This window comes from Filomicrobium insigne, from assembly GCF_900104305.1.
Lineage (GTDB): Bacteria > Pseudomonadota > Alphaproteobacteria > Rhizobiales > Hyphomicrobiaceae > Filomicrobium > Filomicrobium insigne.
On record NZ_FNJC01000006.1, the window covers coordinates 1 to 57,671 of the forward strand.

Annotated in this window: 54 protein-coding genes and 2 pseudogenes (1 of these 56 running past the window's edge); 39 read left to right on the plus strand and 17 right to left on the minus strand. The window is 57.5% G+C overall.

All coding sequences use genetic code 11. The annotated features are described in order from the left end of the window. Positions 1-311 (minus strand): annotated as a pseudogene (locus tag BLS30_RS16950) (porin); the annotation flags it as partial. 381 nt (positions 312-692) lie between these two features. On the opposite strand from BLS30_RS16950, the gene eno reads away from it, so the two are divergent. From eno to BLS30_RS17000, 10 genes are all read left to right on the plus strand, one after another. After that, entirely contained in the window at positions 693-1,979 is a 1,287-nt protein-coding gene (eno, locus tag BLS30_RS16955; RefSeq protein WP_090230620.1) for a phosphopyruvate hydratase, read from the plus strand. A 210-nt stretch (positions 1,980-2,189) separates the two neighbouring features. Continuing rightward, positions 2,190-2,510 carry an FtsB family cell division protein gene (locus BLS30_RS16960; RefSeq protein WP_244466773.1) on the plus strand — a complete coding sequence of 107 codons (321 nt, stop codon included), beginning with the start codon at positions 2,190-2,192 and terminating at the stop codon, positions 2,508-2,510. A gap of 209 nt (positions 2,511-2,719) precedes the next feature. Further along, entirely contained in the window at positions 2,720-3,043 is a 324-nt protein-coding gene (locus BLS30_RS16965) for a DUF5076 domain-containing protein (protein WP_052743959.1), read from the plus strand. A gap of 27 nt (positions 3,044-3,070) precedes the next feature. Then, positions 3,071-4,498 (plus strand): dihydrolipoamide acetyltransferase family protein, encoded by a 1,428-nt coding sequence (locus BLS30_RS16970; RefSeq protein WP_090230622.1) that lies wholly within the window; start codon positions 3,071-3,073, stop codon positions 4,496-4,498. A gap of 161 nt (positions 4,499-4,659) precedes the next feature. Beyond that, complete coding sequence (locus tag BLS30_RS16975) at positions 4,660-5,103, plus strand: hypothetical protein (RefSeq protein WP_046478600.1); 444 nt, start codon at positions 4,660-4,662, stop codon at positions 5,101-5,103. Between the two features lie 251 nt (positions 5,104-5,354). Then, a complete protein-coding gene (locus tag BLS30_RS16980) occupies positions 5,355-5,660 on the plus strand; it encodes a hypothetical protein (protein WP_244464921.1) in 306 nt (101 codons plus the stop codon). A 151-nt stretch (positions 5,661-5,811) separates the two neighbouring features. Beyond that, positions 5,812-6,066, plus strand: a complete 255-nt coding sequence (locus BLS30_RS16985) for a GlsB/YeaQ/YmgE family stress response membrane protein (protein ID WP_090230625.1) — start codon at positions 5,812-5,814, stop codon at positions 6,064-6,066. 38 nt (positions 6,067-6,104) lie between these two features. Further along, positions 6,105-6,395 carry a hypothetical protein gene (locus tag BLS30_RS16990; RefSeq protein ID WP_046478597.1) on the plus strand — a complete coding sequence of 97 codons (291 nt, stop codon included), beginning with the start codon at positions 6,105-6,107 and terminating at the stop codon, positions 6,393-6,395. A 101-nt stretch (positions 6,396-6,496) separates the two neighbouring features. Then, positions 6,497-7,498, plus strand: coding sequence for a lipoyl synthase (gene lipA, locus BLS30_RS16995; protein WP_090230627.1), 1,002 nt, complete (start codon positions 6,497-6,499; stop codon positions 7,496-7,498). 72 nt (positions 7,499-7,570) lie between these two features. Next, the gene (locus BLS30_RS17000) at positions 7,571-8,044 is read left to right on the plus strand and encodes a type II toxin-antitoxin system RatA family toxin (RefSeq protein WP_046478594.1); all 474 of its coding nucleotides are present in this window, start codon (positions 7,571-7,573) and stop codon (positions 8,042-8,044) included. Positions 8,045-8,073: 29 nt separating this feature from the next. Here BLS30_RS17000 and BLS30_RS17005 read toward each other — a convergent pair whose 3' ends face one another. The 4 genes from BLS30_RS17005 to BLS30_RS17020 all read right to left on the minus strand — a co-directional run bounded on the left by BLS30_RS17005 (position 8,074) and on the right by BLS30_RS17020 (position 11,486). Beyond that, entirely contained in the window at positions 8,074-8,883 is an 810-nt protein-coding gene (locus BLS30_RS17005) for a pentapeptide repeat-containing protein (RefSeq protein WP_090230630.1), read from the minus strand. Positions 8,884-8,908: 25 nt separating this feature from the next. Further along, a complete protein-coding gene (locus tag BLS30_RS17010) occupies positions 8,909-9,412 on the minus strand; it encodes a CinA family protein (protein WP_090230633.1) in 504 nt (167 codons plus the stop codon). Positions 9,413-9,541: 129 nt separating this feature from the next. Then, positions 9,542-10,030: a MarR family winged helix-turn-helix transcriptional regulator gene (locus BLS30_RS17015; RefSeq protein WP_046478591.1), complete on the minus strand. Its 489-nt coding sequence runs from the start codon at positions 10,028-10,030 to the stop codon at positions 9,542-9,544. A 187-nt stretch (positions 10,031-10,217) separates the two neighbouring features. After that, positions 10,218-11,486 (minus strand): bifunctional 2-C-methyl-D-erythritol 4-phosphate cytidylyltransferase/2-C-methyl-D-erythritol 2,4-cyclodiphosphate synthase, encoded by a 1,269-nt coding sequence (locus BLS30_RS17020; protein WP_090230636.1) that lies wholly within the window; start codon positions 11,484-11,486, stop codon positions 10,218-10,220. 87 nt (positions 11,487-11,573) lie between these two features. On the opposite strand from BLS30_RS17020, the gene dusB reads away from it, so the two are divergent. The 10 genes from dusB (at position 11,574) to BLS30_RS17070 (ending at position 25,110) form a co-directional block, all read left to right on the plus strand. After that, positions 11,574-12,584: a tRNA dihydrouridine synthase DusB gene (dusB, locus tag BLS30_RS17025; RefSeq protein ID WP_082101149.1), complete on the plus strand. Its 1,011-nt coding sequence runs from the start codon at positions 11,574-11,576 to the stop codon at positions 12,582-12,584. After that, complete coding sequence (locus BLS30_RS17030; protein ID WP_090230637.1) at positions 12,581-13,996, plus strand: two-component system sensor histidine kinase NtrB; 1,416 nt, start codon at positions 12,581-12,583, stop codon at positions 13,994-13,996. Before dusB ends, BLS30_RS17030 begins: the two co-directional genes overlap by 4 nt. Positions 13,997-14,016: 20 nt before the next feature. Further along, the gene (ntrC, locus tag BLS30_RS17035) at positions 14,017-15,459 is read left to right on the plus strand and encodes a nitrogen regulation protein NR(I) (protein WP_046478588.1); all 1,443 of its coding nucleotides are present in this window, start codon (positions 14,017-14,019) and stop codon (positions 15,457-15,459) included. A 237-nt stretch (positions 15,460-15,696) separates the two neighbouring features. After that, complete coding sequence (locus BLS30_RS17040; protein ID WP_052743960.1) at positions 15,697-18,084, plus strand: sensor histidine kinase NtrY-like; 2,388 nt, start codon at positions 15,697-15,699, stop codon at positions 18,082-18,084. A gap of 38 nt (positions 18,085-18,122) precedes the next feature. Beyond that, positions 18,123-19,520 carry a nitrogen assimilation response regulator NtrX gene (gene ntrX / locus BLS30_RS17045; RefSeq protein ID WP_046478587.1) on the plus strand — a complete coding sequence of 466 codons (1,398 nt, stop codon included), beginning with the start codon at positions 18,123-18,125 and terminating at the stop codon, positions 19,518-19,520. A 131-nt stretch (positions 19,521-19,651) separates the two neighbouring features. Continuing rightward, positions 19,652-21,028, plus strand: coding sequence for a Trk system potassium transporter TrkA (gene trkA, locus BLS30_RS17050; RefSeq protein ID WP_046478586.1), 1,377 nt, complete (start codon positions 19,652-19,654; stop codon positions 21,026-21,028). 61 nt (positions 21,029-21,089) lie between these two features. After that, on the plus strand, positions 21,090-21,995 hold the full coding sequence (locus tag BLS30_RS17055; protein ID WP_090230640.1) for a D-amino-acid transaminase: 906 nt from the start codon (positions 21,090-21,092) through the stop codon (positions 21,993-21,995). A gap of 143 nt (positions 21,996-22,138) precedes the next feature. Next, complete coding sequence (hfq, locus tag BLS30_RS17060) at positions 22,139-22,393, plus strand: RNA chaperone Hfq (protein ID WP_046478584.1); 255 nt, start codon at positions 22,139-22,141, stop codon at positions 22,391-22,393. A 39-nt stretch (positions 22,394-22,432) separates the two neighbouring features. Beyond that, positions 22,433-23,833 carry a GTPase HflX gene (gene hflX / locus BLS30_RS17065; protein WP_082101151.1) on the plus strand — a complete coding sequence of 467 codons (1,401 nt, stop codon included), beginning with the start codon at positions 22,433-22,435 and terminating at the stop codon, positions 23,831-23,833. A 38-nt stretch (positions 23,834-23,871) separates the two neighbouring features. Then, on the plus strand, positions 23,872-25,110 hold the full coding sequence (locus BLS30_RS17070) for an FAD-dependent oxidoreductase (protein ID WP_090230643.1): 1,239 nt from the start codon (positions 23,872-23,874) through the stop codon (positions 25,108-25,110). Between the two features lie 15 nt (positions 25,111-25,125). Here the strand turns inward: BLS30_RS17070 and mazG are convergent, their stop codons facing one another. Next, positions 25,126-26,007 carry a nucleoside triphosphate pyrophosphohydrolase gene (gene mazG / locus BLS30_RS17075; protein ID WP_280140646.1) on the minus strand — a complete coding sequence of 294 codons (882 nt, stop codon included), beginning with the start codon at positions 26,005-26,007 and terminating at the stop codon, positions 25,126-25,128. 61 nt (positions 26,008-26,068) lie between these two features. Here mazG and BLS30_RS17080 point away from each other — a divergent pair, with 61 nt between their 5' ends. Further along, the gene (locus tag BLS30_RS17080) at positions 26,069-26,848 is read left to right on the plus strand and encodes a hypothetical protein (protein WP_244512516.1); all 780 of its coding nucleotides are present in this window, start codon (positions 26,069-26,071) and stop codon (positions 26,846-26,848) included. Between the two features lie 54 nt (positions 26,849-26,902). Here the strand turns inward: BLS30_RS17080 and BLS30_RS17085 are convergent, their stop codons facing one another. Together BLS30_RS17085 and BLS30_RS17090 are read right to left on the minus strand one after the other, a co-directional pair. Further along, entirely contained in the window at positions 26,903-27,604 is a 702-nt protein-coding gene (locus BLS30_RS17085) for a DUF6639 family protein (RefSeq protein WP_046478582.1), read from the minus strand. A 300-nt stretch (positions 27,605-27,904) separates the two neighbouring features. Beyond that, on the minus strand, positions 27,905-29,440 hold the full coding sequence (locus BLS30_RS17090) for a leucyl aminopeptidase (protein ID WP_090230645.1): 1,536 nt from the start codon (positions 29,438-29,440) through the stop codon (positions 27,905-27,907). Positions 29,441-29,871: 431 nt separating this feature from the next. On the opposite strand from BLS30_RS17090, the gene lptF reads away from it, so the two are divergent. The 6 genes from lptF to rsmA all read left to right on the plus strand — a co-directional run bounded on the left by lptF (position 29,872) and on the right by rsmA (position 38,276). Then, entirely contained in the window at positions 29,872-31,104 is a 1,233-nt protein-coding gene (gene lptF, locus BLS30_RS17095; protein ID WP_046478580.1) for an LPS export ABC transporter permease LptF, read from the plus strand. A 5-nt stretch (positions 31,105-31,109) separates the two neighbouring features. Then, the gene (lptG, locus tag BLS30_RS17100; RefSeq protein ID WP_244464919.1) at positions 31,110-32,207 is read left to right on the plus strand and encodes an LPS export ABC transporter permease LptG; all 1,098 of its coding nucleotides are present in this window, start codon (positions 31,110-31,112) and stop codon (positions 32,205-32,207) included. A gap of 3 nt (positions 32,208-32,210) precedes the next feature. Then, positions 32,211-34,754, plus strand: coding sequence for an LPS-assembly protein LptD (locus BLS30_RS17105; RefSeq protein WP_090230648.1), 2,544 nt, complete (start codon positions 32,211-32,213; stop codon positions 34,752-34,754). A 364-nt stretch (positions 34,755-35,118) separates the two neighbouring features. Next, on the plus strand, positions 35,119-36,261 hold the full coding sequence (locus BLS30_RS17110; RefSeq protein ID WP_160298716.1) for a SurA N-terminal domain-containing protein: 1,143 nt from the start codon (positions 35,119-35,121) through the stop codon (positions 36,259-36,261). Further along, entirely contained in the window at positions 36,262-37,359 is a 1,098-nt protein-coding gene (gene pdxA / locus BLS30_RS17115; protein WP_342027558.1) for a 4-hydroxythreonine-4-phosphate dehydrogenase PdxA, read from the plus strand. It begins immediately after the preceding gene. 38 nt (positions 37,360-37,397) lie between these two features. Then, complete coding sequence (gene rsmA, locus BLS30_RS17120; RefSeq protein WP_090230652.1) at positions 37,398-38,276, plus strand: 16S rRNA (adenine(1518)-N(6)/adenine(1519)-N(6))-dimethyltransferase RsmA; 879 nt, start codon at positions 37,398-37,400, stop codon at positions 38,274-38,276. 34 nt (positions 38,277-38,310) lie between these two features. Here the strand turns inward: rsmA and gmk are convergent, their stop codons facing one another. From gmk to fabD, 7 genes are all read right to left on the minus strand, one after another. After that, a complete protein-coding gene (gene gmk, locus BLS30_RS17125) occupies positions 38,311-38,985 on the minus strand; it encodes a guanylate kinase (protein WP_046478575.1) in 675 nt (224 codons plus the stop codon). Further along, positions 38,978-39,865, minus strand: coding sequence for a YicC/YloC family endoribonuclease (locus tag BLS30_RS17130; RefSeq protein WP_046478574.1), 888 nt, complete (start codon positions 39,863-39,865; stop codon positions 38,978-38,980). Before BLS30_RS17130 ends, gmk begins: the two co-directional genes overlap by 8 nt. Before the next feature lie 178 nt (positions 39,866-40,043). After that, entirely contained in the window at positions 40,044-41,357 is a 1,314-nt protein-coding gene (mltG, locus tag BLS30_RS17135; protein ID WP_090230655.1) for an endolytic transglycosylase MltG, read from the minus strand. A gap of 267 nt (positions 41,358-41,624) precedes the next feature. Then, positions 41,625-42,887, minus strand: coding sequence for a beta-ketoacyl-ACP synthase II (gene fabF / locus BLS30_RS17140; protein ID WP_090230658.1), 1,263 nt, complete (start codon positions 42,885-42,887; stop codon positions 41,625-41,627). Between the two features lie 236 nt (positions 42,888-43,123). Beyond that, positions 43,124-43,366 (minus strand): acyl carrier protein, encoded by a 243-nt coding sequence (locus BLS30_RS17145; RefSeq protein ID WP_046478571.1) that lies wholly within the window; start codon positions 43,364-43,366, stop codon positions 43,124-43,126. Between the two features lie 333 nt (positions 43,367-43,699). After that, positions 43,700-44,443: a 3-oxoacyl-[acyl-carrier-protein] reductase gene (gene fabG / locus BLS30_RS17150; RefSeq protein WP_090230661.1), complete on the minus strand. Its 744-nt coding sequence runs from the start codon at positions 44,441-44,443 to the stop codon at positions 43,700-43,702. Between the two features lie 57 nt (positions 44,444-44,500). Next, positions 44,501-45,448, minus strand: coding sequence for an ACP S-malonyltransferase (gene fabD / locus BLS30_RS17155; protein WP_090230663.1), 948 nt, complete (start codon positions 45,446-45,448; stop codon positions 44,501-44,503). A gap of 419 nt (positions 45,449-45,867) precedes the next feature. Between fabD and rpsF the strand changes: the two genes are divergently transcribed. The 12 genes and pseudogenes from rpsF (at position 45,868) to BLS30_RS17210 (ending at position 56,754) form a co-directional block, all read left to right on the plus strand. Beyond that, positions 45,868-46,362 (plus strand): 30S ribosomal protein S6, encoded by a 495-nt coding sequence (rpsF, locus tag BLS30_RS17160; RefSeq protein WP_046478568.1) that lies wholly within the window; start codon positions 45,868-45,870, stop codon positions 46,360-46,362. A gap of 3 nt (positions 46,363-46,365) precedes the next feature. Then, complete coding sequence (gene rpsR, locus BLS30_RS17165) at positions 46,366-46,605, plus strand: 30S ribosomal protein S18 (RefSeq protein ID WP_046478567.1); 240 nt, start codon at positions 46,366-46,368, stop codon at positions 46,603-46,605. A gap of 128 nt (positions 46,606-46,733) precedes the next feature. Further along, positions 46,734-47,759 carry a DUF2232 domain-containing protein gene (locus BLS30_RS17170; RefSeq protein WP_090230665.1) on the plus strand — a complete coding sequence of 342 codons (1,026 nt, stop codon included), beginning with the start codon at positions 46,734-46,736 and terminating at the stop codon, positions 47,757-47,759. Positions 47,760-47,822: 63 nt separating this feature from the next. Next, positions 47,823-48,410: a 50S ribosomal protein L9 gene (rplI, locus tag BLS30_RS17175; RefSeq protein WP_046478566.1), complete on the plus strand. Its 588-nt coding sequence runs from the start codon at positions 47,823-47,825 to the stop codon at positions 48,408-48,410. 349 nt (positions 48,411-48,759) lie between these two features. Continuing rightward, the gene (locus tag BLS30_RS17180) at positions 48,760-49,182 is read left to right on the plus strand and encodes a VOC family protein (RefSeq protein ID WP_090230749.1); all 423 of its coding nucleotides are present in this window, start codon (positions 48,760-48,762) and stop codon (positions 49,180-49,182) included. Positions 49,183-49,322: 140 nt separating this feature from the next. After that, positions 49,323-49,418: pseudogene (locus BLS30_RS18060) on the plus strand (IS5/IS1182 family transposase); the annotation flags it as partial. Positions 49,419-49,520: 102 nt separating this feature from the next. Continuing rightward, the gene (locus BLS30_RS17185; RefSeq protein ID WP_076605327.1) at positions 49,521-51,041 is read left to right on the plus strand and encodes a replicative DNA helicase; all 1,521 of its coding nucleotides are present in this window, start codon (positions 49,521-49,523) and stop codon (positions 51,039-51,041) included. Beyond that, complete coding sequence (gene alr / locus BLS30_RS17190; RefSeq protein WP_244512519.1) at positions 51,038-52,216, plus strand: alanine racemase; 1,179 nt, start codon at positions 51,038-51,040, stop codon at positions 52,214-52,216. Before BLS30_RS17185 ends, alr begins: the two co-directional genes overlap by 4 nt. 6 nt (positions 52,217-52,222) lie before the next feature. Next, positions 52,223-53,599, plus strand: a complete 1,377-nt coding sequence (gene radA / locus BLS30_RS17195) for a DNA repair protein RadA (RefSeq protein WP_046478564.1) — start codon at positions 52,223-52,225, stop codon at positions 53,597-53,599. A gap of 61 nt (positions 53,600-53,660) precedes the next feature. Next, the gene (locus BLS30_RS17200) at positions 53,661-54,260 is read left to right on the plus strand and encodes a CvpA family protein (RefSeq protein WP_046478563.1); all 600 of its coding nucleotides are present in this window, start codon (positions 53,661-53,663) and stop codon (positions 54,258-54,260) included. 166 nt (positions 54,261-54,426) lie between these two features. After that, positions 54,427-55,923, plus strand: coding sequence for an amidophosphoribosyltransferase (gene purF, locus BLS30_RS17205; RefSeq protein ID WP_046478562.1), 1,497 nt, complete (start codon positions 54,427-54,429; stop codon positions 55,921-55,923). Positions 55,924-55,983: 60 nt separating this feature from the next. Next, entirely contained in the window at positions 55,984-56,754 is a 771-nt protein-coding gene (locus tag BLS30_RS17210) for an SDR family NAD(P)-dependent oxidoreductase (RefSeq protein WP_046478561.1), read from the plus strand. Here BLS30_RS17210 and BLS30_RS17215 read toward each other — a convergent pair. Further along, positions 56,746-57,546, minus strand: coding sequence for an MBL fold metallo-hydrolase (locus BLS30_RS17215; RefSeq protein ID WP_046478560.1), 801 nt, complete (start codon positions 57,544-57,546; stop codon positions 56,746-56,748). The genes BLS30_RS17210 and BLS30_RS17215 overlap by 9 nt on opposite strands. Continuing rightward, positions 57,543-57,671 carry the end of a TatD family hydrolase gene (locus BLS30_RS17220; RefSeq protein ID WP_090230752.1) on the minus strand. 693 nt of this gene lie beyond the right edge of the window, so only the last 129 of its 822 coding nucleotides appear in the window; the start codon falls outside the window, past its right edge; the stop codon is at positions 57,543-57,545. Before BLS30_RS17220 ends, BLS30_RS17215 begins: the two co-directional genes overlap by 4 nt.

Here is a 57,671-nt window from a genome sequence, read left to right on the forward strand (position 1 = left end):
TTGATCGCCGCTTTACCGCGGAACCCAAAACGGGTGTTAGAGGTCTGCGGATCAACGACGTAGACGTTGTCCTCAAAACCATCGTCCCACCACATCACGGCGGTCGTGACTTGGCCATAGACTTCCAGGCTTACCTTGCGGTTGCCCTTACGAGCCGTCGTTGCTTCAAGTTCTGCAACGCGCTCTTCAAGGTCTGCGCAGCAGTCACCGCCGAGGTCGGCAGCGCTAGCTGGCGCCGTGTAAGCTGTAAGAGCCAGTAAGCTGGCACCGGCGACAAGACCGAGAGCCGTTGTTTTGATTTTTTCCGTCATGTGGTTTTCCCCGCGCGAGGCCTTTTGCTGTTTATGAACTTGCCCCCGGCCACTCAACATAAAAACTCTACTGCAGACCGGCTTCCGATGAAGGCATAGGCGATTCGATATGGATCAAGAACCGCTTGTGGTGCTTGGATCAGACGCCTGTGGCGAATACGATACAGTTATCCCTATCGAAACGACCGATTAACTCTGGCGCGATCAGCAGAGCTACGGTCTCTGAGAGTCCGAAAAGACGGGCGTAAAAGCCCCTAGCCCGACACGCACCGCCTCGGCTAAGAATGCGCTTCGAGTTGAGGGAATTTCCCCAAAACTAACGCTTAAGAACTGAACCTGCTTGGGCAGACGCATCGTCGAGACGGCGATTAAGGAGCAAGAATGACGGCAATTATCGACATCATCGGTCGCGAAATCCTCGACAGCCGCGGCAATCCTACCGTTGAGGTCGACATCATTCTTGAAGACGGAGTGATGGGCCGCGCAGCAGTACCCTCGGGCGCTTCAACGGGCGCACACGAAGCTGTGGAACTGCGAGACGGAGATGCCTCACGCTTTAATGGCAAAGGCGTAACCAAAGCCGTTGACGCTGTGAACGGAGAGATCTTCGACGCGCTCGTAGGCATGGATGCTGAAGACCAACGCGGTATCGACGCGGCGTTGATAGCGATTGACGGAACGCCAAACAAAAGCCGCCTCGGCGCGAACGCCATTCTTGGCGTCTCCCTGGCAACAGCGCGCGCCGCAGCGACCGCGTCAGAATTACCGCTTTATCGCTACATTGGCGGGGTCACCGCCCATGTTCTCCCCGTTCCCATGATGAATATCGTCAACGGTGGCGCACACGCGGACAATCCGATCGATATTCAGGAATTCATGATCATGCCGGTCAACGCACCGTCATGCGCGGACGCCATCAGGACCGGAGCTGAAATTTTCCACGCTCTAAAGAAAAACTTGAGTGCCGCCGGTCACAACACGAACGTCGGAGACGAGGGTGGCTTCGCCCCCGGCCTTAAGTCCGCAGACGAGGCTTTGAGCTTTATCATGAAGTCCGTTGAAGCGGCCGGTTACAAGCCGGGCGAGGATGTCATGCTCGCGCTCGATTGCGCCGCAACCGAATTCCACAAAGGCGGCAAGTACAACCTATCCGGCGAAGGCAAAACGCTCGATTCCGCTGGAATGGCGCAATATCTCGCTGATCTCGTCAACCGCTATCCCATCATCTCGATCGAAGATGGAATGGGTGAAGACGACTGGGACGGTTGGTTAGCTCTGACCGAATTGATTGGCAATCGCTGCCAACTAGTAGGCGACGATCTATTCGTCACGAATACCGAGCGGCTCTCCAAAGGAATCGAAAAAGGTATCGCCAATTCCATTCTAGTGAAGGTTAATCAGATTGGGTCCCTGACAGAAACACTCGATGCGGTCGCCATGGCCCAGCGCGCTGGATATACGGCCGTGATCTCCCACAGGTCCGGAGAAACTGAAGACTCAACGATCGCCGACCTCGCAGTTGCGACCAATGCAGGTCAGATCAAGACAGGCTCGCTCAGCCGTTCAGACCGCTTGGCGAAGTATAATCAGTTAATCCGGATTGAGGGAGAACTTGGGGACGTAGCTCAATACGCCGGCCGCAGCGTAATCCGCGCTGGACGGAGTTAAGCTGTCATAAATTAGGCTCGAAACAAGCAAAAGCCCCGCGCGTCGCTCCGACGAGCGGGGCTTGTCATTTGAAGATCATCATCTGCACCTAACCCCAGAGCGCATTTGCAAAAAAATTGGGTCTTGTTCACACGCTCTTAAGACAGCGGAGGCTATGACAAAGGGGTTCCCACTCCAAATCTTTTTCAGCGTATTGTGAGTTCGAACAAAGTGTCTCGTCGCACCTTCCAAGTAAGGCGGCCTAAGCTGTCGCAGGCTACGGTGTTGCTTGCCTGCCTGAGTTTCACAGCTTACTTCGCCCACCACGCGATCCACGGCCGACACGGTCTCGAGGCTCGCTCCAGATTGATCGATCGCTCCACTCTGTTGGAGTTTGAGATCAAGAGTCTCGAGGCCGCCAGGTCGGCACTGGCTCGCGACGTGGCACTCCTCAATCAAAATCCGCCGCACCCAGATCTCGTCGAAGAGATTGCGCGCGGCGTACTGGGCTACGCCCATCCCTCAGACCGGATTATCGTGCTCCGCGAGTAAAGGTGACGCCTGTAAGCGCCACCTCCAACGCTATCAACGGCAATATCCTCAAGACTTCCCGCCCCTTTGTGCCGTTCAACTGGCGCAAATTTTGAAACGGGGTTAGGCATCATTGTCCAATGGATCGCGGCAGCCCGGCATGGTCTGCTACGTTCCAAGACTGACATGTTTGAATGATGCGCGGCGACATACGCCGAGGAGTTGCCCAAATGGATATCGACGACGACCTCCCCGAGGAACTCGACCTACCCGACGGCGTCGTCGAGGCGGATGAAGCTATCGAGGTCCTTCGTGCCTGGGTCGCTGACGGGGCGTTGCACGTTATCTTTGATCCCGAAACATTCCATGATGATGTATCCGAATGGGGCCGCCTCCTCGCCGACGTCGCTCAGCATGTCGCCAATGCCGTCGAGATGGACGGCCAAATGAACCGCTCCGACGCGCTGGCCCAGATGTATGATGCATTCGACCGCCACGTTCATTCAGACCAACCAGGAACGACCGGTCGGATAAAAGGTCGCACGGAGCACTGATACATCCGTTTCTGAGCCGGGATACCGATGCCCATCCAGATCCTGCTGCCGGCACTACCCCCACGGACGCCACCCGCGCGCTTAATGCGCTGGCGCGTGTCCGTCGGCCAGCAGATTGCTGTTGGTGACATCATTGCCGACATCGACACCGGACAAGCGACAATCGAGGTCGAATCCACTGTCTCAGGCCGCATAAAGCGCATTTTGGTGCCGGAGAACACGTGGGGCATGCCGCCTAACGTTGCCCTGGCGCTTCTTGATCCCGACGATAGCGGCGTTGAGAGCAGCGGCGAGCCGACTGACGAAGTTTGGCAACCTCTCGATGCGCCGAGACGCAGTGCGACCAAGCCTCAAAATCAACAGACGCGAACACCCTCTCCCGAACCGAAACGGCAAGCCGCCCCCCAACGGGAACAGAGGGCCACGCAGCCACCGCAAGACACTCACTCGCGCTGCTCGAAGCATCTCGCTTCACCCCGGGCGCGCAGCTTGGCAAAAACCTACGCCATTGATCTGGACATGGTGTGCGGCTCAGGGCCTGGAGGCCGGATTGTTAGCCGGGATGTCGAAGCTGCGCTCAAAGCGAACCAAGACACGCCAAGCGAAAAGCCCGCACCGAAGAGGCGTCAAGTTGAACATAACAAGTCGCCAAGCGCCAATGAGACGGCGTGGGAAGCCGAGATCAGGCCCTCACTTGCGAGTCCAGCACCATCGCCGCCAAAAGTCAGAGAGATTCCTTCCTCTCCCGTGACACCACATATGGCCACGCGCGCCACCTTGCTTGAAAGAGCGGCACAGGAAATCCCGTGCGCGCGCCTCACGATTGACTGCATCGTGGATGGCTTGCCTCGCCTGCGACGCGTCCATAGCGGTCAATCGGGAGATTTCGCCACTCTGCCCGCCGCGACTTCACCTGGCGTCGTTTTCGCAAAGGCGTTGGGCTTGGCGCTCTATGATATCCCAGCCGCGAACGTCACGTGGACACCAAAAGCGCTGCTGCATCATCAAACAGCAGACGTCGCCTTCGCAGTCCTTATTCCAGAACTGCAAGTCTCACCGGTCATACGTAACGCCGACACGCTGACTTTGGATGAGATTGCCGAAACCGTAATCGACCTAACGCAGCGCGCCCACACCAATAATTTGGAGCAAGCTGAACTAGAAGGTGCCGCCGCCGTTATTCTTGACCTCGGCGCCTATGGCGTACGCTCATTCGAACCCGTGGTCGAACCTCCACGCGCGCTCAGCTTAAGCCTCGGGGCAAAGGAACACCGGCCAATAGTAATTGACGGCCAAATCCGCAGCGCGTCGATAATCAACTGCACATTAACATGTGATGTTCGCGCGATACCGATCGCTGTCGCCGCCGAATTGCTCGCAACTATCAAGGCCTTAGTCGAAGAGCCCATGAGCATGCTCAGCCCTCCGATCGGCACTCCTCTCTTCAGTGTCTGAATCGCAACGCCGCGCACCTATCCACACTTTACCACCTATCATCCGACGCAAGCCTACCGCAAGGTAGCTTTGAACCTTGAGGCGACTCACCTGCCATGCTTCAGATGCTGTAGCGGTCCGACGGGGAGTCGGTGACACATAACGGGACTTAGGGGTGATCTATGTATCAAGGCAAACTCGTTTTAGGACTCCTGCTGGGTAGCGCACTAGCTCTCGGTGGTTGCGCCGCTGATGGTACCAGTTTGCTGACGACCGGATCGTTAGGCGGCAATGAAACCAAAGTTGCCGAGAGTGATCGCATCAGCCCCGAGTGCATGAAGCTCATGGCGAAGATCCAGGAGCTGCGCCAGGAAGGAACCCCGGATCGGGTTGAAAAGATTTCCAGTGGCAAAAGCTCGACGGTGAATATCAAGCGCTCAGCACTCGCGAAACTGACCGAGTTGGATAAGGCGAACAGCGAGTTTCAATTGAAGTGCTCGAAGCTCGCCCCGACAACCGCAGCCGCGGCGACACCAGCTCCGGCAGCCGGAGCGACGGCGGCGCCAGCCAAGCAAGCAGCTACGACCGCAACAAACACCCAGCAAGCTGCCGCTGCAGCTCAATAACAACGCATCGGTTTTGATCGCATCACATTGGCGGGCCGGATTCCTGGCCCGCCAATGTGCATTTTGCCTCCGAATTGAGCGATTTCCGAGCGTCGGCAATCTCAATAAGTTCAGCAAAAAACACATCCACGAGCCAGCAGCACGCTTGCTGTGGTGCAACAAGGACACATCGTTGCCGCGAGCCCTTGCTAACCGGCTGCGGCTGTGATGAAACCGCTATTAATTACGGGACTTTCGAATCGGAGGGAGACGTGTCGAAGTCTACTGCAGACACGCGTTTCATGAAATTTTTGGTCGTGGCCGCAGCAGCGATGCTGATTGCTGGTTGCGCCAATGAGGGTGGCAGTGGCTACGGCGATCCGGGTGCGAGAGCGTTACCGGCGGGTGAAAGCTGCAAATCCATTCGTGCGGAACTCAACCGCATGGACGCACGCGGAATTCCGTCCAAGGTAGAAGCTGTAAATGCCGGACGCAGCGTCTCCTCAAAAGATCGCGAACTCGCGAACCGCTATAACTCGCTTCTCAATAGTTATTTGGGTGCGCGCTGCCACGTGTAAGCGGCTCTGCGTCACCATGTTGTCTACGTCGGGTTGAAGCAATCAGAACGGGGGGCGTGATCAGCGTTCCCTCGTACTCATGAGATCTGTGCGTTAGTCTTCGGACGAGCCGGGACTTCAATTGATCAACTGGCAACGGGATAATCGCGCAATGGACCGCCGAACACAGCAACTTCTAATCTTCCTCCTGATCGGCATCCTCGCCGGTTGGCTTGCCTCTATTGTCGTCGGCGGGGGCGGGCTGATCCGATATCTCGTCACCGGTGTGATCGGCGCCTTCGTTGGCGGGTATCTCTTCGACGCGCTGGGTATCCGCCTCGGCATACGCAGTGCACTACTGAGCCAGATCATCACAGCGACGGTCGGCGCTATCGTCGTCGTACTTCTGGCCCGCCTGATCGCCTAACCTGCTTCAAACAAAATCGATTTAACTGGGGCGATACCATGGAAGACGCGCTCGTCTATCTCGACAACCCATGGGTTGTCATGGTGATCAACGGCCTGATTGCAGGCTGGTTGGCTGGTCTCCTGCTCGGCGGCGGGGGCCTGATCCGTAATTTGATCGTCGGCATCCTGGGCGCGCTTCTTGGCGGACTGTTGGTCCAGTTGGGCGTTATTGCTCTCCCACCCTCGGTCACCGATGTAACCAGTCAAGTTCCGTTCGGAACGCAGATTCTGGTCTCGACCATTGGTGCGATCATCGTCGTTCTTCTAGCAAGGCTGATTGCGCGCTAAACGGGGACGAGACTACGGCGGACGGAGGGGTTGATCGGAGGGCCTATTTAGCCACCTAATAGTGCGTCACAGCACACAACATAGGTTTGCCCCCGATCATCATGGTTACTGTTATCGACAAGGTTTCGCCGCCGGAACGCCCGCGCCACCCGGAAAAGGCCCACCGGCCTGACACGGAACGCTTACCCAAACCGTCATGGATCCGGATCAAGGCACCCAGTTCGGACGCGTTCGTCAAGACGCGCGCCATAGTGCGCGAACACAACCTGCATACCGTCTGCGAGGAAGCTGGCTGCCCCAATATTGGTGAGTGCTGGACGAGCCGTCACGCTACCATGATGATCATGGGCGACACCTGCACGCGCGCCTGCGCATTCTGCAACGTGAAAACCGGCCTTCCTTTACCGCTCGACAAGAACGAACCCGCACGCGTCGCCGATGCCGTTGCGCGCTTGGGGCTACGCCACGTCGTCATCACGTCCGTGGACCGAGACGATCTACCTGACGGCGGCGCCCTTCATTTCGCTCACGTCATCGAAGCTATTCGCGCGGCAACACCCAGCACAACAATCGAGATCCTTACCCCGGATTTCCTGCGCAAGGATGGCGCACTTGAAACGGTCGTGGCAGCCAAACCCGATGTGTTCAATCACAACCTGGAAACAGTCCCGAGCCTCTATTTACGTATCCGTCCAGGCGCGCGGTACTTCCACTCTTTGCGCCTCCTTCAACGCGTCAAAGAACTCGACCCCTCTATGTTCACGAAGTCAGGGATCATGGTGGGACTGGGTGAAACACGCGAAGAAGTCCAACAGCTCATGGACGATCTACGCTCTGCGAATGTCGACTTTCTCACCATTGGCCAATATCTGCAGCCCACGCTGAAGCACGCAGAGGTGAAACGTTACGTGCACCCCGAAGAATTCCACAGTTATGAACGTATCGCTCTGACGAAAGGCTTCCTGATCGTTTCAGCAAGCCCCTTTACGCGTTCCAGCCACCACGCAGGTGAGGACTTCGCGCGTCTACGCGCTGCCCGCGAGGCTCAGCTGCAATCGCTCAACCAGCGACAAACAGCCGGTTGCCCAACGCCTGCACCCTGATAAGAACGGCGGGATCGTTACCGGAATAGGCTCGAAACTGAGCCAATCAAATTTACAAGCTCACGAAGGCCCATGCCCAGCTTCTCGACTCGACATCGCATGTCCTGGACAGCCAAGCAGATGTTCGATCTGGTCGCTGACGTCGAAACCTATCCGCAGTTCGTTCCGTTATGTGAGAATCTCACCATCACGCGGCGGGACGAACACCCCGACCATACGATGCTCGTTGCTCGCATGGACGTCGGCTACAAGGCGATCCGGGAGAACATGACGACGCAGGTTTTGCTGGAGCCCAACGAGAACCGCATCCTTGTCAAATACCTCCATGGCCCCTTCAAGCACCTCGAAAACCGCTGGAGTTTTCACGACGCGCCTGACGGCTGCGACGTAGATTTTTATATAACCTACGAATTCAAATCGATGATGCTGCAGATGCTGATGGGCGCGTTATTCGATCAAGCATTTCGCAAATTCACTAAAGCTTTTGAAGAGCGGGCCCGCAAAGTGTACGGCCCATACGGCCTTGCCGCTTCAGCGAGCGGATGAACGCTCAATCCGCATCGGAACGACGGCGGCTACTGCAATTCGCGTTTTCTCGCCATCCCAATGGCCTGCGCCAACCCAATCGTGTCATTGAGCTTGGCGCCATCTAAAATCGCGCCGGTAAAGTCAGCGCCCGCGACATCGGCTCCACTGAGATCGGCCCCGGAAAGATCCGCATCGCACAATCGTGCATCACGCAAGTTGGCTCCCCTCAGCTTCGCAAAGGCCAACATCGCGTGGCCGAGATTAGCACCGGTCAGGTTGGCGCCCGAAAGGTCGGCCGACCGCAAATCGCTACGCCAGATATTCTCGATAAAGCCTGTCCGGCCGAATGGTGCCAGAGTTGCTCCTGACATATTCGCCCCACGGAAGCTCGCGCCGTCAAAACGCCCGAACAGCTTCGCGTTCGTGAGATTCGCATCCGTGAAATCTGCAGCCTCCCCAGCACGAGGAACAAGCTCATTTGAGGTTGATGGCCGCAATAGACTGGCCTCGGAAAGGTTTGCGCGCACAAATCGGCTGGAGATGATCACAGTACGATCGAGACGAGCCCTGACCAGATCAACGCCACTGAGATCGGCGCCTGACAGATCCGCTCCAAACAGATCCGCTCCCGATAGTTTCGCGGCCTTAAAATTTAGCCCTGCGAGATCAAGCTGCGAAAGATCATGCCCGGCAAAGTCAACCGGAGTTCCTGCGTCGGCCGCAAAAAGCCTCTCGGTCATATCTCGCACGCTGAAGTCGGCAGCAAAGACGACGCCAGTTCCAGCGAGAAAAAGCCCCGCTGCGTAGCATCCAGCGATAGCTGAACCTCTAAAACCGCGAAACCAAGCAAGAGCCATTTTCTTAAATCTCCGACCTTTACCCTCAGGCGTCAGGATCAGCGATCATACCGCGAACGAGATCAAAAGCTGCTGCGACGGTTAGTTCACGCACTTGATTACGGCCGACATCACCGAAGCGCTTCTCTTCCACGATACACTCACGGTTCCTTCGTGCTGCCGCAAGATAAACAAGCCCTACTGGCTTCGTGGCGCTACCACCTCCCGGTCCCGCAATCCCCGTCACAGCAACGCAGATATCCGCATGAGCATGGTCCAGACCACCAAGGGCCATCGCACGCGCCACATCCCTACTGACCGCCCCCTGCGTTGCGATGAGTGCAGGACTAACACCGAGCAACTCGCTCTTCGCCTCGTTGGAATAGGTAACGAACCCGCGCTCAAAAACTTCCGACGAGCCGGCAACGCTCGTAAATGCAGCCGCGATGAGCCCGCCTGTACAGCTTTCCGCCGAGGCAACTTTGAGATCTGCTGCGCGCAATTCGCCCACCAGGCGAACCGCATCCTTTATCATCACGGCATTCAGCATGGACAGAACCGATCTCCATTATCGCCCTACCCGACGCGATACGAAAAAAACGGCGCGCCAGATAAGCACGCCGTCTTATGCAATCACAACTGCCAAACCTCGCCAACCCGGACGAGCATTCACCAAGTCTTAGGCCGCCACGAGCCGTTCGGCCTGAACCAGAAGCCCATCCAGGATATCGCGGCTCTCAGCGCCCATGGCCTTGGTTGCCCGTCGCTGAGCATCTGACCAAATGGGATAGGCGTCGCTCAAAACAGCCTGACCTTTTGGCGTCAGATGCAATCCGCGGCCACGACGTCCAGCCGGAGGATCCATAACGATATGGCCCAGCGCCAGTAGCCGCTTCAGGTTGCGCGACAGTGTTGATTTCTCGATGTCGAGTTCGTGGCCGATCTCCACGGCCGTGATACCATCGCGTGCAGCCAACTGCGCCAGCAACGTGTATTGGCTCGCCGTAATGCCCAAAGGCCGCATCGCATCGTCATAGACGCGCGTCACGATGCGCGAAAGCTGACGCACGCGCGTTGCGAGACACGACGTAGCTGTGCTATCGGCGATTTCCTTAATCGATGGCTCCTGCATGACAGGACGATCGACGGTTTCGGCCATCATATTCATCTGGGCCCCCCAAAAAGCCGGATTGTGTTCATACAACCCCTAATGGCGCGATTCTCTCCACAGGGCAATCAAAACCCCGTCACAATCGAACCTAAATCGTAGGGGGCGGCAACTCTGCGAAGCGCAAATCAATCAATGGGATGCTGAAGTGAGGCGAACCGGCAACGCCACTCCGCCATCCAGTCCCCTAATACGGCAACAGAACCGTGGCGCTTGCCATTGCCGCGAGACCTTCGCCCCGACCGACAAAGCCAAGCCCCTCCATCGTCGTTGCCTTCACGCCGACATTCCGAATATCGATTTCGAGGATCGCAGCGATCGCCGCACGCATCGCATCTCGATGCGGACCGATCTTAGGTGTTTCTGCCAGCAACGTGACGTCAACGTTACTGATACGGCCCCCGCGTTCACGCGCCCGACGCGCCGCATCCTCAAGAAAGATATTTGATCGCGCCCCTTTCCACTGGATGTCACTTGGCGGGAAATGCGCGCCGATATCACCATCACCCAGGGCTCCAAGGAGCGCATCTGTGAGAGCATGAAGTCCAACGTCGGCGTCCGAGTGGCCAACAAGACTGTGGCTATGTTCAATGCGCACCCCACACAGCCAAACATGGTCACCGTCGCCGAAGCGATGAACGTCGAAGCCCGTTCCAACGTGCGGGACAAGGTCACGATCTCTCGATGATAGAAGTCGATCAGCCAGAATGAGATCCTCCGCCGTTGTCAGCTTTCGATTTGCGCTGGAACCCTCAACTACAACGACATCCAGGCCCGCCCACTCAGCAATGGACGCATCGTCGGTAAAGCGGTTTTCACCCGAAGCCGCGGCCTTTCGATGGACGTCTAATATTTCAGCGAAGATGAAGCCCTGCGGAGTCTGTGCGCACCACAACTCCTCGCGGGGAATAGTGGCACCTATGCGCCCTCTGTCATCGACGTGCTTGAGCGTATCAGCCAAAGCGCTCGCCGCAATCGCTCCCCTCGCTCCTGCTTCGAGCGCGGAAATAACCCTATCAATGATCTTGGCATCGGCGAACGGTCTAGCGGCATCATGGATCAGCACGACGTCGGGGTGTTCCCCGGCCAGGGTTTCAAGCCCGGCAAGAACAGATTGCTGACGTGTGTCGCCACCGACGATGGGAGCGCGCAACTTCATCGAGCAATCCCGAGTAGCGCCGAGATACAAGTCCTGATCGTCAGGATGAATCACGACGGCGAGCAGATCGATTCGGGGATGAGCGTCGAACGTATCAATAGAGCGCCGAAGAACAGGAACACCGCCGACCAAGGCATATTGTTTCGGCGATCCGATCGTCCCGCCGGCTCGATGTCCCCGCCCCGCGGCGACGACCAATGCTGCAACCTTCAAAGTCTTAGCCTTTTTGCTGCGCCCAGACGCGCCTTCATACCTACCGACTGGGATTTCAGCAATTGCCCCGGCAAAAGCGTGCATGACGCACTTGCGAAAGAAATCTGCCTGCCCTAATCTGCACAATACCAAGGCATAAAAATTACATGCACAAAAAGTAGGCCAATCTGGATGAGCATGATACCCGCCGGCCCCTTAACTATCGGCCGACATACGTCAGAAAACGCCGTACTCCTCGCGCCAATGTCAGGGGTGACGGATCTGCCGTTCCGCCAGCTCGCCCACCGTTTAGGGGCAGGCTGGGTCGTATCCGAGATGGTCGCCAGCTCCGAACTTGTCGCACAGCGCTCTGACGTCCTGCGGCGTGCAACTGGCTCCGAGCTGACGCCGTTCGTTGTGCAGTTGGCCGGACGCGAAGCCCGTTGGATGTCCGAGGGCGCGAAAATTGCCTGCGATCTAGGCGCTGAGATTATCGATATCAACATGGGCTGCCCGGCGCGCGAAGTGACAGGCAAGCTGTCAGGCAGCGCCTTGATGCGGAACCCAGAACACGCGCTGGGCCTCATCGAAGCTGTCATCGAAGCTGTCGACGTCCCCGTCACGCTCAAAATGCGTTTGGGCTGGGATCAGGACACGATCAACGCGCCCGAACTCGCCCGCAAGGCCGAGAGCGCCGGAATACAGCTCGTCACAGTCCACGGCCGCACCCGCTGCCAGTTTTTCAAGGGCAAGGCGAACTGGGCCAGGGTTGCCGAAGTCAAAACCGCCGTCAGCATTCCCGTCATTGTCAACGGCGACATTACGACGCCGGACGACGCGAAAACCGCCATGGAGCTCTCGGGCGCCGATGGCGTCATGATCGGGCGTGGAGGATATGGCGCTCCTTGGCAGCCCGGACGTATTGCACGAAGCTTAGCCGCCGGACGCGATATGGGTCCGCCATCACTGCCCGAACAAAAACGCATCGCCTGTGAACACATAACCGCGATGCTGGCCCACTATGGCGAAGCACTCGGCCTGCGCAATGGCCGCAAGCATATCGGCTGGTATCTTGAGACTAGCGGCCGATTAACCAGCGAGCTGAAATCCTGGCGACGGCGCTTGTGCACGGATGACAACCCCATTCGCGTCTTAAAGGGGCTCGCTGAATTCTATGATCACGCCGGCGAGGTCGCCGCATGATCGACAAGTCCGACAACGCCGGCGGCAAATCAAAACGCAAGGCTCCCACGAAGAAGCCTGCAAAGAGCGCTGCAGCCCAGGGCAAGCCAAAAGCCGGAACCGCACCAAAAGCGAAAACCGTGAAGCCCGAAGCCGAAGCGTCAAAGCCGACGTCCACGCCCATCACATCGACGCTGAAACCCGTCGAAACACAGATCCTTTCAACGCCCTCGGCAGAACCACCACCCTCGCGGCCTGCCTTCACGCTGGCGCCGGATTATCGCATCAAGCGGCGCCCGGGTCCGAACAAGCTTGCTTCAGCAGCCGAGATAAATGCACGGTATCCGCTGACCCAGGAAGCCTTGCTGGCAGCGCTGCCACATCCAATCTTTGTCATTGCACACGACAACCAGTTCATCTTCGCGAATTCCGCCGCTGAGTCCTTTTTCTCGACGTCGGAAGCAATGCTACGTCGCGTACGTCTGGATGATCTGCTCGGCTTTGGCTGTCCGCTCATCGCGCTTGCTGAGCAAGTGCGCGAGACCGGCTCGACTCTGAACGAATACGAAGTCGAGGTTGTCACCCCACGCTTCTCCGGCCCCAAATTGGTCGATGTCTACGGCGGGCCCATCATCGAGGTGCCGGACGCCGTCGTCCTTATGCTGCAGCAGCGTTCCATGGCGCACATGATTGAACGCCAGCTCACACATCGCGCAGCGGCACGCTCGGTGTCGGGTATGGCTGCCGTACTGGCCCACGAAATCAAGAATCCGTTGTCGGGAATTCGCGGTGCGGCACAGCTCCTGGAACAAAACCTCTCTGACGCCGACCGCGCACTCAGCCAGCTCATCTGCGCCGAAACTGACCGCATCCGGAAACTCGTTGACCGCATGGAAGTGTTTGGCGACGAACGCCCCCTAGTCAAAGAACCAATCAACATCCACGACGTACTCGACCACGTACGTCGCCTGTCCGAAAACGGCTTTGCTAAAGGCATCACCTTCGTCGAAGACTACGATCCTTCGCTTCCGCCCGTACCAGGCAAACGCGATACGCTGATCCAGGCGCTTCTCAACCTCGTCAAAAACGCCGCCGAAGCCATACGCGATCGCGAGCACGGCCGCATCTCGATACAAACCGCTTACCGTCCCGGCGTCCGCCTCTCGGTCCCCGGCACTGAAACGCGCGTCGCCCTGCCACTGATGATTCAGATCGAGGACAACGGACCTGGCGTTCCCGAATATCTCAGGCCGCACCTGTTCGATCCCTTCGTCACGACGAAGCCACAAGGAACCGGACTCGGCCTCGCCCTCGTCGCCAAGATTATCGGTGACCACGGCGGCGTCATCGAATGTGACAGCGAACCCAACCGAACAATCTTCCGCATTCTGCTGCCCACCCACGACCAGCCGCGATTAGGCAAACCTGGCTGACAGCAAGAGAAAGGCAAAGCATGGCTCGAGGTACGATCCTCATCGCAGACGACGACACGGCGATCCGCACCGTCCTTAATCAGGCCCTCGCTCGTGCAGGATATTCACCGCGCGCCACTGGCAATGCTGCCACGCTGTGGCGCTGGGTATCTCAGGGCGAGGGCGACGTTGTCATCACCGACGTCGTGATGCCCGACGAAAACGCTTTCGACTTGATTCCAAGAGTTAAGAAAGTCCGGCCGGATCTGCCGATAATTGTCATGAGCGCCCAGAATACGCTGATGACCGCTCTGACAGCAGCCGAGAAGGGCGCCTTCGAATATTTGCCCAAGCCCTTCGATATCAACGAAGTCGTAGCCATCGTCGGCCGTGCACTGCATGAACCGGCGCGCAAGCCAGCACGCACAGCAGCCGAGGGTGAGGGCGATGAACTCCCTCTGATCGGCCGCTCGCCGGCGATGCAGGAGATCTACCGTGTGTTGGCGCGTCTCACGCAGACCGACCTCACCGTTATGATCACCGGCGAGAGCGGGACAGGTAAGGAACTTGTCGCACGCGTCCTCCATGACTTCGGCCGACGGCGCCAAGGCCCGTTCGTCGCGTTGAACATGGCCGCCATTCCACGCGAACTGATCGAAAGCGAATTATTCGGTCACGAGAAGGGCGCCTTCACCGGCGCACAGGTGCGCACGCAAGGCCGCTTTGAACAGGCTGAAGGGGGAACGCTCTTCCTCGACGAGATCGGCGATATGCCGCTCGAAGCTCAGACCCGTCTTCTCCGCGTGCTCCAGCAAGGCGAGTACACGACAGTCGGCGGCCGCACACCTATCCGCACCAACGTTCGCATTGTCGCCGCCACACACCGCGAGCTGCGCACCCAGATCCAACAGGGTCTCTTCCGCGAAGACCTCTATTATCGGCTCAATGTTGTACCCTTACGGCTGCCGCCACTGCGCGAGCGCGTCGAAGATATCGGCGACCTTGTCCGCCACTTCCTCCGCCAAGCGGCGCGGGAGGGACTTGGCCAACGCGCCATCGAAAGCGCAGCCATCGAGCGCCTGCGGCTCCATCCCTGGCCCGGCAACGTTCGCGAACTCGAAAACTTCGTCCGACGCCTTGTCGCTCTTTACACGCAGGACACGTTGTCCGCTGAAGTTATTGATCAGGAGCTTGCAACAGTACTGCCGCAGTCGACGGGGGACGTCGATGACCCGGCGAGCCTGGGCGAACTAACCGAGCGATATCTGCAGGGTTATTTTTCGGGCTTTGGAGGCGACTTGCCACCCGCAGGCCTCTATGACCGCGTGATCCGCGAGGTCGAACGCCCACTGCTCTCCGCCGCCCTCGCCGCAACCCGTGGCAATCAGATCCGTGCAGCCGAACTCTTAGGACTTAACCGGAACACGCTGAGGGCCCGCATAAAAATGCTTGATATCAAGGTCTTCCGTTCTCCTCAGCCTTGATCTTGTCTGAGGAAAACAGCCCGAGGTAACAATATTTTTTGCCGCTCATCGCCCGTTTCCTGCCACACTTGTTGCGTGGATACTGCTTTTAGGCTCGCTTCCGTCGCGAGAATGTCACAGTTTTAGACCTACTTGTGACTGACACGCGCCAGTGTTGCGTACCAGTCGGCAGAATTGATCGCGCCGTATGTGGAATCCAGGACGCCCGGAGCTAATCCGTGCGGGAAACGAGACGTAATGCCCTCAATTGTTGAAACGCTCAGGACCCGTACGCATAGTGCTGCTGCATGGCTCAACAAGCACACCCAGCTTGTTGCGATGCGGCTCCGCACAATCCTGAACCAGGTCGGTGACGATGAACAACCCGGTCTCGACCCTGGTAAGCTGATGGTCAGAGTCGGCTTGGTCACGGTTGTCCTATCGCTGATATCCGCGCTTCTGACCTTTCTTATCCTGACCGGCCTCACACCCATTGTACCGCGCCCTGAGGTTGTCGTTGGCGCGCTATTTCTGAACGTCAGTCTGATCATTGCGATGATCATCATCGTAGCCTCGCAAATCAGCGGGCTCGTGCGGGCATGGCGCGAAAAGGTGGCAGGAGCCCGCCTGCACATCCGGATCGTCGGACTGTTCTCTCTGATCGCCGCGTTGCCTGCGATCCTTCTCGCCATCGCGGCGACTGTGAGTTTCGCCCGCTCGCTAGACAACTGGTTCTCGGACCGCGTTCGCGCAATCATCGACAACTCAGTGGATGTCGCCCGCACGTACGTCGCTGAACACAGCCAGGTCATTCGCACCGACATCGTCAACATGACCCGCGACGTCAACGCGGCAGCTGATGAAGTCTCGAAGGATCCAAAAAGGCTGAAAGAAGTCATCCTGTCCCAGGCCGCCCTGCGAGACCTGCCGTCAGCATTCCTCATCGACAATGCCGGAAAACGCGAACTGACAGCCCTGGAAGACCAGAAACTACCATTCACATTACCCACCCCTGCGGCCATCCACGAAGCTGAGGCAGGGCAAATTCCACTCTCCGTATCGATGCGCGATCACCGCATCTCAGCGATAGCAAAGCTCGATGCGTTCCCCGGAAAATATCTCTACGTCAGCCGCGGCATCAGCCCGACCGTCCTGCGCCATCTCGACCAAACGGAGCGCAATGCCGCCGAATACACGGCGTTGCGTCGCGCCCGCGGCGGCCTCAAATGGGCGCACGGTTTGATGTACTTGACGATCTCCATGACAGCGCTGCTTGCTGCTATCTGGGCGGGCATGTGGTTCGCCGGACGCTTCGTCGCGCCCATCCGACGTTTGATTGCAGCGGCCCAGGAAGTCTCAACGGGGAACCTACAAGTCGCTCTGCCTGAAAAGCGCGGCGAAGGGGATCTGCGGCGTCTGTCTCAAACCTTCAACACCATGACGCGCGAACTCAAACATCAACGCGACGCGCTTGTCACGGCCAACGAACAACTCGAAATCCGCCGCCGCTTTATGGAGGCCGTTCTTTCAGGCGTATCCGCCGGCGTCATCGGCCTGGACAGCCAAGACCGCATTACCCTGGTTTCGCGCTCCGCCTGCGAACTCCTTGGTGTCGAACAAGATGACCTTGTCGGCAAACCATTCACCGTCGCCTTGCCTGAACTCGCACAGGTCCTGGAGAAGTCCAACGAACCTAATCTCAAAGCGCGACCGCAGGAGCAGATCTCAACCGTCGTTGAGGGCGAAGAACGCACATATGCAGTCAGGATCACTCATGAAAAGGCCGGAGACCAGGACGTCGGCTCTGTCGTCACGTTCGACGATGTAACCGAACTCGTTGTCGCCCAGCGCACGAGCGCTTGGGCTGATGTAGCCCGCCGCATTGCCCATGAGATCAAAAACCCACTAACGCCCATACAACTGTCGGCCGAGCGTCTTCGCCGTAAGTACGGAGAACGTATTGAGGGTGACCGTGAGACCTTCAACAAGCTGACGGAAACAATCGAACGTCAAGCCGGTCACATCAAAGGGATGGTCGACGAATTCGCAGCTTTCGCCCGGATGCCTAAACCCGAAATGAACCCTACGGACGTACGGGATGCCGTCCAGGAGGCCGTTCTCTTGTTCCGGGAGGCGCATCCCAACATCGAGTACCCGCTGGAAATCCCACGCGCTCCAATCTCTAGTTTGCTGGACCGAAGGCTGATCTCTCAGGCCGTCACCAACCTCGTGAAGAACGCAACCGAGGCCATTGAAACCGCTGCTCAGTCAGGTGACAAACCTGCCGACTGGCATGGCCGCGTAACGACGCGCGTGCGCCCCGAAAGTGATCGCGTCCACATCGAGGTGATCGACAACGGTACCGGGTTGCCACGCCAGAACCGCACGCGTTTGTTGGAGCCCTACGTCACGACGAAGGGCCACAAAGGCACGGGACTCGGCCTCGCTATGGTGCAGAAAATCACTGAACAGCATGGTGGCACCCTGACACTCGAGGATGCCGCATGCGTAACCGGAGAAGACACCACAGGCGCCGTCGTCCGCATAACGCTACCGCTCCAGGAGAGCCCTCATAAAACCGCCGAAAGCGGCGGATCCCCCAATACAACCGATCAAACAGAATCCCCGGCGACGACAAGCGGCTGAACCGCAAACACGTCCCCTGCGACACTAAGGAGCCACCGATGCCTGCTGATATTCTGATCGTCGACGATGAAGCCGACATTCGCGAATTGATTGCTGGAATCCTCGAAGACGAAGGTCACGCAACCCGCGTTGCACGTGACAGCGACGAGGCCCTGCGCTCCATTGAAGAGCGCCGTCCACAACTGATCATCCTCGACATTTGGCTACAAGGTAGCCGTCTCGATGGCCTCGAAGTTCTTTCCATCATCAAGCGCACTTATCCGGAACTGCCCGTGGTGATCATTTCCGGCCATGGCAATATTGAAACCGCGGTCACTGCCATCAAGCGCGGTGCCTACGACTACATCGAAAAACCGTTTAAGGCAGACCGCCTGATCCTCGTCACCTTACGAGCGCTGGAAGCGTATCAGCTTCGCCGCGAGGTCAAGGAACTCCGCGAACGCTCCACAGTGTCAGCCGAAATGATCGGCAAATCGGTGGCCGTAAATCAGCTGCGCAATCAGCTTGAAAAAGTCGCGCCCACCAACAGTCGCATCATGATCCGTGGCGCGTCCGGGACCGGCAAAGAACTTTCAGCGCGCGTCATTCATATGAAGTCGCACCGTGCGGAAGGCCCGTTCGTCGTCCTCAACGCAGCGGCCATGGCACCCGAACGCGTCGAAGAAGAACTGTTCGGCACGGAGGACCGCGTCGGCGGCCCACGCAAGGTCGGTGCTCTCGAAGAAGCACACGGCGGCACGCTGTATATCGATGAAGTTGCCGATATGCCGCTCGAAACCCAGGGCAAGGTACTGCGCGTTCTCGTGGAACAGAAATTCCTCCGTTTGGGCGGCTCACAGAAAGTTGCCGTAGACGTTCGCATTATCTCGTCGACGAGCCGCGATCTCGACCTCGAAATGCGCGAGGGGCGGTTCCGTGAAGACCTTTATCATCGCTTGAGCGTCGTGCCGCTCCGCGTGCCAAGTCTCGCCGAGCGCCGCGACGACATTCCCGAGCTGATCAACTATTTTATCGCCCAGCTCGCGCAGGCCTCCGGCCTTGCGCCACGGCGCATTGGTGAAGACGCCATTGCGGTTCTCCAGGCCCATGACTGGCCCGGGAACGTTCGCGAACTGAGAAACAACATTGAGCGTCTCATGATCCTCGCCGGCGGGGACCCGAACACCGTGATTACCTCCGATATGCTGCCGGAAGAAATTGGCTCTAACGTGCCCCTACCCGTTAATGGCGGCGCTGAGCACCTAATGTCTTTGCCGCTGCGTGAGGCCCGCGAGATCTTCGAACGTGAATATCTGCTAGCCCAAATTAACCGGTTTGGCGGCAACATTTCACGAACGGCCGAGTTTGTTGGCATGGAAAGGTCCGCTCTACACCGCAAACTGCGCGCGCTGGGCGTATCCTCCGACCAGCGGAGCAGTGAAGCGCGCGCCAGCTGACGTGAAACCCAGGCCGCAAAGAGGAGTTGACCGCAGCGCCTCAATCTGGCTGATCTTCGCCGTGTCGATGAATATTCGCATCGCGGTAACAGCCGGTTGAGCTGCCCCGCTCGGGGCGGCCATGGAGCACCATGAAAGTTATTATCTGCGGAGCAGGTCAGGTAGGCTCCGGCATCGCCGAGCGGCTATCTGTCGAGGGTAACGATGTTTCCATCATCGATGCCAGCCCGAAACTCGTTGAGCGCGCCAACGAAGCGCTCGAGGTAAGTGCCATCGCCGGCAATGCCGCGCACCCCGATGTCCTGGAGCGCGCTGGTGCCAATGACGCGGACATGCTGATCGCCGTCACCCTGCATGACGAAGTCAACATGGTCGCCTGCCAAGTCGCGCACACTCTTTTCGACATCCCGACCAAGATCGCTCGTGTACGCGCGCAGACGTATCTCGAGAAGCAATGGTCTCGCCTATTCGCCCGAGAATCCATGGGCATCGACCACATCATTTCGCCTGAGATCGAGGTCGGCAATACGATCCTCCGCCGCCTTGAGCTGCCCGGTGCGTTTGAAACGGCAACGTTTGCCGACGGTAAAGTGACAATGGCCGGCATCTTCTGCGGCCCCGACTGCCCTGTCGTAGATACTCCGCTGAAGCAGCTGACGGAACTCTTCCCCGACCTGCCCGCCATCACAGTCGCTCTCGCACGCGACGGCAAACTCTTTACACCGCGTGGGCAAGACCAGATTGAGGAAGGCGACGAGGTCTACCTAATCGCCCCAACCGAACAGATTGCCCGCATCCTCAAGATATTTGGGCACGAGGAACGTCAAGCCCGACGTGTCGTTATCGCAGGAGGTGGCAACATTGGTTTCTACCTTGCCCACTCAATAGAAACGCGCGATCCCAACCTTCGCGTCAAAGTCATCGAAAAACAACGTGAGCGCGCTTTCGAGATCGCCGAACAACTCGACCGTGCTGTCGTCCTTCATGGCTCCTCCTTGAGTGAAGACATGCTGCGAGAAGCCGACATCACATCCGCCGACACGCTCGTCGCCGTGACAAATGACGATCAGATCAATCTGCTTACTTCGGCGTTGGCAAAGCAGCTCGGATGCAAGTCAAGCCTTTGCTTGGTCAACAGTGCCGACTATTCAGGCATGATCCGCAGTCTCGGCATCGACGCGCAGATTGATCCCCGTGCGACTACGGTAAGCCGCATTCTCCAGTACGTGCGTCGGGGACGCATCCGCGGTGTTCATTCCATTCATAACGGGACAGGCGAAATCATCGAAGCCGAAGTCCTCGAAACGGCTCCCATCTTGCATCATCCGCTGCGAGATGCTCCGATATCGGAGGGTGTGCGTATTGGTGCCGTTTTGCGCGATGGTGAGGTCATAAAACCCAACGGCGCACTCGAATTGGAGGTCAAAGATCGGGTCGTACTGTTTGCCGGCGCCGACTATGTTCGCGAAGTCGAACAGATGTTCCGTGTCAGCCCCGACTACTTCTGAGACTGAGAACCCGCTCGAGCGGCTATAAGGTCCGCGCGAATGCGTAAAGTTGAGTGCTGCAATGACCCGTATCATCTACGTCAACGGCCGCTACCTGCCCTACCACGACGCCAAGGTTCACGTCGAAGATCGAGGTTTCCAGCTTGCCGATGCTGTTTATGAAGTCATCGAAGTCAGCGATAACTCCTTAGTCGATGCAACTCGACATTTGACCCGATTGTGGCGCTCGCTATCTGAACTCTCCATCTCCCCACCAATGAGTGAACCCGCCCTGTGCCATGTTATGGGGCAAACCATACGCCGCAATCGCGTGCGCAATGGCTTGGTCTATTTGCAGGTGAGCCGCGGAGAAAGCCCTCGCGACTTTCTTTTCCCGGATCCCCCGGTCCCCCCAACGCTCGTCTGTCTGGCGCGTGCAACGATCCCAGCTCAAGTCGATCAACGAGCGGAAACAGGCATTCACATTATCACCATGCCCGAAACGCGCTGGAAGCGTTGCGACATCAAAACAGTTATGTTGCTCCCGGCCTGTCTGGCAAAGCAACAAGCCCATGCACAATCAGCGAGTGAGGCTTGGTTCGTTGATGCAGAAGGTCTCATCACCGAAGGCGCTTCAAGTAACGCATGGATCGTCGACCGTAGCGGCCGATTACTAACGCGCCCGCTGGACAACACCATCCTGCCCGGCATCACGCGTCGAACCGTAATGGATACGGCAGCCTCACTTGGCCTCGTTGTCGAAGAGAGCCCCTTCACCGTCGCCGAAGCGTTGGATGCTGCCGAGGCTTTCATAACATCAGCGACCAATACCGTAATGCCCGTCATTATGATCGATGGACAAAGGATCTCATCGGGGACACCCGGTCCCTTGTGCCGACAACTGCGCCGAAGTTTTGCCCGTGTAGCTGAGCATTCTCCGGTCGGTTATGTTCCCTCAAAGCTCGAAAACCAGGCATTCGCGCCCTAAGTTCACTCAACGAGCAAGAACATGCGAGGTCGCTGCTGAATTTATCAAATACCTGAGGTACAGTAGCTCCGTGCACAAGCACGTCACGACGGGCGCTTTTTTCAGCCCGATCCAAAAGACGAGAAAAGGCGGAAAGAAAAACTATGCCGGCAGAGCGAGTCCAAAGCCTTCAGGACACATTCCTGAATTACGTACGTAAGAACAAAACTCCATTGACAATTTTCCTTATCAACGGCGTAAAGCTACAAGGCATCGTCACTTGGTTCGACAATTTTTGCGTGTTGTTGCGCCGCGATGGTCATTCCCAGCTTGTCTACAAACACGCTATTTCAACCATCATGCCGGGCCAGCCAGTACATTTGATGGATGTAGAATCCACTGAGACAACGACCGGGTAGGTCCCCATAGACGATCGCACATACAAGCCTGCCGACCCAATGGCGACGCCGCCAACGAAGGCGCCGCTGTTGCTGCGTAAAACAGGTTCGGATCGCCCGAGCGCCATCGTTCTTGTCCCCGTTCTGCCAACCCGCAGAACGGGGACGGACGTGTCTGTCCGCACGGACACATCACAAAACTCCGTACACTCACCGGAAGAACGTGCGACGGAAGCACGTGGGCTCGCTGAAGCCATTGATCTGGATGTCAGGGAAACCCTGATCGTCCCTGTCGCGACCCCACGCCCGGCTACGCTCTTCGGCTCGGGCAAGGTCGAAGAGCTTCGCGAACTGATCGCTGAATCGGAAATAACCCTCGCGGTCATCGATCATGCCATCAGTCCGGTTCAGCAGCGCAATCTCGAACGCGCTTGGAATATTAAAGTCCTCGACCGAACCGGCCTCATCCTCGAGATCTTCGGCGCTCGTGCGCGAACCCGAGAAGGCCGCCTTCAGGTCGAACTGGCGCATCTGTCCTACCAGAAGGGCCGGCTCGTTCGCGCATGGACCCACCTTGAACGCCAACGTGGTGGCGGTGGAGGCGGCGCGAGCTTTCTCGGCGGTCCAGGTGAAGCCCAGATCGAACTCGACCGGCGCATGCTGCAGACACGCATCGACGCCATCCGTCGAGAATTGAACCAAGTCGTCAAGACACGTGCCCTTCATCGGAAAGGCCGGCGCAAAGTTCCTTATCCGATTGTTGCGATCGTTGGTTATACGAACGCAGGCAAATCGACCCTTTTCAATCGGATCACCGGCGCATCCGTGTTGGCCAAGGATCAGGTCTTCGCGACGCTCGATCCGACAATGCGCGAAGTTCGGTTGGCAAGCGGACGGCAGATCATTTTGTCGGATACGGTCGGCTTCATTTCCGATCTACCTACAAGTCTCGTCGCCGCATTCCGCGCTACGCTGGAAGAAGTCATCGAAGCGGATCTCATCCTGCACGTGCGCGACATCAGCCACGCGGAAAGCGAACTTCAGCGTCAAGACGTAGAACGCGTTCTTGCCGATCTCGACATTGATCTCACGCCAACCGACCGGCCTATTCTTGAGGTCTGGAACAAGATCGATCTCCTACCATCTGATGTGCGCGGCGTAACGGAAGCAACGGCCCAGCGCCAGGAAAACCGACCTGCCCTTGTTTCCGCGCAAACTGGTGAAGGCATTGAGGATTTACTCGCCGCCATCGATACGCGCCTCGGGGCCGACGATACCTATCTGACACTCGTCGTGCCTGCCCGCGAAGGAAAACTGCTGAGCTGGCTGCATGACAACAGCGAGATCCTTGAACGCACCGTCGACGACAACGGTGAAACGACTCTACGTTTGAGGATTGCCGCAGAAAAGCGCGGCCGGCTCTTGGCGCAATTACAGCATTTGAGATTGCGCGTTCAGTAGGCGAACTGTCGTAAACCTGGAGCCAACAGAGGCATTCCATGGCCGATTCACGACAAGCCCATTGCTGTATTGTTGGTGGTGGTCCCGCCGGGATGGTCCTCGGGGTCGTGCTTGCGCGCGCTGGGCTCGACGTCATTGTGCTGGAAAAGCATAGCGACTTTCTCCGCGACTTCCGCGGAGACACAATTCATCCCTCGACACTGCAAGTGATCAAAGAACTTGGCTGGCTCGAAGAATTCCTGGCACTCCCTCATCAAAAGGTATCCGAGATCGGAGCGGACTACGCCGACCAATTTTTGCCCGTCGCTGATTTTTCAAAGCTCCCCGTTGCCTGCCCTTATATCGCTCTCATGCCGCAATGGGATTTTCTGAATTTCCTCGCTGAGAAGGGGCATCGCTATCCTGGCTTCGAACTTCATATGCAAACGGAAGCGATAAGTCTCATTCGCGAGGGAGATAATATCGTAGGCGTGCGAGCACGCACTCCTAACGGGGACCAAACGTTCCATGCCGATCTGGTGATCGCCGCGGATGGACGCGGCTCCCTTCTTCGCGAAAGCGCAGGATTGAACGTTCGAGACCTTGGCGCTCCCATAGACGTTCTATGGTTTCGCGTTCCCCGTCACACGAGTGATCCTTCCCAGACTATGGCGAAGTTTGATCCCCCCCACATGGCCGTACTGCTCGACCGCGGAGACTATTGGCAATGCGCATATATCATCGCGAAGGGCAGCTTCGACGAACTCAAAAGCAAAGGACTGCACGAGTTCCACGCGAGCTTACGCGAGCTCTTACCCTTTGCAGCTGACCGAATCGACGGACTTGCCGACTGGAACGATGTGAAGCTTCTCAATGTGCGCCTCGATCGCCTCGAAACCTGGTGGACGAAAGGGCTGCTCTGCATAGGAGACGCGGCTCACGCGATGTCGCCCATTGGTGGCGTGGGGATCAACCTCGCGGTCCAGGACGCAGTGGCTACGGCAAACATTCTGTTCGATCGGCTTAGCCGGCGGAACGTCCACAGCGAGAATTTGGCTGCGGTCCAAAAGCGTCGCATGTGGCCGACGAGGGTAACTCAAACCCTACAAGCCGCTGCTCATAACAGGCTCCTGACGCCGTTGCTTGCAGGTGAACTATCCGAATATCCGCCGCTCCCTCTGCGGCTCATTTCCTCAACACCGCTTCTGCGGCGTCTAGCAGGCCGTCTCATCGGATTGGGTGTCCGTCCTGAACACATAAGCGCTGAAGTGCTCAAGCCCAGAGGAGCGCTGGCCTAACCTCAGCCTCATCTCTCATCCAGTAGTCGGTTTGCGCTCCTGGTCCTTAGCCTCATCCCAAAGTGCATCCATCTCGATGAGATCACTACTGGATGGGCTCTTCCCGCGCTCCGCTAGTCTCTGTTCGATATACCTAAACCGTCGGCTGAATTTCTCGTTCGCTGCGCGAAGCGCATCCTCCGGATCGACATTCAAATGCCGCGCGACATTCGCCATGACAAAAAGCAAGTCCCCGAATTCTTCGCGAACACGTTCGGGCAATTGCTCTTGTGAAGCTTCTCCCTCCCCTCGAGGATCGTGTGGCAACGCCACTTCCTCGAGCTCAGCGAGTTCCTCACGCATCTTATCGAACACCGGCTTAAGGCTCGGCCAGTCAAAGCCCACCTTCGCAGCTTTGCTCTGCAACTTCACCGCACGCAGAAGAGCCGGTAGCGGCAAGGGAACATCGGCCAAAAGACCACCCGTCTCGCCATTAGCGTCATCTCCCTTTGCTGCGGCCTTCTCCGCCTTCTCTGCAGCCTTGATCCGATCCCATGCACCCTTCTGCAGGCCCACGGCTCGCTCGGCAGGAGTTCCGAACACATGGGGATGTCGCCGCAGCATCTTGCGAGTGATGCCGTCCGTCACATCATGAAAATCAAATGCACCAGCTTCCTCAGCCATACGCGCGTGATAGACAACCTGAAGCAAGAGGTCGCCGAGTTCTTCCCTGAGGTCTACGAGGTCTCCTCGTTCGATCGCATCCGCAACCTCGTACGCTTCTTCAAGCGTGTAGGGAGCAATCGAAGCAAAGTCCTGCTCGAGATCCCAAGCACATCCCGTTACGGGTGTCCGCAACGCCGCCATCACCACGAGCAGATCTCCGATCGTCTTCTTTCCGGCCTCGTCGTTATTCACAACAGCTCCCACGAAGTTAGTCTAAGAACACCTTGTGGATGTGCGGCTGGGTGTCAGCAGCATGTTCGGGCACAAGTCGGAAAACCTGCGCTATGAGGCCGGTATGATCGTCCTGAGGTTCATCGTCAACGTCGCTATACTGGCCTTCGAAATCGCCTTGGTCGCTGCGGCCGCTTGGCTGGGCTTGCATCATCCGCTTACTTTTGCCGCCCTTACGGCCGGTCTGACACTCGCCTTTGGCTTAGTGCTGGAACATGCACGCCTGAGACACGAGTTACCGTTCTATTTTGGCAAAGGATTTTCTGGCCACGCTCTGTTCGCGCGACTGATGGCTTTTATCGATGCCATTGTGAAAGCATTGTTGGCAGGACTAATGGCGCTGATTACGTTTTCCGGAACGGATCCGGAACGCCTCTTCTGGGTCGCGATCTTTTTTGGCGTTTCCATCTTTGCTGGATCGAGTCTATTGCGACGCCTGTCGATCTCGCTCAATGCACAACCTTCCCGCTGGGGTTATTTCCGTTTGGCAGCCCCTCTCGGGCTCCTCTTCTCGTTTGCCCTCTCCTTCCTTCCCACTAAGAGCTTTGCCGATATCGGCATGACGATCGTATTCGACCTTCCCGCCAAACCGAGCATCTCTCAAGCCAGCGAGGTTCTCTTCGTCCTCAAGCAGAAGTTCGATGCCATGATCGTGCTGGCACTCTCAGGCTTCATGAGCCCCGAAGCTGCGCAACTTGCTGGAACGCTCGTCAGCGTGAATGTCCTGAGCGGCTTCGTCATCGCGATCTACGCTGTCCTCATCGCCGAGGCCGTTCGTTGGCTTGAAGAGGCCTCGCCCTGAAGAAACAACCTCACGCTCTCATCGAGAGCTGAATTGGTTATCACAGTGGCACAATCATTCGAGTTCCTGTGAAAACACAACACGCCCTGCAACTATCTTGCTGAGCATCTCGCAAGACTGCCCATGTCGAAAGAGATGTCGGTGCGCGTTTGCTCCGAAGCGCAATGGCGCCATCGCTAGGTAGATGTCGTTGAACATCTCAACATCAAGCGATGTAGGCCTTTGAAAGGTCGACAGGAACAGATCACGAGTCTTTGTTGGCATCGAGTTTATCTGGACCGCATAGGCCACATACTCATGCGCTGCGATCGGAAGATTCCGATGCCCGATGTGCTCGCGAAAAACCGCATGCGCAACTTCGTGAACAACAAGGCTGTCGTATACATCGCGGAGAGGAAGCCGGCGATATGCAGAGCCAGGTAGAAGGATTGTCCGCATCGCCTCAAACGTCGAAATCTGGATGCGCCATCGTTTGGCATCGAACAGGGCGATAACCGGCAACCCAAACGGCTGAATGACCTCACTTAAGATCTCGACACGAAGCTTGCGCTTCTGCGGCAGTCCGCAATATTCGAAAAATGCGTTCGCACGCTTGGCAGACGCACATACCGCCCTACCCTCAACGTCAGAACTGCCAGAGACCTCAATCGGAATCCCTGGACAGTCGAGGGCGAGCGCACGCACGCCAAGCGCATGAGCCACGCTCGCAAGCAGAAGAACCGTAAAGCCCAGGACATAACGCCGATTTCGTGCCACGTGCGAGCCTCCCGTATCAGCTCGTCTTCGTGACACTTAGCCGCCGGCGGGCCACTTCCCTATGATCTCGCTCAAGATAAAGCGCAGAAAGGTTAATCCACGTTCCGGACAATCTCCGGCCATCGAGGCGAGAAATCCCCTTACGCACGAAAAACCGCTATTGTCGAGCAACCTCGAAACTCATTCGCATAATATATATTATGGAAAATGGTGAAATATGAACGCAGCTTAACAGTGCGTTAAAAAAGTTGCTGGCGGACGGTGAAACCCCTCCCGCCAGCGAACGATCAGATTGAGGCCTTAGCCCTCATGCTCATTGGCGACAAACCGATCGAGCAGACGCACACCCCAACCGGATGCCCAGCTCTGGTTGATCGCATTGCGCGAAGAATCCATCGCCGTGCCCGCGAGGTCGATGTGCGCCCAAGGCGTGTCCTTGTCTTTGACAAAGCGCTGAATGAACTGTGCTGCGGTGCACGCCCCCGCCCAGCGACCGCCCAGGTTCTTCACATCCGCGTTTTTAGAGTCGATGAGCTTGTCGTAAGCCTTATCCAAGGGCATCCGCCAGATCTTCTCACCCGTCTCCTTGGACGCTTTGAGCAGGTTGTCCGCCAACGCATCATTGTTGGAATAGAGCCCCGCATATTCCTTACCCAGCGCGATCATGATGGCGCCAGTCAGCGTTGCAAGATCAATCAAGAGCTTTGGCTTGAAGCGCTCCTGCGCATACCAGAGGACATCAGCCAGCACGAGCCGGCCTTCGGCGTCCGTGTTCAACACCTCGATGGTCTGACCGGACATCGAGCGCACGATGTCGCCCGGACGCTGAGCGGTGCCCGACGGCATATTCTCCACGCAGCCGATAATACCGACGGCGTTCACCTTGGCTTTGCGCGCACCCAAGGCGTACATCAGGCCAACGACGCAAGCCGCACCGCCCATGTCGCCCTTCATGTCTTCCATGCCCTGAGCGGGTTTGATGGAGATACCGCCCGTATCGAAGACAACGCCCTTTCCGATGAACGCCACGGGCGGAGCATCCTTCTTGCCGCCCTGCCAACGCATCACGACAACCCGAGCCGGCCGCTCGCTGCCCTGAGCGACGCCGAGCAACGCGCCCATTTTCAGCTTTTTGAGATCGTCAACGTCGAGCACTTCGACTTTAACGCCCACATCCTCAAGAGCCTGCGCGCGATCGGCAAACTCAACCGGGCCAAGCTCATTGGCTGGTTCATTGACGAGATCCCGCGCGAGATGCACACCCTCCGCAATTCCCTTTAGGCGAGCAAATGTCTTCTCCGCCTTCTTGGGCTCAGCACAATGAATGACGAGTTTTTCCAACCCGTTGGCCTGAGCGTCCTCGCCCTCGTCTTCCTTCGTTGCTTTGGACTGATATTTGCGGAAGTTGTAGTGGCGCAACTGAGCACCGAATGCGAGGTTCGCAGCCAAATCGACGGCGCTGGGCTCATCGGCGTCGAGTTGTGCAACGATGCTTGCTGACTTGGCTTTACGCGACAGGATCTGCCCAGCTGCAGTTCCCCCCAGTAGCACCCAGTCATCTTCACGGGCATCGGCCGGATCACCAACACCGAGCAAAATGACCCGCGTCTCTTTAAGTCCGTGAGGCGCAAGCACTTCCACCGTCGTTTTGGCTTTTCCTGAGAAAGCTGCCGCCTTAGCCGCTTTTTCCAGACCGCCAGATGCGTCTTCGTTTGCCTCACGTCCGACCTCTGAGAAAACAAGATCACGGGCGACCAGGAAGCAGGTGACGTTCTCGCGGTCGGCTTTCAAGGGCGCAAACGTAATCTCGAACGCGGGTGCCTTTTTGGCGGGCATTAGCTGGCTCCATTCAGGGTTTGACGAATTTGCAGCTTCAGAAGAAGACGCTGGGGCTTGCGGTCCGGATACATGGTCACTTACGCGAGATCCGTATTGGGCCGGTGAGGCGTGCGCCACGCCAAGCGTCGATTGGGCTCCGAAGGGATTAGAATAGCCGCAGATTAGTCACCCGCACGGCTCGATCAAGCCGCTAGCCGCCCGCCAAGTGATATTAACCTAGATTCTCAGCAATTTTGGCCGCTTTCCGGCTGAAATAAGCCCGGCGAGGACACTTATGAGCACACATTCAACAGCGCACGGACCACCAGCCGAATTTCCGCCACCGTGCTATGAGAGCGAACCAGCTTCCCGTTGATAGCATAGAGTCTCTCATAAGCAGGATCACGGAACTGCTCTACCCTGACGCCACAGCTAAAGCCAAAACATAGATGTCAATCATCTCCAAATACGTATTTCGGCAAGCTGCGGGCGCGTTGCTGCTGATTCTGCTGTCGTTGGGCGGCATCGTCTGGATCGCATTGGCGCTCAAGCAGTTGAACGTCGTCACCTCGCAAGGCCAGGACGGCTGGTTATTGCTGAAAATGACGACGCTGGCCTTGCCCAACCTGCTGGCAATCATCGCACCGTTCGCGATGCTGATCGCTGTCATGCACACACTGAACCGGCTGAACGGCGACAGTGAGTTGATCGTGCTGACGGCCTCCGGCGCTACTGTGTGGACAACTGCGAGGCCCCTCATCGCTCTCGCGTTGCTAGTTACGATGGCGGTCGGGTTCGTCAATCACATCGGCATGCCGTGGAGCCTCCGGCTGCTGCGTGAATACATCATCCAGGTCCGCACCGATCTGCTAACACAAGTTATTCAACCTGGACGCTTTTCTACCGCCGAAAAAGGCCTGACGTTCCATATCCGCGAACGCACCCCGAACGGCGATTTGCGTGGCCTGATCATCAACGATACGCGCGACAAGAAGCTATCTCAGGCATATCTCGCCGAAGTCGGTCAGATCGTGAAACAGGAGTCGGGTGCGTTCCTCGTCATGACGGACGGCCACATTCTGCGACGGGCTGAAGATAGCGACGCAGCTCAGATCATCGAATTTCAAAAATACGCCATCAATCTCGCTGCGCTCGACGAGAACGAGCCTTCTCACGTCGATTATAAGCCGCGCGAGCGCTATCTGGACGAGCTTCTCAATCCAGCGCCCGACGATAAAACCTACCACGCCCAACCAGGGCTCTTCCGCGCAGAGTTGCACGAGCGCTTCGCGAACCCGCTATATCCCATCGCCTTCGTACTCATAGCCTTGGCTGCCGTAGGTCAGGCGAAATCAACACGACAGAACCGCACTGAGGGCGTAATCCTAGGTTTTGTTGCTGCCACCGGCGTCCGTATGGGCGGCCTCGCGGTCAACAATCTCGTAGCGCTAAATCCCGTCTTCATCCCGCTGCTCTACGCACTTCCAATCCTCGCTTGTATTGCCGCGCTCGCTCTTGTCGTGCACAACGCCCGCCCACGCGCTGGACCTTCTCGCCTGGAGAGCCTACGAGACGTGGTGACCACCGCTATTGGCACTGTCATCACGAGCTTGCTGGGCCGCCTCCGCTTGGCACGACCGCAGCCGGCAGGCCCAGGCCCCGCAACATCTAGGAGCCGTTGATCATCGTGGGGATCGGAACCGCCACACTAAACTGGTACGTCGGACGCTGGTTCCTGACGACCATCCTCGGCACCTTTTTGTTGTGTAGCGCACTCATCTTCATGATCGACTTTGTCGAGTTGCTTCGCCAAGCGGGAAAATACGGCAGCGTTCCCGCTTGGCTGTTGGCATGGATGGCGCTTCTCCGATTACCGGCGTACACCGAGTTCCTATTACCGTTTGCAATCATGACGGGATCCATCGCCGCCCTCCTGCAACTGAGCCGCAAAAGCGAACTCGCTGTGATGCGCGCCGGCGGCATGTCGGTCTGGCAATTCCTGCTGCCTGGTTTCATCGTGGCTGTCACGTTGGGCGTCTTTGCAACGACCCTCTACAATCCGTTGGCAGCCGCAGCGCGCGAAAAGGCGGAAGCGATTTTCGCGGACGCTTTTGGAAGAGACGTCAATCTCTTAAGAGCCAAATCGGGTGAATCATGGCTTCGTCAGAACGGCATTGACGGACAATCCGTGATCAATGCCGTCCGGGCCTCAAATCAGGGGCTTACGCTGACCGGCGTCATCGTGTTCGTCTACGACAATGATGGCGGCTTCGTCGAACGCATCGATGCAGCCCGCGCTGATCTCAAAGAAGGGTACTGGGAGCTTCGCGATGCGTGGGTCTCCGGCGTCGGGAGAGAGCCGCAAAAATACGATTTCTACATGGTGTCCACATACCTTACACCGGATCGCGTTCAGGACGCTCTCGGAACGGCTATTTCCGTCTCCTTCTGGGAGCTCCCTGGCCTCATCGAAGTCGCTGAAAAAGCAAAACTTTCAGCCACAACCCTGCGCATTCAGTACGAACTCCTCCTGTCAAGGCCACTCTTGTGCTTTGCGATGGTGCTTTTGGCGGCGACTGTGTCGTTGCGGTCATTCCGATCAGGCGGCATCCAGACTATGGTCGTCACCGGAATGGTAGGGGGATTGGGTTTCTTCTTGCTTGCTGAAGTTTCACGACAAATCGGCGCCGCGGGGTTAGTGCCGCCTTGGGCGGCAGTTTGGTTGCCGGTTGTTTTGGTGATCTTGGTTTCGTTGACGGTGCTCTTGCACCAGGAGGACGGCTGAGTGATGCGTCGAGCGCGGAAACCGCAAAGCGTTTGCGGCAGGGGGCGCGCAGAGAAGGCAGACCGGCGGCTTTTCCGCGGTCCTGCTCGCTCGGCGATTCCCTCGGCATTCGTTGCGCCCATCCGTAACCGACTATCGGCATGTGCTGTGGCTCTAGCGGCCGCGACGGCGTTCGCTTGCCTGTCGTTCAGCCACGAAGCCGCCGCTCAGAGCGATGGCTTCAAGAAACACGCGGCACCGGCACCGACGTTCGGTAATTCATCCAGCCTCATGCCATCGACCAAAATTGATCGCTCCCAGCCTTTGTATCTCCAGGGCGACCAGTTGGTTTATGACAATTCGGGCAACACGGTCATCGCCCGCGGCAACGTCGAGATCTACTATAACAACTACATCTTAACGGCCGACGAAGTTGCCTACGATCAGAGCGCAAACACGCTAACAGCGGTTGGCAATGTTGTGCTCAAAGAACCTAATGGCAACATAATCCGTGCCGACCGCTACACGCTAACCGATGATTTCCGCGATGGCTTTGTGCAGTCGCTCAGCGTCGTCGCAAAAGACGACACGCGCATCGCTGCTGCACGCGCGACGCGCCGCGAAGGCAACATCACAGAATTCAACGAAGCCAAATTCACGCCGTGCCGGACAGACGGAGGATCGCCGCCGCTTTGGTGTATCTCCGCCCAAACGATCATTCATGATCAGCAAGCGGCAACCATCACATACCAGGATGCTCAGTTTGAGATCTTTGGCCAACCGATCTTCTATCTGCCCTACTTCCAGCACGCAGATCCATCGGTAAAGCGCCGCTCAGGCTTCCTGATGCCAACTTACGGAACTTCTTCCGACCTGGGCTTCATGACCTCGGTTCCGTACTATTTCGCCCTGGCACCGAACTACGATTTCACATTCCATCCTCGGTACATGACCAAGCAGGGTGTGCTCTGGCAGGGTGATTTCCGCCATCGGTTGGCGAACGGTCAGTACAATATCAAGTTCGCAGCGATCGATCAGAACTGCGGCGATCTTCCCGACTCGATCCGCGCCGACCGGGGCAGGTGCGAAGATCTCGATGGATTCCGCGGCAGTCTCGAAACAAAAGGCCTGTTCTCGCTATCAAGCTGGTGGCGCGGCGGCTGGGATATCACTCTGGAAAGCGACGACTCCTTCCGGCGCTTCTATCAACTCGACAGCATCCTGCTGACCGATCGCGTGAACCGCGTGTTCATGGAAGGTCAGTCAGACCGCAACTATTTCGGTGTGAACTTGTACCACTTCGGTGGCTTGACCTTTGAGGACACGCCTCAGTCGGAAAGCCGCGTTCACCCGATCATCGACCACAACTATGTCTTCGCCGACCCGATCCTTGGCGGTGAACTCAAAGTCGATAGCAACTTCCTCAGCTTCTCGCGCGGCGACTATCATGTCGACGGCACAAGCTCGCAGGACATGACGCGTGCCATTTCGGAAGTGACATGGCGTCGTAAGCTAATCGACAACCTCGGCATCACCTACACGCCATTCGCCAACCTGCGCGGCGATCTCTACCAGATCAACAACTACATTGATCCGATAACTGGTGAGGCGGTAGCCGATGAATCAATCGCGCGCGGCGTTGCCGCTGCGGGCGCCACCGTGTCGTACCCCTGGATCGCCAGCGGTTTCAACGCAACCCACACCGTCGAGCCGATCGGTCAGATCATCGCGCGCACAGCCAGCGTGCCGCAGCGCGAGTTGCCTGATGAAGATGCCAAGAGCTTGGTGTTCGACGACACCACCCTATTCCTCTTCGACAAGTTCTCCGGCTATGACCGTGTCGAAACCGGTACGCGCGCCAACGTCGGCGTCCAGTATACGTTCCAGGCTAATACTGGGGGATATGCTCGGCTTCTCGCAGGTCAAAGCTTTCAACTCGCAGGCGACAACCCCTTCGCCAACCCTGGATACGTCGATCCAAACGCACCGCCTAGCGAGCGCAACCCCGTGTTCAATCCGAATAGCGGCCTTGAGACCCGCGAGTCGGATTATGTGGTCGGGCTATACTTGGCACCAACGGATGCGTTCCGTTTGATCTCTCAAAGCCGCTTTGACGACAATAACTTAGCGTTACGTCGTCAGGACGCTGCGCTTCTTGCCAGGTTTGGGCCGTTCTTTGGCGACGCCACCTACACATATGCGCCGGACACAGCCAACCTTAGTAACTATCCTCTTAGCGGCGGCTACAGCGACGACGACCAGCAAGACATTTCTGGCTCGCTGGGTGTGCAACTTACGGAAAATTGGAGCGTTCGCGGGCGCATTCGCTATGACATTGATGATGATTTCGTGCTGAGCGACGCAATTCAGCTGCGCTATGCCGACGAGTGCTTCGTACTGACCGCAACCTACGCCGAAAACTTCTACAACGATCCTCTGCGCGACATCGACACCGATCGCACACTATTCCTGCGCTTCGAACTCAAGCATCTTGGCGACTTCCAGTATAAGACCGACGCGCTCGACTACGTCATGGGCGATCAGCAGCCGCCGCATTCGCCGCAATAACGGTTGCATCTCGTATGCGTCGGCAGCACCTTAGCTTGCATAAGCTCTCATGAGCTTGGGGTTTGCGTCCCGGGCTATGATGGCGGGGAAACTCAGGCACAGCTCCACAGCTGACTGATGGCAACCCTTGGCCGTTCAAGCGCATAATGCTATTTTGCTGCAGATCTTTCGCCATGCCCTCGCCGAGGTTGATGGTTAGTCTTCAACAATCTGCGGGATGACAGCCAACGGACAGAATAGGGCTGCGCCCTTACTTCGAGAGCTTAAAACAAGGCCAATTGCGATGCCCCGATCCCGTCTCTTCTGCCCGCGCTTAGTCCGCTCGGCTCTTTGCAGCGTGATCGCCCTCGGAAGCTGGGCTGCCTTGACCTCCACAGTCAGCGCCGATCCCGCCGCTTTGGCGCGCGCATCTGGCGCCATGGCCAAGGCTCACGGAGCTGCGCTGGTACACGTCACCGCTAGTCGCACACAAGGCATCGCCGTTCTGGTCAACGACGAACCTATTACGAATTACGAAATCGAATTGCGCCAAAAGCTTCTGGCCATGAATGTCGGCGGCCTACAAGAACGCGCGCAAGCAAATTTCAAAAAACTTGTCAAAGCTGAGAGCACGAACACGAAGCTCAAGGCTATCCTGGACACCACGATCAAAGCAAATCAGGGCAAGTCTCGCGAAGAGATCCTGGCCATCTTCGAACAGAAGAAAAAGGACTTTGCCAAAGGTTTACAAGAACAGGCCGTCTCTAGCGCGCGTGCAAGCGTTCTGCCTGGGCTACGCAAAAAAGCCCTCGAAGAATTGATCGAGGAACGTCTAAAGCTCCAAGAAGCCAAACGGCTCAATGTTCTGGCTGAAGATGACGAGGTCAATAAAATCATCGCCGGCTTGGCTGAACGCAATAAAATGAATGAAAAGCAATTCGAGGCCCATATGAAGAAAATGGGTACCGATGTTTATACGATGCGCACGAGATTTCAGGCCATGATGTCCTGGCAAAACGTCGTGCGCCGCCAGTTTGGACATCAGATCGCAATTACGGACCGCGACCTGGACCGCGCCGTTTCCCAGGTTCAGGCTGAAGACCAGACCGAACTGAACCTTCAACGCATTGTGCTCATCGTGCCGGACAAGGTCGATCAAGCCGTCGTGGCACGGCGTCTGCGTGAAGCCAGCGCGCTACGCCAGAATTTCAAAGGCTGCTCCATGACGGGAACGCTCGCAAAATCCGAAGGCGCGACACGTTTCGATAATATTGGCCCACGGGCCGCTTCAACCATCGCTGAACCGACGCGGACGCTGCTACTCAATGCGAGTGATGGGGAAATGCTCCCCGCCACAGTTGGGTCGGAAGGGATCGAGCTTTGGGTGCTATGCGGCCGCAAGGTAGTGGAAGCAAAGGAAACCCAGCGCGACGAAGCTGTAAAAGAATTGCGGCAGCAGGAATTCAACGTGCTCGCTGAGCGTCACCTGAAGGACCTGCGTCAGGACGCGCACATCGAGTATCGCTAGGTGATCAACGCACCGTCGCAAACAAATCATAGTGGACCCGCATCACCGGCTCCTCCCGTACTCACGATGGGAGATCCTGCCGGGATAGGCCCGGAGATCACATTGCTCGCTTATGAGCAACGATCCAAGCACGCTTTACCTCCATTCGCGATCTATGCGGATCCCGCCATGCTTGAGGCCCGTGCGAGAGACATCGGGCTCATCACAAAATGCATAACGGTTGCAGATCCTGGTGAGGCAACGGACAGCTTTGAACGCGGCTTGCCAGTCATTCCAATAAGTCTCGCAAAACCAGCTGCACCCGGCGACCCTGATCCTGAAAACGCTCAAGCCGTCATCACATCTATCGAGGCAGCGACCGCCGCTGTCTTTGCCGGTTCCGCGGCCGCGGTCGTAACCAATCCGATCGCAAAATCCGTGCTGTATGCCTCAGGTTTCAGCTATCCGGGCCACACCGAATTTCTCGCTTATCTCGCCGACTGCGCGAAACCCGGAAGCAAAACACATCCTGTCATGATGCTAGCTTGTGATGAGTTGCGCGTCGTACCAGTTACCATTCATATTCCGCTGTCGAACGTCCCTCAGGCATTGACCCAGGAACTCATTGTCGAAACGGTCAGGATCACAGCGGAAGCCCTGGAACGCTACTTTGAGATAGATTCACCCCGCATCCGTCTTGCCGGTCTCAATCCACACGCCGGAGAATCCGGAAGCATCGGCACAGAAGAACAATCGACAATTAAGCCTGCCATCCACACCCTACGCGCACTGGGCATCAACGTGACTGGTCCAGCCCCCGCCGACACAATGTTTCACGAAGCAGCTCGGAAGACCTATGATGTTGCCGTCGCGATGTATCACGACCAAGCCTTGATCCCCATCAAAACGTTGGCCTTCGATCGCGGCGTCAACGTAACGCTTGGCCTACCCTTCATCCGCACATCTCCCGACCACGGAACCGCATTCGATATCGCCGGCCAAGGCCGCGCTTCACCCGAAAGCCTGATAGCAGCAATCCACATGGCGACCACAATGAAGTCCGCTGAAAACGCGTTCTTGGCTCAGCGTTCGCTTGAAGCCGCGGGACCTCACCGGTGAGCGAAAAATCCGCAAGAGCATCATCCCCACGCACATCAATGAACGCAGCGGCCCAAAGCGATAACCTGCCACCGCTGCGCGATGTCATCGAAAAACACGGCCTCATCGCAAAGAAAAGTCTGGGTCAGAACTTCATTCTGGACCTGAACTTGACGCGGAGAATTGCCCGCGCCGCCGCCCCGCTTGAAAATTGTACCGTCGTGGAGGTCGGCCCCGGTCCGGGCGGATTGACCCGCGGCCTCCTGATGGAAGGAGCCCACCGCGTCGTCGCCGTTGAGCGTGACCATCGCTGCCTCGCAGCCCTTGCCGAAATCGCCGACAGATATCCCGGCCGTCTTGCCGTGCATGAGGGGGATGCGCTCAAAGTCAACTGGCAAAAACTTCTTGAAGACACTAATACTGACGAGACAATCATCGTTGCCAATCTTCCCTACGGAGTAGCAACTGCGCTTCTAACGAACTGGCTCGAAGCAGAACCTTGGCCACCTTGGTACAAGCGCATGGCCTTGATGTTTCAGAAAGAGGTCGCGGAGCGCATCGTTGCAGAACCGGGCACCAAGGCCTATGGCCGCCTTGCCGTCATTGCGCAATGGCGTACGCGCCCCCGTATCGTACTCAACCTCAAGCCGGAAGCCTTCACCCCGCCTCCCAAGGTGTCATCATCAGTCGTCTTCTTCGAACCTCGGCAGAACCCCACTCCCTCCTGCTCCCCACAAACGCTGGCCCGCGTCACAGCCGCAGCCTTCGGACAACGCCGTAAGATGTTACGTCAAAGCCTGAAGACACTGACACCCATGCCGGAGTTGCTCCTGCACAAGACCGGAATATCGCCCGAACTACGCGCTGAAGCATTGACCGTCGCACAATTTGCCGAGCTCGCGGCGGCCTTTGATGCCGGCGCGGGCCCCCCGCGCTGACACGCCTCGCACGCGCCGTCTAAACCGCATCTATTCACACGGCTTTGCCAAGATCCTTGTGCAGCTTCGCTACAAAATCAGGAAGCCCCTTCAAGCGCTGCCGGCGTGCACGCTCGGCTAATAGAATCGCACGCAGTTCTGCGAGGCTTTCCTCAACGTCGAAATTAACGATCACATAGTCGTATTCATCCCAGTGACTGATCTCATCAGCCGCCTGAGCCATGCGCTGGGCCACAACGCTAGCACTATCCTGATTGCGTCGCTCCAAACGCTCCGCAAGCGCAGCTGCCGTCGGTGGCAGGACAAACACGCGCACAACATCCTCGGCGATTTTTTCCGCGAGCTGGCGCGCACCCTGCCAATCGATGTCAAAGAGAACATCGTGCCCCGTTCGCAGCATGGCCTCGACGCTATCACGAGGCGTGCCGTAGAGATTGCCGAACACCTGAGCCCATTCGAGCAGCCGGCCGCCCTCGCGCATCTCCGTGAACGTGCTCTCGCTGACAAACCAATAGTCTTGTCCGTCAACCTCGCCAGGCCGAGGAGGCCGCGTCGTCACTGAAATCGACATCGAAAGCTGCGAGCCTTCGACGTCAAGCAGCCGTCGCGAAAGCGTTGTCTTGCCGGCGCCTGAGGGTGAGGACAACACCAACAGCAGGCCACGCCGTCCAAGTGATGCGTCTCCGGTTTGCGCAGGTCCCTCACTCAATGTTTTGCACCTGCTCGCGCATCTGATCGACGAGCACTTTCAAGGCAAGCCCTGCTTGAGTGATGCCTTCGTCGTTTGATTTCGAACACAACGTGTTGGCTTCCCGATTGAATTCCTGAGCCAGGAAATCCAGCTTACGACCAATGACACCGCCACTTCGCAAAAGATCTCGCGCAGCCGCCACATGCGAGCGCAAGCGCTTCAGCTCCTCTTCTACATCCGACCGCGTCGCCAGAATAACCGCTTCCTGATGCAATCGCACTGGATCTAATGCTTGCCCCGTCTCGACAAGACGCGCGACCAGTTCCGTAAGTCGCTGCTTGACCACGTCCACCTTTCGCGACGGTGAACGCTCAACTTGATCGACAAGCGCTTCGATCTCATCGAGCTGCTGAGAAATAACTTGAGCAAGACGAGCCCCCTCGTCTCCGCGAGCTTGCGCCACTTGCGTCAAAGCCTCACCCAGCGTCGCAAACACTGCCGCTGTGCGGGCCGCAACCTCTTCTTCATCAACTGCGACCTCGCCGACCTCAAGAACACCTTTTATGCTCATAAGGTTAGCCACATCAGGCATGTCACCGCCGACCAATTCCTGCATGCGCCGGGAGGCCCTGATAACCTGCGCCGCGACTTCTTCATTGAGCCTCACCTCAATGTCACTAGTCGGTCGCTGCATCGTTAGTGTTGCCGACACGTTGCCCCTGGTGAGAAGTTTAGAGATCGCTTCCCTAACCTTAGGCTCAAGCACTTCCAGCCCCGGCGCCAGACGAATACGCAAATCGAGCCCACGGCCGTTAACACTGCGTACTTCCCAGAACCAGGAAGAGTTGCCGTTACTGCCATCGGCCCGGGCGAACCCGGTCATACTGTTCAGGGTCATGAGAAATTAGAGCCTGGTTATTGAGGATTGACGATCAAGACAGGCACCGCCCTAAAAAACGGCTAAACCCGGCGGGAACTTATCCCCTTCCAACCGCTGCAACAAGCTCACGCCCCGCCGTACAAAAACTTTTACATGACAAATAATACGTATGCGCACCAATTCGGGACGCTGCGCCTCACCGCGGCTTGCGCACCGGAATAGGAACCGCGCCTGCAACCGGCAACGTCACAGCGGCGGTGCCGGGTTCAGCCGCAGCAGCTTGCGCGGCAACATTCGCATCGGCCTGATCCGATGCCTCAGCAGAATCCAAGCTATTAGCACCCTTCTCAGCGGCAGCGGCCTTCGCCTTCGCGCGGGCCTCACGCTCAATCTTCCGCCAGTCTGCGACAGCCTCGTTATGCTCTTGCAGAGTCTCGGAGAACGTATGCCCGCCAGTGCCATCAGCGACAAAATAAAGGTCTTTTGAATTTGATGGATTCAGCGCCGCTTTAATTGCATCGCGCCCTGGATTGCATATCGGCGTCGGTGGCAATCCAGAAATATGATACGTGTTGTAGGCTGTTTTTTCTTTGATATCAGAGCGATAAATCGGTCGCCCCAAGCTACCCTGACCACCGACAATACCATAGATAATTGTCGGATCTGACTGGAGCCGCATCCGTTTCCGCAAGCGATTGACAAACACTGCGGCCACACGATCGCGCTCATCTGGCTCACCAGTCTCCTTTTCGATAATCGACGCGAGAATGACAGCCTCTTCAGGTGAAGAAATCGGCAGATCAGCCTGCCTTGTTTCCCATGCTTCCATGAGAACCCGACGTTGCTCCGCGCGCATGCGATCAACCAACGCTTGGCGATCCATTCCGCGCGAATAAGCATACGTATCCGGCAGCAGCGATCCTTCAGCAGGAATAGCGGTGATCTCACCGGTTAGGTTCGTATCTGCCCTGATCCGCTCAACGATCTGCTGACTGGTCAGCCCCTCTGGGATCGTAAGCTTGTATTCAATCGCCCGTCCTTCCGAAAGTTCGGAAAGAACAGCGCGCATGCTTGCCGCCTTCTCAATCTCAAACTCGCCGGCCTTCAGATCTAACCGCTCGCCATTCAGCACGTTGCGTACGAGGTGGTTGATAATAAAGGTCCAACGGTTGGCGATGATCCCTTCGCGCTCCAGGCGGGTGGCAATCTCGATACGTCCCTCACCTCTCGGAATCACGATCGTACGCGACACCTCGAGCGGACCAGGGCTTTCAAACTGATGATTAAGCAGAAACATGGCGCCGACCAAAACCACCATCACGACAAGGAGGGTGGTCAAGACACCACTGATCACACGCACAAATCCGCTCAATGAACTGCGGCCGCGGCGATGTTTACGTCCACGTGGACGCTCGGGAGCTCGTGAAGGTTCCAGCATTTCAGCAGGACTGCGAGGTCTGATTGATCGGCCGCTAGAGGGCAATTCCGGTTCCAGGCGACGCATGCTCATCAAACGCTACCCTCCTTCTAAAGGACCCGGAAAATCTCTACGAGCGGTATCCTGGTCAGGCTGGTCGGCCCCGAACATACGCCAACGAAATATCACTCTTTACGCATCACAGGAGCGAAACCTGCCAATCTGCGAAAAGATTGTTGCGAGGAACCTAGCGTCAAATATGGCAAAACGTCGAACAAACGCACCAAGACGCAAACAGTGTCCAGGACCTGTTACATCCTTGCCGACAACGACGACACGCTGACCTGCGCGAAGACGCAGTTACGCGACTCGGCGCAGGATCAGAGAAGCATTGGTACCGCCAAACCCGAAGGAGTTGGACAAAACTGTATTGATTTCGATCTTCTTGGCCTCATGCGCCGCGAGATCAATCGCAGTCTCAACCGATGGATTATCAAGGTTCAGCGTAGGCGGCGCGACGTTGTCACGAATGGCAAGCGTCGAGAAGATCGCCTCGACAGCACCCGCAGCCCCGAGCAAATGCCCGATGGCAGACTTTGTCGACGACATCGTTAGCTTAGCGGCCGTATTGCCAAATAACCGCTCCACCGCACCAAGTTCGATCTCATCGCCCATAGGTGTCGATGTACCATGCGCGTTCACATAGTCGATATCCGACGCAGCCAGCCCTGACTTCTTCAAAGCCGCCTTCATGCACCGATACGCGCCATCTCCGTCTTCAGCCGGTGCCGTGATGTGATAGGCATCCCCCGACATGCCGTAACCAATGACTTCGGCGTAGATGTGTGCTCCGCGCGCCTGCGCATGTTCTAGCGTTTCGAGCACAACGATCCCGGCACCTTCACCCATCACGAACCCGTCGCGATCCTTATCATAGGGCCGCGAAGCTTTTTGAGGCGTATCGTTATACTGGGTCGAAAGCGCCCTGCAGGCCGCGAATCCGGCCATCGCAATGCGACAGATCGGGCTTTCCGTGCCTCCAGCAACCATGACCTCAGCATCGCCCAGCGCGATCAGGCGGGCCGCGTCACCGATTGCGTGCGCACCCGTCGAGCAAGCCGTGACGACTGCGTGATTGGGGCCCTTCAATTGATGTCTGATCGACACATAGCCGGATGCCAGGTTGATCAAACGACCGGGAATGAAGAATGGGCTAACGCGCCGCGGCCCCTTTTCCTTGAGCAGGATCGACGTATCCGCGATCCCGGATAGCCCGCCGATACCTGAACCAATAAGAACGCCGGATTGCTCCTGCTTTTCTTTGGTATCCGCCTTATATCCAGAATCGGCCAACGCCTGATCGGCAGCCGCCATAGCGTAGACGATAAAATCGTCTACCTTGCGCTGCTCTTTTGGCTCCATCCAATCGTCTGGATTAAACAGACCATCTTCCGTGGAACCTCTGGGAACGAAGCAAGCAATCTGCGAGGAAATGTCCGAAACTTCGAATTCCTCGATACGGCGTGCGCCGTTCTTCCCCTGAAGCAAACGCGACCAGGACGCCTCCACACCACAGCCGAGCGGCGTGACTAAACCGAGTCCTGTAATGACAACGCGGCGCATATTCGAATAACCCGATTGTCGTAAAATCTGCCGCTAAAACCGGCAGACAAATAGACCGATGCCGGTGCCCACGCAAATACCTATGAATGAATATACCCACCCGCTTAAAGCGAATAGAGCGTGGCACAGGCGCCTTGTGGACGGCCTTGTAAGCTTAACGGGCGGGGAACCTCGCACACGAGCGGCGCACCCCACCCCGCTATAAAATCCGACCGAAAAAACCCAATCGCGCCGTCTCAGGCTGCGCTTGCGTTCTTTTCCAGGAATTTAACGGCATCGCCGACCGTCAGAATGTGCTCTGCGGCATCATCAGGGATCTCGCAGCCGAATTCTTCCTCGAAGGCCATGACCAGTTCGACGGTATCCAGACTGTCAGCGCCCAAGTCGTCGATAAAGCTGGCGTTCTCGGTCACCTTGTCGGCTTCCACGCCCAGATGCTCCACGACGATCTTCTTTACGCGCTCTGCGACATCGCTCATCTTAAATCCTCTTGTCCTATTAGCTCATCATTAGGCTTTGTAGCCCGGAATTCGTACTTTGGGCTGGGACATTGCTATCCTCGGTACGACCGCCCTGCAGAGCGCAACCCGTTCACACGCGGTCGTCTGGATCTTCAGACCTTCCAAAAACCCCTCGCGACCAACACGGTCTCAGCCCATCTGTCAAACCGCCAAGCGACGGCTCGGTATCACACTTCCCCTGTATTGGCCAGCGACACAAAGTCGACGACGGCAGGCCATTTCTAATTGCGAATTCGATGATCGCAACCCTTAAAAATCGCGACAAAATTCGCTGCAGTGCACGGTAGCGGTTTAGGGCATCGCCATGCCTCCATTGACATGCAACGTCTGTCCCGTCACGTAACCGCCCGCGTTGCTCGCGAGATAGAGCGCTGCCGCGGCTATATCACTTGGCTCACCGAATCGCTGCGCTGGGATCATCTTGGCGATTTCTTCAGTCTGTTTTTCGTTCAGCACATCTGTCATCGCCGTCTTGATAAACCCTGGCGCAATACAGTTAGCCGTAATACCGCGCGATGCAACCTCGCGAGCCATTGACTTCGTCATACCAATGACGCCGGCCTTTGAAGCCGCATAGTTTCCCTGTCCCGGGTTACCGAACACACCCGATACGGACGAGATATTGATGATCCGCCCATACCCGGTTTTGTTGCGCATCATATGACGTGCCCCGGCACGCATCAGCATGAATGTCGACGTCAGATTGACCGCGATGACGTCATCCCACTGCTCATCTTTCATGACCATGAAGAGATTGTCTCGCGTCAACCCTGCGTTGTTGACAAGAATATCGAGCCGCCCCATCGCTGCGATCGCGTCGTCAACCAATTTGGCAACACTCTCGCGATCCGCGAGATCGCAAGGAAGAACATGAACGCGATCACCGAGTTCCGCCGCTAAAGCCTCAAGTTTATCTTTCTGTCGCCCGGATATCCCCACCACGGCTCCAGCTTCGTGAAACGCGCGGGCTATAGCCCCGCCGATTCCACCTGTTGCTCCCGTCACAAGGGCAGTCTTGCCGGTAAGATCAAACATCACGTCCTAATCGTCCTTTTTCGAAGTCTCGCAGCGCGTACACGAAGCGACCAATCCTTACAATCCAAGGGCAGTCCGCGCCGCCTCAATATCGGCAGGAGCACTGACGCTCATAGCCTTAATCGACTTGTCGATACGTCCACAGAGCCCCGCCAGCACTTTTCCGGCACCGATCTCGTAGACTTCGGTGATTCCATTTTCTGCCATGTAGGTAACAGTCTCGCGCCACCGAACCGTGCCGGTGACCTGTTCGACAAGTAGATTGCGGATATCTGCAGGCTCATTGACTGGGCCGGCAAGCACATTGGCAATCAAAGGCACCATCGGAGGCTTGATGTCGACTTGCGCCAGCGCTTCGGCCATGGCATCCGCTGCGGGTTGCATCATCTCACAATGGAACGGAGCCGAAACCGGCAACGGCACTGCACGACGCACGCCGTGCTTCTTACCGATCTCCGCAACCCTGTCGATCGCACTTTTGTGGCCCGACAGAACGACTTGCATAGGCTCATTGTCGTTTGCCACTTGGCAAACATCACCTTGCGCAGCCTCCGCCGCAACGGTCTGCGCAACATCGAGCCCAACACCGAGAAGAGCGGCCATGGCGCCCTGGCCAACGGGAACAGCCGCCTGCATAGCGAGCCCCCTAAGACGCAACAAACGCGCCGTATCCGCCAAACTGAAGGAGCCAGCAGCGGCTAAGGCACTGTATTCACCGAGAGAATGCCCTGCTACATAGCGAACCTTATCACGCAGATTCAGGCCGAAGTCCTTCTCCAACACCCGCATGACAGCCATAGACACAGCCATAAGGGCAGGCTGGGCGTTTTGAGTAAGCGTCAGTGTTTCCTTCGGGCCCTCAAAGATGACCTGAGAGAGCTTCTCGCCAAGTGCCTCGTCCACCTCAGCAAAAACTTCCGCCGCCGATTTAAAGTTTTCGGCAAGTTCTCGTCCCATTCCAACGTCTTGGCTGCCCTGGCCGGGAAATACGAATGCAACCGTCACAATAACGAGCTTCCTTCGGGCTGGGGCCATCACGGCCCTGTGAAATGTTTAATATCCGGCCGCGCTTAAGGCATGCGCAGTCGTGATCTGTCAAGCTGCAGCCGCCCGCGGGTTCCTTCAAACCTGCCTCTAACGCCGACACCCCCGCCCGCCTCATAAAGACGAAAGGTCCGCTGGGCTGCAAAGCAAATTAGTTGATGTTTCTCCAAACCCATGTATAAACCGCCCCTCTACCAGCTCCGGCTGGAGGCTGAATGGGAACGCCGAGTATTTGGCGTGAGGTATTTGCCTGTTTCCCAGTGTCTCCGCTCTCGTGGGTTTCTCTGGTGGGCCTTTCACGCTCGCAAACGAGCGGCCAGGGCCTGCAAGGGGCTTTGCGCCGGGACTGACAACATAGAAACAGAAGGGCCAGAAGCGGTATGCCGCTATACGAGCATATTTTTCTTGCGCGCCAGGACGTATCAAACGCCCAGGTCGAGCAACTCACAAAAGAATTCTCCGACATCATCACTGAAGGCGGTGGAAAGATCGCCAAGTCGGAGTATTGGGGCCTCAAAGCCCTCGCCTACAAGATCAAAAAGAGCCGCAAAGCGCATTACACGCTGCTCAACATCGAAGCTCCCCATGACGTGGTCGCTGAGATGGAGCGCCGCATGGGGCTATCGACCGACATCATCCGCTTCATGACCATCCGCGTCGAAGAGCATGAAACCGAGCCATCCGTGATGATGCGCAAGTCTGACCGCGACGATTCACGCGGTGGCCGCGGTGGCTTCCGCGGCCCACGTGGCGAAGGCGGCGGCTTCCGTGGCGGTGATCGGGGTGATCGCCCACCGCGCGGCGATCGTCCAGGCGGCCCGCGCGGCCCGCGCCCCCCTCGCGATGAACAAGCAAACTCTGGCTCGGAGGAATAAGAAATGGCTGCAGCAGGACCTCGCCGCCCGTTCCACCGTCGCCGCAAGACGTGCCCGTTTTCCGGCGAAAGCGCTCCAAAGATTGACTATAAGGACGTCCGTCTCCTCGGCCGTTACGTCTCCGAGCGCGGCAAAATCGTTCCGAGCCGCATTACCGCTGTCTCGGCAAAGAAACAGCGCGAACTGGCCAGAGCCATCAAACGCGCTCGCTTTCTGGGCCTTCTGCCCTACGTGATCAAGTAAGTCGGCTTATCAGCCGATAAACACCTGCAGGCGCTAAGCCTGCGAATTTAAAGCTACGGGTTGGGGCGGCGGTCATCCAAGATGTACAGCCGCCTCTAACCGCGTTTCAACCGCGGGACAGCTAAGCTGTGCAACTGATTCTCCTCTCTGGCATTGGCGCCGGACTGATTTCGGCAGTGACGTTCGCGTCCGCAACTACCGGCTCGCCGCTGATCCAGTTCGTGCTTTTCCTTCTTACTCCGCTGCCGGTTTATCTTGCTGGCCTGAGCGTGAGCTGGGTTGCCGCATCGGTCGCCGGATTAGTCGGAGGGATAGCGCTCGCAGTCTTTACGACTCCGGTAATCGGCATTGTCTTTGCCGCATCGCAGTTGGCCCCCGCTGGGATACTCAGCTACCTCTCCCAGCTTGCCCGCTCTGCAGGCCCCTCAGTCCCAGAACCAGCACCGAACCAGCCGCAAGCTCTCGAATGGTATCCTGTCGGTCGGCTCATCGTCTGGACAGCCTTGATCGCGATTGTGCTGTCGGTGGGCATGTTGATGCTCTTGGGCCAGGACGTGGACAGCCTAAAACGCGCACTCAGAGAGTTCATTCAGCGTGTCGTTGAACAGGGCATGCCCGATCAAGGCACAGTTAAGAGCGCCATATCGGATGCCGAGCTCGATACCATCACCGATATCAGCCTCAAATTGCTGCCCGCAATTACCGTGATGTCGATCATGGGAACGCTATTGTTCAATCTCTGGCTCGCGGGGCGCATCACGCTCGCCACCGGCCGCTTACGCCGCCCCTGGCCAGACTTGGCGACGATCACATATCCTTCTGGAATACCTCTCCTCCTGGCCATATCGGTCATTGGAGCCGCCTACGCGCCTGGAATGCTGGGCCTTTTTTCCTCCGCAGCAGCCGGCGCGATTTACTTCGCCTATATCCTCCTTGGATTGGCGATCCTCCACTACATCACGCGCGGAAATGCGTGGCGTCCACTGATCCTATGGTCGGTGTATTTCGCCTTCCTCGTGCTCAACACGGGATTCTCATTGATCCTTGTCGTGATGGCACTGCTCGAACCTTTCTCACCGATACGGCGAGACTTTTTGAGGCCGCCCTCCCCCCCGAAAAAACCACCGGGCCAGAAAGGCGGACCTCCAACCTGACGCATAAAAAACCTGCAAGCACATCAAGCGATTGCCTACCCGGCAGATTCGAAGGAGTAGAAAATGGAAGTCATTCTTTTACAGCGCATTGGACATCTCGGTCAGATGGGCGACGTCGTATCGGTTCGTGATGGATACGCCCGCAACTACCTGCTGCCGCAGAAGATGGCGCTACGCGCCAACAAGGAAAACCTGGCACAGTTCGAAGCCCAGCGCGTTCAGCTCGAAGCAAACAACCTTGAGCAAAAGAAAGAAGCTGAAGCCATCGGCGAAAAGCTCGCCGGCCAGTCTTTCATCGCGATCCGCCAAGCCGGCGACACCGGCCAGCTTTATGGCTCGGTCTCTCCGCGCGACATCTCAGACGTCATCACTGAAGGTGGTTTCACCATCGCGCGCCGTCAGGTCGTTCTCGAACGTCCCATCAAGGAACTCGGCCTTCATGACGTGACGATTTCCTTGCACCCGGAAGTTTCTGTGCAGGTGATGATCAACGTTGCCAGAACACAGGACGAAGCTGAGCGCCAGGCTCAGGGTGAAGACGTCACCGTCATCAAGGACGAAGCAATTGAACTTGAGACGTTCGACCCTGACGCCGAAGAGCACGGTGGAAGCTACGACGCAGAAGAATCTTCCGAAGAAGCCCGCGAATAGCCCTTGGCGCGCTCCAAGACTGTGCAGAAAAGAACGAGCGCCGACTTAGTCGGCGCTCGTTTTGATTCAGAGTAATGATCTAGGGTCAGGACCTATTAAACAGACTTCCACTATATCGTTAGGTTCCCCCAACAAGGACGTTCACTGAAATCATAGCGCCAACCGCGTTGCGTACGAGTGTGTGTTGACGCGGGAGCGGTCCTGTCCTTATCGTTATCACGTCTAAAACAGGTTAGGTTCGGGAAGGTTGGCCCGGCCCCCGCTTGGCGGGTCCTTCTGTCATCAAGGTGACGGCCCAAGACTATCAAGGCGTACGCATGGTGCGGACGCCGATAGAATGGGCATGGACATGAAACCACGTATTTCCGTTCTCACGCTTGGCGTCTCCAATCTCGAAAACTCGCTTTCCTTTTATCGTGATGGGCTTGGTCTGCCGACTGAGGGCGTCATTGGGCGCGAATTCGAGCATGGCGCGGTCGCATTCTTCAATCTCTCCGGTGGTCTGAAACTCGCCATCTGGGCGCAAGATGACCTTGCATATGACACGGGATTGCCCAAGCATCCGATTTGCACCACCGCTGGCAGCATCGGGCACAATGTTCTGCGCCGCGAGGATGTTGATGACATCATGCGCAAGGCCCAGCGTGCAGGGGCAGAGATTATCAAAGCACCACAGGATACCTTCTATGGCGGCTACGCAGGCTACTTTACTGATCCTGATGGACACCTATGGGAAGTAGTCTGGAATCCGCAGATGCTGCCGTCGGACTGATGCCACCGAAACATGCGCCCTGACTTTTTTGTCAGAAGGTCAAGGGCTGCATTGGCTTCACAGCGCGGCGAGGTCGAAGGCATCCTGCGAACCATGATGTCAAGTTGTACCAAAACGGCATAGCGTCAAAAAACCTGGTCGCCCGGCTAAAGGACTGGCGTCGTGTCGCAACGCGTTATGACCGATGCGGCGAATTGTTTTTGTCGGCGGTCTACATCGCCGCAACGGTCATCTAGCTTCAGCAGCTCTGTGCATATCTTGGATAAGCCGCTGTTGACGCCAACCGCTCCTACGATTCGCGAAGGACGCCACGGGGACGAGTCGAATACTCAAGGGGCATGACACAGACAGCCCTCCTCCCGACTGACAAACTCCGCGCCGCTGCCGGTTCCGAGGAACCTGTGCACTTTCGCCAAGCGCCCCACAACATTGAAGCTGAGCAAGCCCTGCTCGGTGCGATTCTCATCAATAAGGAAGCGCTAGACCGTGTCTCGGGCTTTCTGGAACCTGCGCATTTCTACGATCCCCTCCATGCGCAGATCTTTGAGACAATGTCGAAGCTGATCCATGCGGGGAAAGAAGCCACCCCGATTACGCTCAAGACGTTCTTTGAAAACCTTGAGCCGATCGACGTTGATTTGACGGTTCCCCAATACCTCGTACGGTTAGCAGCCAATGCCACCACCGTAATCAATGCGCACGACTACGCACGCACCGTTTATGATCTCGCCATCCGCCGACAGCTGATTCTCATCGGCGAGGATATGGTCAATGTCGCTTTCGATAGCTCCGTCGATCAGACACCGACTAAGCAGATCGAAGAGGCCGAGGGCCGCCTCTACGAATTGGCCGAACCATCAAAATACGGCCAGGGTTTTCTGAATTTTTCGACCGCGCTCACCCAAGCCGTCGATATGGCCAACTCTGCGCGGATGCGCGGCGATCGGCTGTCCGGCTTGCCCTCTGGCCTTATCGATCTCGACGCCATGATGGGCGGCCTCCAGCCCTCCGACCTCATCGTGCTCGCCGGCCGGCCGTCTATGGGCAAAACAGCGCTCGCCACCAATATCGCGACGAACGTCGCGAGCGCAAAGCGCTTACATCGCCTGCAAACCAATCCCAATGCGCCCGTAGAGGACGCCGTAGTGGGTTTTTTCTCGCTGGAAATGTCGGCGGAACAGCTGGCCTCTCGTATTCTGTCCGAACAGGCTGAAATCCCTTCCAACAAGATTCGCCGCGGGCAGATCGACGAGGAAGAGATGAAGCGGCTGATCCAGGCGTCGCAAGCGCTATCGCAAGCCCCGCTGTTCATCGACCAGACCGGCGGCATCTCAATTGCGCAGTTGTCCTCACGAGCGAGAAAACTGAAGCGTCAACACGGCCTCGATCTGTTGATCGTCGACTATATCCAGCTGCTCTCTGGCTCCGCCGCCAAAGCTGCCGCAGGCCGTGTGCAGGAGGTCACGGAAATTACAACCGGCCTTAAAGCGCTCGCAAAAGAGTTGGAAGTACCAATCATCGCCCTGTCGCAGCTCTCGCGTCAGGTCGAAACCCGCGAAGACAAACGCCCGCAACTTTCCGACCTTCGCGAATCGGGCTCGATCGAACAGGACGCCGACGTGGTGTTATTTGTCTTCCGAGAAGAATACTATGTCCAACGGAGTGAACCGTCCGTCAGCGATGTCGAAGCTCATCTCAAGTGGCAAACCGAGTTAGAGGCTGTACAAGGAATTGGCGAAGTGATCATCGGCAAGCAACGACATGGTCCCACGGGCACGGTACGGCTGCAGTTCACCGGTGAATTCACGCGCTTTGACAATCTCGATCGCCATCACCCATTGGCAGGAAAGACGGATTGACGCGACTCTGGCCCGATCTAATGCCCTCAAACAGTAATGCGTTTTTCGCCGCAGCGCCTCCCGAGGCCCCCGGCATCCTTGCAATCGATCTGGACCAACTCGCTGCCAACTGGCAGGCCCTGCGTGATTACGTAGCGCCAGCGCAGTGCGCGGCTGTTGTGAAAGCAGATGCATACGGATTGGGAGCAGATCGCGTAATCCCAGCCCTCGCCGCCGCGGGCTGCCGCGTGTTTTTTGTCGCGACTTTGGCCGAAGCGCGTCAGGCACGGACGCTCGCCCCCCAAGGGAACATCCTCGTTCTCGATGGCATCACACCGGGCGCATCCGAAGCTTATACGCAGATCAACGCCTGGCCGGTCCTCTCAAGTCTGGCTGAAATCAAGGAGTGGGGCCAAGAGGGCGTCCAGCGCGGATCCCCTGCGCCCTGTGCGTTGCATATAGATACCGGGCTCAATCGGCTTGGGATGAGCGAGCCTGAGATTCGAGCGCTCGCCGGAGACACGCATCTGCTTGGCCGACTCGATATCCGCCTCGTGATGAGTCACTTGGCCTGTGCTGATGAGCCCGACCATCCCAAAAACGCGAAGCAGCACGACGTCATGCGCCAACTTCGTCCGCTGCTGCCCAACGCCGCCACAAGCCTCGCCGCTTCTGACGGCATCATGCTCGGGCCAAACTTCCATTTTGACTTGGTGCGTCCAGGCTACGCCCTGTACGGCGGCCAAGCCTCGAAAGGCAGGCCGGCGCCAGTCAAACCGGTTGTCCAATCCTTCGCGCGTGTTCTTCAGGTCCGCGACCTCGCTCCGGGGGCCACCGTTGGCTACTCAGCGAGCTACAGCGCCGAACAGCCACGCCGCATCGCAGTGATCGCTGCTGGATATGCCGACGGATTTTTCCGTCACCTCAGCGCCGCTGCCGGCGAAACTGGGGGCTTCGTCGCCTTCTCAGGCAAACGCGCGCCTGTGGTGGGCCGTGTTTCGATGGACCTCATAACCACAGACGTCACCGCATTTAACGATCCGTCAGTCGTCCGCGGCGACTGGGCAGAAATCCTGGGCCCGACCATCACCCTTGAAGAGATGGGGGCCGCAGCAGGCACAATCGGCTACGAGACCCTCACGCGTCTCGGCCGCCGGTTCCATCGGGTCTACCTCGAGCGTGACGGAGACATCTAAGCAGCCATGGCACGTGCCGCCAAAACCGTCTTCGTTTGCCAGAACTGCGGCGCGACCGCCCCGCGCTGGGCGGGCAAATGCGCGTCATGCGAGGAATGGAATACGCTTGTTGAGGAAACTGATACCGGGCCCCCACCCGGCAGCGGTTTGACCAAAGCAAGCAAAGGCCGGGCGATCACCCTAGAGTCGCTCAAGGGCTCTTCCAAGCGGACCCCGCGAATCCCCACTGGCTTAGAGGAACTCGACCGCGTAACCGGTGGAGGCTTGGTTCCCGGCTCGGCATTGCTCATTGGCGGCGAGCCCGGCATCGGAAAATCGACGCTTCTGTTACAGCTCGCCTCAGCCATCGCGCAACGTGGTGGACGCAGCCTGTATTTCTCTGGCGAAGAAGCTATCGATCAGGTCAGGCTCCGCGCAGAACGCCTCGGACTCGCCGAAGCCCCGGTCGGACTAGCGGCGGAAACTCACCTTTCGACGATCCTGGCGACGTTGGATGCAGAACCTTCCGCGCAACTGATCGTCATCGATTCGATTCAGACGCTCTGGTCGGACACGCTCGAAGCAGCGCCCGGGACCGTCAGCCAAGTCCGCGCGGCAACCCAATCCCTTATTCGTCACGCCAAGCGCCACGGCGCCACACTACTCCTCGTCGGTCACGTCACAAAGGAAGGCCAAATCGCAGGCCCCAAAGTGATCGAACACATGGTCGATACCGTGTTGTACTTCGAAGGTGAGAGCGGCCACCCGTTCCGCATTCTGCGTGCGGTCAAGAATCGCTTCGGCCCGACCGACGAAATTGGCGTCTTTGAAATGGCTGGCGAAGGCCTCCGTCAGGTCAAGAACCCGTCGGAATTGTTCCTCGGTGACCGTGACGCCAGCGCGCCCGGCACAGCAGTCTTTGCCGGGATAGAAGGCACAAGACCCCTGCTGGTCGAGATACAAGCACTCGTCGCGCCCTCGGCGCTGGGAACCCCGCGCCGCGCCGTTGTCGGCTGGGACAGCAACAGGTTGTCGATGCTGCTCGCCGTTCTGGACGCACGGTGCGGTGTCTCGTTTGCGCAAAACGACGTTTATCTGAACGTCGCCGGAGGCCTTAAAATCACAGAACCCGCCGCCGACCTTGCTGCCGCAGCCGCGCTGCTATCGTCATTTTCCGGCAAACCCCTACCACCGGAAACCGTCTATTTCGGTGAAATATCGCTGTCAGGCGCCGTCCGAGCCGCCGCCAACACCGCAGGACGTCTGAAAGAATCTCAAAAATTGGGATTTTCTAGTGCGGTCATCCCGGCCTTGGGTGAAATCGAAGCGACCGGCATTTCTCTGGACTTGAGCCGGCTCTCGCACCTCAAGATGCTTGCGGAAAGGGTTACGGCGTGCGACTGAGACTAAACAGGGTTAAGCGGCACGTGGGCCGGAGTTCTAGGCCCAGTGGAGAGAAGCAAGAATGATCGGGCCTTTGACGTACCTCGATGCCGGGGTAATCGCGATCGCCTTTATATCGGGGCTGCTCGCCCTTTATCGCGGACTCACGCGCGAACTTCTGGCCATCCTGTCGTGGATCATCGCGGCCGTTGCCGTTCTCTACTTCATCCTGAATCACCGCCAATTCGCAACGGAAGTAGCCGAGCAGATGGGCGCTCAGCTCATCATCGCACAAGCCGTTATTGGCGTTCTGCTGTTCCTGATCGTGCTGATCGTGGTCCATCTGGTTACCGCACGCATTTCCGACTCCATTCTCGATAGCCAAGTCGGCATGATTGACCGGATTCTTGGCTTCGTATTCGGCCTCGTACGGGGCTTTATCCTGGTAGTGATCCCGTTCATGCTGGCACTGCACTTCTACCCAAAAGAAGAGCAGCACCCGGACTGGCTCGCCAAGTCAATCACCCGGCCCTACTTGCTCTCAACTGGGGAAGCTCTCCAGTCGATGCTCGTTGCCTATGTTGTACCGGTCATAGATCGCGCAACGAATAAGCAAGACGAAGCGTCGCACCAGCAAGACAGTTCCATCGAAATTCGGGGCGACGAAGCGCAAAAAGGCTAGGTGCGCAGGCCTAGGGGCCTGTTGCAGTGCAAAAAAGAACTGGAAAAGTACACAGTTTTTCATATATCCGTCACAGAAGCGGTGGCGCAGCCATGAGCGGGCTGGTACCTCAAGCCATTGTGACGATCAGTTTGTGCGGCAACGGATGCGATCGCGGGAGGCAGCCATGACGTGCGACGACAACGTCGGAGCAGCGGAAACCCAATGGGATTCCGGATATTCTCGATACGGCGACGACAGACTTCGCGAGGAATGCGGGGTCTTTGGAATTTTGGGACATCCTGATGCCGCCGCCTTGACGGCCCTCGGCCTCCATGCCCTCCAGCATCGCGGACAGGAGGCGGCCGGGATCGTCACCTACGACGGCCATCAATTCCATTCGGAGCGCCGCCTCGGTCTCGTCGGAGACAACTTTAACAAAGGCAGCGTCATCAAACGTTTGATGGGCTCCATGGCCGTAGGCCACAACCGCTACTCCACCACAGGCAACACCCTTATCCGCAACGTACAACCGCTTTTCGCCGATCTTGATACAGGCGGTTTCGCGCTAGCGCACAACGGCAACCTTACAAACGCTCTCACCTTGCGCCGAGACCTCATCTCCTCCGGCGCCATCTGCCAGTCCACCTCGGACAGCGAGGTCATTCTTCACCTCCTCGCCCGCTCGAACAAACGTCGTATCGTCGAACGTTTTGTCGATGCCATCCGCCAGATCGAAGGCGCTTACGCGCTGGTCTGCCTCACCAACGATATGATGATTGGCGCACGTGATCCCATCGGCATCCGGCCACTCATAATCGGCAAGATCGACGGTTGTTATGTTCTTGCCTCCGAGACCTGTGCCCTCGACATCGTCGGCGCTAAGTTCGTGCGCGAAGTCGAGAATGGCGAAGTCGTCGTCATCACCGAGGCCGGTCTGGAAAGCCACCGCCCGTTCCCGCGCCGTCCAGCGCGTCCCTGTATCTTCGAATACATCTACTTCGCACGACCTGACTCAATCGTCGGCGGGCGTTCTGTCTATGACATCCGCAAGCAGATGGGCGTGCAGTTGGCGATCGAATCTCCTGCGGATGCCGATATCATCGTCCCGATCCCGGATTCCGGCGTACCAGCCTCGATTGGGTACGCACAGCAATCAAATCTGCCCTTCGAACTCGGCATAATTCGTAATCACTACGTCGGACGCACCTTCATTGAGCCAGAACAGCGAATTCGCGCACTGGGCGTGAAACTGAAACACTCCGCCAATGCGTCGATTATCAGCGGCAAGAGCATTGTTCTCATCGACGACAGCGTCGTCCGCGGCACCACATCCAAGAAGATCGTGCAGCTGATGTACGAAGCCGGCGCGCGCGAAGTGCACATGCGCATCGCCTGCCCACCCATCACACATTCCGACTATTACGGCATCGACACGCCAAGCACTGAAGAGCTACTTGCAGCGAAATTCGATGTCGAAGGAATGCGCAAGTTCATGGGCGCCCATTCGCTCGCGTTCCTTTCGATCGACGGTATTTATCGCTCAGTCGGTTTCGAAGGCCGCGATCCAAACGCCCCGCAGTTCACGGACCACTGCTTGACGGGCGAATATCCAACGCCTCTGACAGATCAGACTGGCGATCCCGCCGCCCGCCAGCTATCACTTCTCGCCGAAGTGAGCTGAGCCCAAGCAGCCGAACGGCATAAGCCATCGGCTGCCACATCCATTACCACGGAACACTGCGTGACCAGCCAATCGGAAACACCCACGGACGGCGAACAGCCGAACCGCATAGCCCTCGTGACTGGCGCAACACGCGGCATCGGCCGTGCAGTCGCTATCGCCCTCGCGGCCGAAGGCTTGCATGTGATCATCACGGGTCGAGTGACTAGCGCGCTTGAGGAAACTGACGACGCCATACGCGCCGCTGGCGGAACAGCAACACTCATCCCCCTCAATCTGCAGCAAACCGAACGGATTGATGCGCTGGGCCCGACGCTTTATCAGCGCTTCGGACGCCTCGATGTCCTCATTGCCAATGCAGGCTTGCTCGGGCCGCTCTCTCCCTTGCCACATGTCACAATGGATGCCTGGGCGCGCGTGCTTGAACTGAACCTAACTGTGAACTGGCAGCTCATTCGCACGCTCGATCCGCTGTTGCGTCGCTCAGACGCTGGCCGGGCCGTGTTCGTAACGTCAGGCGCCGCTAAGGCGAAGAACGCGTACTGGGGCCCCTACGCCGTCTCCAAAGCCGGCTTGGAAGCTCTAGCGAAAACCTACGCGCGGGAAATGGTCAACACGAACGTACGTGTGAACCTCATCAATCCCGGTCCCATCCGCACCCAAATGCGCGCCAAGGCTTTTCCGGGTGAAGATCCTGCGACGCTCTATACGCCGGAGGACATCGCACCGCTGTTTGTTGAATTGGCGAGCCCAGAGTGCACGGCAAATGGTGAAATCTTCGACGGCCCCGGTTGGTTGCGCCAACACGTCGGCACCAAATCTTCAGCCTGAAACCTCGAACACCATCCCATCGAAGGCCGGCTCTACGTTGTCCGGCAACGAGCGCTTGAGCGCGTCGTAATCGAGATCCGTTGTCATATGCGTGAGGATCGTGCGCTTTGGCTTGAGCCGCTCCGCCCATTCCAATGCACGGCGAACGTGAAAATGGCTGGGGTGAGGATCGTACCGCAGCGCATCCACCACCCACACATCAAGATCTTCGAGCATTGGGATGGAAGCATCCGGAATATCGGACACGTCAGGTGAATATCCGAACCTGCCGAAGCGGAAGCCGAGGCTCGGAATATCGCCATGCACCTGCGGAATGCAGAGGGCTTCGATCTTCCCGCCTTTCCCGTCAACAACGACTTTGCCTCCTGCCACGATGTCATGCGGATCGAGGATAGGCTGATAGCCGGAATCGGGCTTGGTCTCGAAGCAGTAGCCAAATCGAGACCTTAAGCTGTCGCGAGTGAGCGCATCGAAATAAACGTCCACGCGCTTTTTCATGGAATAGCAGACCATGCGCAGGTCATCGATCCCATGCGTATGGTCGGCATGGTCGTGAGTGTAAAGAACTCCGTCGATCGATGAGACGCGCGCATCGATCAACTGTTCGCGCAGGTCCGGCGGCGTATCGACAAGTACGCTCGTGCGGCCTCGTTTACTGAACCGATCAACGAGGATCGCGCACCGCCTTCTGCGGTTTTTCGGATTGGAAGGCTCACACCGCCCCCAGTTCGGCCCGATGCGCGGCACACCGCCTGACGGGCCGCACCCCATAATCGTAACCCGTATGCTCATTGTGGAGGCGCACCCTTCAACAAAGAAGGATCGAGCTCCTCAGGAGGCTGCGCTTTGGTGTAAAGCCTGAAAAAATTCTCCGTTGTGGCCGCAGCGAGTTCCGTAAGAGTAATACCGCGCGCTTC

Coding starts and splice junctions, on each gene's coding strand:
- eno (WP_090230620.1), top strand. CDS start 693: ATGACGGCAATTATCGACATCATCGGTCGCGAAATCCTCGACAGCCGC.
- BLS30_RS16965 (WP_052743959.1), top strand. CDS start 2,720: ATGGATATCGACGACGACCTCCCCGAGGAACTCGACCTACCCGACGGC.
- BLS30_RS16970 (WP_090230622.1), top strand. CDS start 3,071: ATGCCCATCCAGATCCTGCTGCCGGCACTACCCCCACGGACGCCACCC.
- BLS30_RS16975 (WP_046478600.1), top strand. CDS start 4,660: ATGTATCAAGGCAAACTCGTTTTAGGACTCCTGCTGGGTAGCGCACTA.
- BLS30_RS16985 (WP_090230625.1), top strand. CDS start 5,812: ATGGACCGCCGAACACAGCAACTTCTAATCTTCCTCCTGATCGGCATC.
- BLS30_RS16990 (WP_046478597.1), top strand. CDS start 6,105: ATGGAAGACGCGCTCGTCTATCTCGACAACCCATGGGTTGTCATGGTG.
- lipA (WP_090230627.1), top strand. CDS start 6,497: ATGGTTACTGTTATCGACAAGGTTTCGCCGCCGGAACGCCCGCGCCAC.
- BLS30_RS17000 (WP_046478594.1), top strand. CDS start 7,571: ATGCCCAGCTTCTCGACTCGACATCGCATGTCCTGGACAGCCAAGCAG.
- BLS30_RS17005 (WP_090230630.1), bottom strand. CDS start 8,883: ATGGCTCTTGCTTGGTTTCGCGGTTTTAGAGGTTCAGCTATCGCTGGA.
- BLS30_RS17010 (WP_090230633.1), bottom strand. CDS start 9,412: ATGCTGAATGCCGTGATGATAAAGGATGCGGTTCGCCTGGTGGGCGAA.
- BLS30_RS17015 (WP_046478591.1), bottom strand. CDS start 10,030: ATGAATATGATGGCCGAAACCGTCGATCGTCCTGTCATGCAGGAGCCA.
- BLS30_RS17020 (WP_090230636.1), bottom strand. CDS start 11,486: ATGCACGCTTTTGCCGGGGCAATTGCTGAAATCCCAGTCGGTAGGTAT.
- dusB (WP_082101149.1), top strand. CDS start 11,574: ATGAGCATGATACCCGCCGGCCCCTTAACTATCGGCCGACATACGTCA.
- BLS30_RS17030 (WP_090230637.1), top strand. CDS start 12,581: ATGATCGACAAGTCCGACAACGCCGGCGGCAAATCAAAACGCAAGGCT.
- ntrC (WP_046478588.1), top strand. CDS start 14,017: ATGGCTCGAGGTACGATCCTCATCGCAGACGACGACACGGCGATCCGC.
- BLS30_RS17040 (WP_052743960.1), top strand. CDS start 15,697: ATGCCCTCAATTGTTGAAACGCTCAGGACCCGTACGCATAGTGCTGCT.
- ntrX (WP_046478587.1), top strand. CDS start 18,123: ATGCCTGCTGATATTCTGATCGTCGACGATGAAGCCGACATTCGCGAA.
- trkA (WP_046478586.1), top strand. CDS start 19,652: ATGAAAGTTATTATCTGCGGAGCAGGTCAGGTAGGCTCCGGCATCGCC.
- BLS30_RS17055 (WP_090230640.1), top strand. CDS start 21,090: ATGACCCGTATCATCTACGTCAACGGCCGCTACCTGCCCTACCACGAC.
- hfq (WP_046478584.1), top strand. CDS start 22,139: ATGCCGGCAGAGCGAGTCCAAAGCCTTCAGGACACATTCCTGAATTAC.
- hflX (WP_082101151.1), top strand. CDS start 22,433: ATGGCGACGCCGCCAACGAAGGCGCCGCTGTTGCTGCGTAAAACAGGT.
- BLS30_RS17070 (WP_090230643.1), top strand. CDS start 23,872: ATGGCCGATTCACGACAAGCCCATTGCTGTATTGTTGGTGGTGGTCCC.
- BLS30_RS17080 (WP_244512516.1), top strand. CDS start 26,069: ATGTTCGGGCACAAGTCGGAAAACCTGCGCTATGAGGCCGGTATGATC.
- BLS30_RS17090 (WP_090230645.1), bottom strand. CDS start 29,440: ATGCCCGCCAAAAAGGCACCCGCGTTCGAGATTACGTTTGCGCCCTTG.
- lptF (WP_046478580.1), top strand. CDS start 29,872: ATGTCAATCATCTCCAAATACGTATTTCGGCAAGCTGCGGGCGCGTTG.
- BLS30_RS17105 (WP_090230648.1), top strand. CDS start 32,211: ATGCGTCGAGCGCGGAAACCGCAAAGCGTTTGCGGCAGGGGGCGCGCA.
- rsmA (WP_090230652.1), top strand. CDS start 37,398: ATGAACGCAGCGGCCCAAAGCGATAACCTGCCACCGCTGCGCGATGTC.
- BLS30_RS17130 (WP_046478574.1), bottom strand. CDS start 39,865: ATGACCCTGAACAGTATGACCGGGTTCGCCCGGGCCGATGGCAGTAAC.
- mltG (WP_090230655.1), bottom strand. CDS start 41,357: ATGAGCATGCGTCGCCTGGAACCGGAATTGCCCTCTAGCGGCCGATCA.
- fabF (WP_090230658.1), bottom strand. CDS start 42,887: ATGCGCCGCGTTGTCATTACAGGACTCGGTTTAGTCACGCCGCTCGGC.
- BLS30_RS17145 (WP_046478571.1), bottom strand. CDS start 43,366: ATGAGCGATGTCGCAGAGCGCGTAAAGAAGATCGTCGTGGAGCATCTG.
- fabG (WP_090230661.1), bottom strand. CDS start 44,443: ATGTTTGATCTTACCGGCAAGACTGCCCTTGTGACGGGAGCAACAGGT.
- rpsF (WP_046478568.1), top strand. CDS start 45,868: ATGCCGCTATACGAGCATATTTTTCTTGCGCGCCAGGACGTATCAAAC.
- rpsR (WP_046478567.1), top strand. CDS start 46,366: ATGGCTGCAGCAGGACCTCGCCGCCCGTTCCACCGTCGCCGCAAGACG.
- rplI (WP_046478566.1), top strand. CDS start 47,823: ATGGAAGTCATTCTTTTACAGCGCATTGGACATCTCGGTCAGATGGGC.
- BLS30_RS17180 (WP_090230749.1), top strand. CDS start 48,760: ATGAAACCACGTATTTCCGTTCTCACGCTTGGCGTCTCCAATCTCGAA.
- BLS30_RS17185 (WP_076605327.1), top strand. CDS start 49,521: ATGACACAGACAGCCCTCCTCCCGACTGACAAACTCCGCGCCGCTGCC.
- radA (WP_046478564.1), top strand. CDS start 52,223: ATGGCACGTGCCGCCAAAACCGTCTTCGTTTGCCAGAACTGCGGCGCG.
- BLS30_RS17200 (WP_046478563.1), top strand. CDS start 53,661: ATGATCGGGCCTTTGACGTACCTCGATGCCGGGGTAATCGCGATCGCC.
- purF (WP_046478562.1), top strand. CDS start 54,427: ATGACGTGCGACGACAACGTCGGAGCAGCGGAAACCCAATGGGATTCC.
- BLS30_RS17215 (WP_046478560.1), bottom strand. CDS start 57,546: ATGAGCATACGGGTTACGATTATGGGGTGCGGCCCGTCAGGCGGTGTG.